Origin of the sequence: Mesorhizobium sp. M1D.F.Ca.ET.231.01.1.1, assembly GCF_003999155.2 — a bacterium.
GTDB lineage: Bacteria > Pseudomonadota > Alphaproteobacteria > Rhizobiales > Rhizobiaceae > Mesorhizobium.
In genome coordinates this window covers 397,200-454,453 of record NZ_RZOZ02000003.1, presented here as the reverse complement: position 1 = coordinate 454,453, position 57,254 = coordinate 397,200, and the positions used below count along the sequence as shown (strand labels likewise).

Sequence of the window (57,254 nt, the reverse complement as noted above, 5' to 3'; positions counted from 1 at the left end):
TGTCGCCCGCCGATTGAATCTGGAGATAGGGAACGGCTTGCTGGCGGCTTTCGATGGGGGATCCGAATTTCATCAGCGGCGCGATGACGGGCTCGCCGGCTTCGGGTGGCCCGACATAGCAGGCCGAGATGCTGAAGGCACGGTCGCCCGAGGGCAGTGTGACGAGCGCGGCGTCGACGCTCACCTCATCGGGGGCATCGTGGGAGAATTTGTCGTAGAACCGCATGGCCGCGCGCGCGTGATCGTAGGCGTGGAGCACCGAGCCGACGAGCAGGGCCGGGCCGAGCGGGTGCAGCCGGTATTCGAACGCCGTCACGATGCCGAAATTGCCGCCGCCGCCGCGCAAGGCCCAGAACAGATCGGGGTGCTCGCCGGCGCTTGTCCGCAACAGCCGTCCGTCGGCTGTCACAATTTCGGCCGCGTTCAGATTGTCGCAGCTCAGGCCGTGCTTGCGCCCGAGCTTGCCGAAGCCTCCACCGAGCGTCAGGCCGGCAATGCCGGTGTCGCTGTTGACACCCATGGTCGTCGCGAGGCCGTGGGTCTGCGTGGCGGCGTCGAACTCGCCGAGGTTCAGACCGGCTTCGGCCCTGGCGACGCGACGCTCGGGATCGACGACGATCTTCTTCATGCGCGACAGATCGATCACGATGCCGTCGTCGCAGACGGACAGGCCCGCGACGTTATGGCCGCCGCTACGAACCGCCACGAGACAGCCTTGTGCCCTGGCATAGGTGACGGCACGGACGACGTCATCGGGATCGGCGCAAAAGACGATTGCGGCGGGGCGTTTGTCGATCGCCCCGTTCCAGACGCTGCGCGCCTGCTCGTAGGCAGCGTCCGTCGCCAACACCAATTCGCCTCGCAAGCCCTGCCGCAGCTGTTCGATCGCCGCGCCCGGAGGATTGGGTCGGCCCGATCGCGCCTCGGTCTGTCGTGGGATCTCCATCATTGTCACCCCCGGTTCCTGCAGGGACCATGGTCTCACAGGAACGCAACCTTCCGCAAAAGCGAAATTCTCGGCTGCTGGATGAGAAGAATTCATCTACGCTGCCGGCATGGGAAATCGCCCGCCGCTCCGCGCCTTGCATGCCTTCGAGGCCGCCGCCCGGCACGGCAGCTTCAAGGCCGCGGCGGCGGAGCTCGGCGTGACGCCGACGGCGATCAGCCACCAGGTGCGGCTGCTGGAAGAGATATGCGGTTTGAAGCTGTTCCAGCGCCGTCCGCGGCCGCTCGTGCTGACGAGCGCGGGAGCGCGGCTGTTTCCCGTCCTGCGCAACGGCTTTGACCTTCTTGCCGGCTCCCTTGCCGCCATCGCCGAGCCGGATTTTCAGGCGCCCTTGCGGGTGACGAGCCCGAACGCCTTCGCGAGCCGATGGCTGGTGCCCCGGCTGCCGAAATGGCGCGAGGCCAACCCGGCCGTGCCGCTGGAGATCATCGGAACGGACGCGCTGCTCGATCTGCGCGCTGGCGCCGCGGATGTCGCGATCCGCTACACGCGTCGCCCGCCTTTGGGGTTTGCCGGGCAGGAGCTGTGCCGCGATTCCTTCTTTCCCATCTGCAGTCCGCGACTGTTGGCAAGCGACGGGCGGGCGATTGAACGTGCCGCCGATCTGTTGCGCTATCCGCTGATCCATTTCGACTGGATGAACCGGGATCCGGACGCTCCCACCTGGCGCCGATGGCTGGCGACGGCCCGTTCGATCGATCCGGAGCTGATCCCGGACAAAGCCTGGGATCTGAGCTTCCGCGAGGAACTGCACGCGATCGACGCGGTTGTCGCCGGGCAGGGCATTGCGATCCTGAGTGACGTCGTGGTCGGCCGCGAGCTGGAAAACGGCTCGCTCGTCAAGGCGCATCCATTGTCCCTGCCCGGCTACAGCTTCTACGTCGTCTGGATGCACCACAATCCGCGATACGCGGTCATGGAGTCGTTCCTGGCGTGGATGAGGACCGTCCTATGAGGCTGTCGAACCGGGCGGCGCATGAGCGCAGAAGCCCCCGCCCATGTTTGTGCCTCTATCGAAATCTAGCCCTCCGAATTGATGAAATGAGATCATCGACGCGACTGGCGGAAGTGATCGGTGACTCTTGTCTAACGGATCGAGCGTCGAGCCGATTGTCGTAAATCCGTCTGAGCAAGTCGCGGGCAGCCTTGGCGCGCTCCCATGTGCGGCCAACCAGCTTGCGTCCCCCCAAGGTTGCTGGCTCATCGGCTACATCATCCCAGACGGTCCAGGTTCCAGACGGCTCAGGATGACAGCGGAATCTGGGCTGGCGGTCTTCCATGGCCCCAAAACGGCCAATACCCCATTGAGTTCGGCTTAAAATACGAACGTGGTTAACCGCGGCGCGTCTGTTTTAAGCGCTTTGCTTGCGTGGCCTCAACCCGGGCCCTGACGGCCCACATGATCCGCCGCGAGCGGGGGCGCGATGCCGGCCGAAAATTCGGGGGTACATCCTACGCAACGGACGTCGATTGCACGCGTTCTATCTGTTGGGAGGAACCGTGGCCGATTTAATGGCCAGCCTCATGTGCTGACAAAAGTCGGAGGCGAATAGGATGTCTAAATTCAAAGAAGCCCTTGAACGCGGCAAGGAAGCTCACCGTCAGCAAGAGAAGCGCAATGACAAGGCGGATGCTCAAATAGCGGACTTCGGTGCTCAAGCCAGGGCCTGGTTAGACGATATCGTCGTCGCATCGCTGGAAGCGGCCAGGGCCGAGGTGGCGGGCGAGGTGGCCATATACATAGACACCACGTCACGCCGCGAAATCAAAGCGTTAACACCCTCCCTCCGGTTCCAGATCTACAGAGAAGGATTGGAAAAGAAGGCCAGAAAGACGTTCACAATCAGGGTTCAACTGAGTGGGGAGGCGTCGGTTTCTTCGCCCGGGATGGTGGCGGAGGATGTGGGAAACATAGGGGATAGGTCTGCCGAGAGGTTTCGCAATTTGGTTGTCAAGCTGATCGAGGACGCTGCTAAGGGCGCTTAGAGCGTTTCAGCGATTCATAGAATCGCCGAACCGCTCTAAAGTATTTGTTTTTACGCAATTCCGAACGGAAAACCGTTACACACTTTTCCTGGAATTGCTCTAGTAGATAGGCAAAGCATATTCGCGTCCTGTCTGGGCAAGAAGCCCCATGCCGGTCCGAAGTGCCATGGGCGTACGCCTGTAATCGTCATTTTCGCCGACGGCATCAAGCAGGATTTCATCGCCTGCCACTGGGGCAGGCAGGTGCGGCTGTCGCCGCGTCCAAGGTGCTGCGGCCCCTCATCGATCAGTGAACTGCCGCATGGCGTACGGATCCTGAGTGACGTCGTGGTCGGCCGCGAGCTGGGAAACGGTTCGCTCGTCAAGGCGCATCCATTGTCCTGCCAGGCCTACAGCTTCTACGTCGTCTGCATGCACCACAATCCGCGATCAGCGGTGATGAAGACGTTCCTGGCGTGGATGAGGACCGTCCTATGAGGCTGTCGGACCTGGCCGCGCCGGGTTCGACCCTTGAATGAGCCGGACACGGGGAGCGATCCTTCTATGCTGCTGTCGCGCCCTCGCAGGAACCGGCGGCTTGCTTGTCCTATTTGAATTCAAACAGCTCAATCAGGTTACCCGATGGATCTTTCAGCAGCCTGGCCCGACCGGCTCCCGCTTCGCTGGTTGCTCCCTTGAATTCGGCCCCGTCGGTGTTCAACCGGCTGATGAGACTGTCCAAATCCTTCGTAACAATCATGAATCGGTTCCATCCCCCGGGCTCCGGATCGCCGCCGGCAGTTCCCCCGCTACCCGCTCCTGGAGCGCTCAGGTAGAGCGTCAGGTCATCACGGACGAGCGCTGCGAACTTGCCGGGATTGTGCATGTTCACCGAGAACTCGAGTTTGTCGCGGTAGAATTCCACCGCACTATCGACGTTCTTCACAATGTATCGAATGGAGGCCATGCGCGCGCGCTCCGTCTTCGCCGGACAGGTCATGTGTCAAACGCACGGACCTGCGTGGCGTTCCAACGAGCGCGGTTCGCCGTTTCCATCAAACGGTGAAACGCTCTATGGGTTCAGCCCCTGGAAGCGCCGGCCCTCCCGTTCGCCCCCTCCAGCAGCGCGATCAGCCCCTTGAGGATCTCGATCGGCGGCGGCGGGCAGCCCGGGATGTGCAGGTCGACGGGCACCACCTCCGACACGCCGCCGACGACCGCATAGCTGCCGGCGAAACAGCCGCCGTCCTTGGCGCAACCGCCGAGCGCGACCACCCATTTCGGGTTGGGCGTCGCGTCCCAGGTCCGCTTCAGCGCCTCGCGCATGTTCTTGGTGACCGGCCCGGTGACCATCAGCACGTCGGCGTGGCGCGGCGAGGCCACGAAGCGGAGGCCGAAGCGCTCGATGTCGTAGAAGGCGTTGCTCAACGCGTGCATCTCGAGCTCGCAGCCGTTGCAGGAGCCGGCGTCGACCGCGCGGATCGAGAGGCTCCGGCCGAGCCTCCTGCGGGCAGCGCCATCGAGCACGCGCGCCAGCTCGTCGGCCGCCGCGTCGCTCGACCGCGGCGGGCGCTCGGTCAGGGGTGGGCGGATCAGGCTTTCGAAGAGGAGCTTGCGCATGACGGCAGGCCTTCAAAGATCATGGCCGGAATAGGAGCAGTTGAAGGATTTGTTGCAGAGCGGGAAGTCGGCGACGATGTTGCCTTCGATCGCCGCTTCCAGGAGCGGCCACTGGAACCAAGACGGGTCGCGCAGGTGGCAGCGCTCGACCAAGCCGTCCGCGCCGATGCGCAGCCAGGCCAGGATGTCGCCGCGAAAACCTTCGACCAGCGCCATGCCTTCTCGCGGTCCATCGGCGAGAGCAATGTCCACGCGGATTGGGCCGGCGGGCAGCCGCCCGAGAATCTGGTCGACGAGCGACAGGCTCTGCTCGACCTCCCGCACGCGGATCCAGACGCGCGCGTTGACATCGCCCTCCTGGAGGACCGGCACATCGAAGGTGAGCTCGTCATAGGGCGCGTAGGCAAGGTCGCGCCGCGCGTCGAAATGTCGGCCGGAGGCGCGGCCGACATAGCCGCCGGCGGCATATTGCCGGGCAAGCTCGACTTGGAGCCGGCCGGTCGCCACCGTCCGGTCCTGCAGCGAGGCCGTGTTGTCGTAGAGCTCGACCAGATGCGGAAAGCGCTGCCTGATTTCCGTGACCAGCGATCGAATGGCGTTCACCCCGGCGTCGTCCAGATCGCTTGCCGCACCGCCGGGCACGATGCGGTCGCGCATCAGGCGATGGCCGAAGGCCGCATCGGCGGCGCGCAGCACGCGCTCGCGCAGCACGCCGCAATGCGCGTGCATGATCGCAAAGGCGGCGTCGTTGCAGATGGCGCCGATATCGCCGAGGTGATTGGCCAGACGCTCCAGCTCGGCCATCAGCGCCCGCAGCCAGACCGCGCGTAATGGCACCGCAACCTCAAGCGCCGCTTCCACCGCGCGGGCAAAGGCAAGCGAATAGGCGACCGTGCTGTCGCCCGACGTCCTGCCCGCGAGTTTCGCTGCACGATCGATGGGCGCGCCTGCCATCAGGCCTTCGATGCCCTTGTGCACATAGCCCAGCCGCTCCTCCAGCCGCACCACCGTCTCGCCGCCTGCCGTGAAGCGGAAATGTCCCGGCTCGATGATGCCGGCATGCACCGGCCCGACTGGGATCTGGTGGAGGCTTTCGCCCTCCGCCGACAGGAACCGGTAGGAGGACGCGGCCGCCGGCCTGCCGGGCCGCGCCGCCAGCGGATGGCTGACGCCCCATTGGCCATGGTCGAGCCAGCGGCGGGTGTCGGGGAGGCCTTGCGGCGCCAGTCCGAAGAGATCGGCCGCGGCGCGTTCCACCCGCAGGGCCGGCGGATGGTGCTGGCCGACCGACGGATAGCGGCCGCCGCGGCATTCCAGGCTTACCACGCCGACGTTTAGCGCCTCGTCGAGAAGCGCCATGTGCACCCTGTCCGGCTCTCCCCAAAGGCCGAGCAGGCTCCAGCGGCCAGCGGCCAGCTGCTCGACGGCGAGACTCCAGGCCTTAGGCGTCACCAGCGCCCGCGGCCAGGGGGCGTGATGCTCGATCCGGCGGCCGGCTTCGACGAGATCCGCGAGTGCGGGGATGCTTTTCCTGCTCATCAAGCCTCACCCCAGGATACCGGCGACATGCTGGAACCACGCGACCAGCGGCGCCGGCAGGTAGACGCCGGCCGCGAACACCAGAGCGAGGTGCGAGTACATCGGCACGTAGGAGGCCCCGACCGGCGCCGTGCCGCCGCGCGGCTCGCCAAAGGCGAGTCCGGTCAGCCGCAGCAGAAGCGCGCCGAAGGCAATCAGCAGCCCGAACACCAGCGGGATCGCCAGCCACGGATGCCGGGCGAAGGTCGAGCTGACGACCAGGAATTCGCTCATGAAGATGCCGAGCGGCGGCAGGCCGGCGATGGCCGCGACGCCGATGACCAGCGCCCAGCCGAGCCCGGGATGGCTTTCGGTCAGCCCCCTGATCTCGGAGATCTTCTGCGTGCCCTTGACCTGCGCGATATGGCCGACCGCGAAGAAGATCGCCGACTTGGTCAGGCTGTGCATGACCATGTGCAGCAGGCCGGCGAAGTTGGCGAGCGGCCCGCCCATGCCGAAGGCGAAGACGATGATGCCCATGTGCTCGATCGAGGAATAGGCGAACAGGCGTTTGATGTCGCGGCGCCGGTAGAGCATGAAGGCCGCGAAGATCAGCGAGGTCAGCCCCATCGTGACCATCAGCGGTCCCGGGCCGATCGCCTCCGGGCTGGCGGCGAGCAGCAGCTTGAAGCGCAGCACGGCGTAGAGCGCGACGTTGAGCAGAAGGCCCGACAGCACCGCCGAGATCGGCGTCGGGCCCTCGGCATGCGCGTCGGGCAGCCAGGCATGCAGCGGCGCGAGCCCCACCTTGGTTCCGTAGCCGAGCAGCAGGAAGATGAAGGCGACGCTGAGCAGGGCCGGGTCGAAATACGCCGCCTTCTCGATCAGCACCGACCAGACCATGGCGTTGGTGCCCTCGCCGACCACCGGCTGGGCCGCCATGTAGACGAGGATGGTGCCGAACAAGGCGAGCGCGATGCCGACGCTTCCCAGGATGAAATATTTCCAGGCCGCCTCCAGCGCCTCATGCGTGCGGTAGATGCCGACCATCAGCACGGTGGTCAGCGTGGCTAGCTCCACCGCCACCCACATCAACCCGATATTGTTCGACACGAAGGCCAGGTTCATGCCGAACATCATGATCTGGTACATCGCGTGATAGAATCTGAGGTTCGGCGCCGTCAGCCGGCCGGTATCCAGCTCATGCGCGATATAGGAGGCGCTGAACACGCTGGTGGTGAAGCCAACGAATGTGTTGAGCACGATGAAGACGATGTTGAGGTCGTCGACGATGAGATATTGCCCCGGCGCCGGCCGCTCGGCGACGAATAGCGACAGCGCGGCGAGCAAGGTGAGCAGGCTGGCGATGACGTTCACGATCGCCGTCATCTTGTAGTTCGGCAGTGCCGCCAGAATGGCCGCGGCGCCCGCGGGAATGAGAAGTATCGCGGCCACGGCATCGAAGGAGATCACCGGCGCTCTCCCCGGTAGTCGTCGAGCGCGCCGACATCGACCGAATCGAACCGCTCCCGGATGCGGAACAGGAAGACGCCGATGACGATGAAGGCGATCAGGATCGAGAAGGCGACGCTGATCTCGACCACCAGCGGCATGCCCTTGGCGCCGGTTGCGGCCAGCACCAGGCCGTTTTCCAGCGACATGAAGCCGACGACCTGGCTGACGGCGTTGCGCCGAGTGACCATCACCAGCAGCCCGAGCAGGATGATCGACAGCGCGAAGGCGAGATCCTCGCGGGCGAGCGGATCGGCCTCGGGCGTCACGCGAAGCATCAGCACCATGGAGAGCGTCACCAGCCCGATGCCCGCGAGCATGGTCGGACCGATGCCGACGGCGGTCTCGATGTCCCGGTGGATGCCGAGCCGCTGGATGATGCGATGCAGCCCGACCGGGATGACGACCGCCTTGAAGACCAGCGCGATCGCGGCGGTGATGTAGAGGTGATGCGCGTCCTGGATATAGGCCTGCCAGGCCACCGACAGCGCGAGCACGACCGCATGCAGCGCAAAGACGTTGATCAGCGCGAACAGCCGGTCCTGATAGAGCATCATGAAGGAGACCAGCACCAGGCTGCCGGCGAGCAGATGGGCGATGTCGAAGGTGAGACCGTTCATCACAGGCTCCGCGACACGAACAGCAGGAGCGTGCCGAGCAGCGCCAGCATCAGCGCAGCACCGAGGAAGTCCGGCACGCGGAAGACGCGCATCTTGGCGATCGCCGTCTCGAACACGGCAAGCAGGATGGCAAGCACCCCGAGCTTGACCAGATAGGCGGCTGCTCCAACAGCCAGCGCTTTCGGCCCCGCCCCGGCATGCGCCAGCCCCCACGGCAGGAAGACGCAGGAGATCAGCGACACATAGAGCAGCAGCTTGAGGAAGGTGGCGAGCTCGATCATCGCCAGATGGCGGCCGGAATATTCCAGGATCATCGCCTCATGCACCATGGTGAGTTCCAGATGCGTGGCGGGATTGTCGACTGGAATGCGCGCGTTCTCGGCGATCGCCACCATCACCAGGGCGATCAGCGACATGCCGAGCGACACGCGCAGCCCGACCTCGGGCGAGCCCATGAAGGCGGCGACCGTCGAAAGCTGCGTGGCGCCGGCCACCAGCGCCAGGCTGAACACGATGAGCAGCATCGCCGGTTCGGCGAGCGAGGCGATCATCACCTCGCGGCTGACGCCGATGCCGCCGAAGCTGGTGCCGACATCCATGCCGGCCAGCGCCTGGAAGAAGCGCGCGCTGCCGAGCAGCGCCACGATGACGATGAGATCGGCGGTCCAGCTGAACTGGAGGCCGGCGGCGAAGGTCGGCACCAGCGCCGCGGCAACCCAGGTGGCGGCAAAGATCAGGTAGGGCGTCACCCGGAACAGCCAGGATGCGTTATCCGCGAGCACGACCTCCTTCCGCATCAGCCGGCTGAGATCACGATAGGGCTGGATCAGCGAAGGTCCCTGCCGTCTGACCAGCCTCGCCTTGACCTTGCGCACGAAGCCAATCAGCAGCGGCGCCAGCGAAAGCACCAAAAACATCTGCGCGCCCTGCCCGGCCAGCTCGAAAATCACGGCCATAGCGCGAGCACCAGAAGCAGGATGACGAGGTAGAGGAAGACCAGCGTCAGGTAGCGGCGGATGGTCAGAAACTGCAGGTGGTTCAGCCGCTCGGTGGCGTAGTCGATCGCGCCGGTGATCGGCTGGTAGAACGTCTCCCAGGCCACATCGTGCATGTCCAGCTTGAGGCGCGCGGGTTCCAGGGCGCCGGGTGCCGGCATTTCCACCGTTTCCCGGGCGCGGAACGCGAAGCCGCCGAACACCCGGCGAATGGGCTGCGCGAAGCTGACGGCCGTGTATTGCGCGGCGGGCACCGCGTCGGCGAAGCCGCATCCCCAAGCCGGGCCGCGGCGCAGCGCGTGCGAGGCGAAGCGGTGGATGAAGAAGGCCGCGAGCGAGGCCGCCATGGTGATGAAGACAAACACCAGCAGGCCGTTATAGGAGCTGCGGCTCTCGGCGATCGGCACGATCGACAACCATGGCTGCGCCGTCTGCACCGGCATGCTCTCGCCGATGAGCGAAAGCGTCACCGGCGAGAGCCAGTCGATGACGAAGCCCGGCAGAATGCCGCCGAGCAGGCAGAGGACGGCAAGCACGGCCATCGCCGCGAGCGACCAGCGGTCGACCTCATGCGCCTGTTCCACCGCTGCCGATCGCGCCCGGCCGAGGAAGGTGATGCCGAATGCCTTGACGAAGCAGGCCGCGGCAAGCGCCGCCGCCAGCGCCAGCATGCCGCCCACGGCCGGCACGATGACCTTCAGGCCCCATTGCGGCAGGTCGGGACTTTGCAAGATGGCCTGGAAGACCAGCCATTCGGAGGCGAAGCCGTTGAACGGCGGCAGCGCCGAGATCGAGACGCAGCCGACGAGGAAGACGAAGCTGGTCACCGGCAGGCGATGGATGAGGCCGCCAAGCCTCTCCATGTCGCGCTCGCCGGTCGCCGTCAGCACCGCGCCGGCGCCGAAAAACAGCAGGCTCTTGAAGAAGGAATGGTTCAGCACATGGAACAGCGCCGCGGTGAAGGCCAGCGCCGCGGCCGACGGCATGGCGTTCGCCTTGAAGGCAAGCGCCAGGCCGAGGCTTGCGAAGACGACGCCGATATTCTCGATGGTCGAGTAGGCCAGCAGCCGCTTGAGGTCCTTCTCCATCAGCGCGTGGAGGATGCCAAGGACCGCCGTCACCCCCCCGATGAAGAGAACTGCGACGCCAGACCACCATGCCGGCGCGCCAAGCAGGTCGAACACCACGCGGATGAAGCCGTAGATGGCGACTTTCGTCATGATGCCGCTCATCAGCGCCGAGACGTGGCTGGGTGCTGCCGGATGGGCAAGAGGCAGCCAGGCGTGCAGCGGCACGATGCCGGCCTTGGAGCCGGCGCCGAGCAGCATGAGGGCGAGCACCGCGCCGGCAGCGAGCGGGCCGGGTTGCGCCGCCCGCATAGAGTCGAACGCATAGGTTCCCGCCGGTCCCGCCAGCAGGCCGAAGGCAAGCAGCAGCGCCAGCGTGCCGAAGCTTGCCATCACCAGATAGATGTAGCCGGCCCGCCTGTTCGCCTCGTCGCGGTGATGCGCCATGACCAGCGCCCAGGAAGCGAGCGACATGAATTCCCAGGACAAAAGGAAGCTGAAGGCGTCGTTGGCGAGCACCACAAGGTTCATGCCGGCGAGGAAGGCCGGATAGAACGGCAGCACGCGATGCCGCCGGGATTCGTGCCGGCCGTAGCCGAGGGCATAGAGGCTGGTGATGGCGCCGCCCAGGTTGACGACGACGAGAAAGAACGCCGACAGGCCGTCGAGACGGAACCGGGCGCCGGTCCATGGCAGCCCGATCGGCAGAGTGATGGCCGACACCTCGCCGGGACTGCCCGCGAGATGGCCCGCGACGGTTACGAGCAAGGCGACCGAAATGACAAGTGCCGAGCCATAGACCAGACGCGTCGCCGAGGCGCGCCGGCTGACCACTGCGGCCAGCACGGCCGTTCCCAGAAGCGCAGCGGGACCGCACAACAGAAGGGCCACGGTCGAAATCACGGCAGGCTCCCGCCGAGCTCGGCATCGTCGGCGCCGGGCGCCCTGGCCGGGCCGAAACCGGCCTTCAGCCGCACGCCGCGTCCGCCACCCTGGCTGACCGCGCCCTCGCCGATCAATTCGATGCCTGCTACCTCGAGCGCGGCGATCAGCTTCATCAGCGAATCGACATTGCCCCGGATGATCGCGCCGCTGGCTTCCATGCGCTGGATGGTCGGCACCGACAGGCCGGACAATTCGGCAAGCCGTCGCTGATCGATGCCGAGCAGCGATCTGGCGGCGCGCAATTGCGGTGCGGTTATCACCGATGACCCCTCGTGGTCAGTTCTCAGATATGAGGTCTCGGTGCTGTAGCCTACATTAAAATGTTTTATCGTCAAGCATTGATGTTTCAAACATCGATATTGATGTTGACGTCGGCGGCCCCAGGGACGCGCCACGGAATGTCAGCCCTAACTCCGCGAGCCCGGCGCCTCCGGCCCCAGATAGACGGCCAGACAGCAGCAACAGACGGCCAATCCGATGATCGGGTATTTCAGGGCGACGACAGCGGCCAACCCGAAGAGGCACAGCGTTACGAACGCACGAATACGCATCACCTTGCGTACGCTCAGCGGAACCCTGTCCGCCGACAACGGTTCGATCAGCTCGCGAATGAAGAAGATGTAGGTTAGATTCACCAGGAAAAAGACGCCGGCAAGACATGGCCGGAGCTGTCTGGCCGAACCTGTTTGGATACTGGTCCTGGCTATTCAGCGACGAAGCGGATATCCGCATCCGCAATACAATAAGCTGCGTAGCGGAAATCTCGGATGCGGACGACCTCGTCGTCGCGCCAGTCGATCAGTATGAAGCCGCGCACCGCGTTGCCCGCCTGCGGGTTGCGGATCAGGATCGCCGGCAGGCGATCGACGAAGCCGAGCGAGAGCGCCCAGTCGCTGACGCGGTCGTAATTGCCGAAATAGGTCGAGGCCTCTTTCTTGCCTTGCAGGCGGGTGCGGTTGACGACGTCGACCCGGATGTCCTCGGCGATCAGCGCCCTGACGGCGTCGAAGTCGCGCGCATTGAAGAGGTCGATGTAGTGGCGCAGCCGGCGCTCGTCTTGCGGATCGAGCTTTGGTACCCTCATGTCGTCCGGCGCTGCCGCCAGCGCCTTCAACTCGGCGCGGCCGCGATGCAGCGCCGCCTTGGTGGCGGCTAACGTGCCGCCCGTCACCTCGCAGGTCTCGAACAGGGTGAGGCCGAGCACATCGACCAGGATCACCGCGCTGCGCTGCGCCAGCGTAAGCTGCATGAAGCTGCGCAGGCTCGTCGCGGTCGCCAGCCTTGCCTCCGCGCTGGCGGAGAGGTCCTCTATTCCAGTCATGTCGGCCTCGGTCATGCGCGAGCGCTCCCGCTGGCGGCGGCGCAGATGATCCTGCGCCGCGTTGTGGGCGATGCGGAACAGCCATTGCTCGGGGCGCTCGACCGTGGTGCCGCCGTCATGCGCGGCAAGCGCCTTCACCACCGCCTCCTGCACGATGTCCTCGCCCTCGATCGTCGAGCCGGCCATGCGGGCCGCATAGCGGTGCAGTTTCGGCCGCAGGCCGACGAGCATGGCCTCAAGCGCCGCGCGGTCGAATTTCGCTGTGCTCATCCTTTTCACTCTCGCATTGCCGGCTCGTTCGGCCATGCAGTGCCGATCAGGCCGGCACCGCCTCGTCGGCACTCGCCAGCATATGATAATTGCCGATGATCTTCGCCGGCGACCTGGCCAGCGGCGTCGAGCGCCTCGAGGCGTGATCGGCTCCGAAGGCCTTGAAGGCAGCAAGCTCGGTAAGCGCCGAACTGTCTTTGTCGTAGCCGACGAGATGGACGAATTCACCATTCTCCAATTCGAGCACGAGATAGCGCACGGATTGCGGCTTGGCTTCGTCCAGCGCCTCGAACACCTTTGCCACCAGCGCCCGGTTCTCGGCGATGCTGGCGTCCTTCACGCCGTAGCGGATGAGGTTGTAGTTCATTTGTCGTCTCCTGTTTGACGTGTCTGCGTCAGCAAGACGTTTCGTGCCGCCGAAAAGATTCTCATCGGCTCGCGAATCTTTTTGCTCGGGGCAAACGTCTTTCGCGCGTAGAGGCCGCGCCCGCGGCCGCGATAAGGAGAGACATCATGCATATCCAGTTCGCCGAACTGCCCGTATCCGACCAGGACCGCGCCAAGGCGTTCTATACCGACAATCTTGCGTGCCAGGTCATTGCCGACCAGTCGATGGGCGATGGCGGCTGGCGCTGGGTCGAGCTGGCCTTCCCGCACGCGGTCACCAACCTGCATTTCATCAGGCGCGCCGATGCAGCGCCGAGCGCCGAGCCGGTACTCGTCCTGGTCGACGATGATGTCGAGGCAACGGTCGCATCGCTCAAGGCCAAAGGCGTCGAGATCGTCACCGAGCCGCAGGAAGCACCGTGGCAGCCGGGCCGCACCGTGGCCGAGTTCCGCGACAGCGAAGGCAACCGCATGGTGCTTGCCAGCCGATAGTTGGGCGGCATACCGTCACATGGTGTCGTCGAATCGCGGGTCAACCACGCCCGCCGCGACGCGCCTTAGAGCAATTCCAGGAAAAAGTGTGAGCGGTTTTCCGTCCGGAATTGCGTAAAAACAGGAGATAGGGCGTTTCGCCGTTTCCGTGAAACGGTGAAACGCATTAAGTCGCCGCGCGAGGCAGTCATCGGCGTTGTTAACCCCCTAGCTGTTGCAGCTTACGACAGGCGCGCCTTGCACCCTCACGGCATCTTTGGCGGCATCTCTCCTTGTTGCCATCTCTGCATCGCCCAATGGACTCCGGTTTAGCCGGTGCCGTTTCCGCCGAACGATTGGCAGAGGGTTCATTGATAGGCAACGAGGGTAGCGGCGTGCGACTGACTTTCTTCGGCAGGATCTTTCTGCGTGGCGGCGCGGGTACTTTGAACTTGGCAATTCGGCCCTTTGCAATTTCGACGAATGCACCATTCGGAAATGCCGCTAGATAAGCACGATACATGGAGACATCGGATGTATCCTTGATCGATTTCCAAAATTCGAGCTCCGTCGCCGTGTTAATGTCTGGCTGATAGGGTTCGGCCGGAGACTGACTAGACGCGGCATCTGGGTTGAATGAGAACCCCGGCTCCACCAGGGATGAGTTGCTCCAGGGGACCTGCCTCCCAGCAGTCGCGTTCATGACGTCCAACCGGACGCGGCGCATAAGGATTTCGATGTCGATCGAAGGAGTTTTTATGCGCTTCACGAGAGAGTCTGCAAACGGGCTATGATCGACAGCCCCATCGAGGGCGACGTTGCCAGGCTGTGTTGCAAAGCCGATAAAGACTCCCCTGCCGGCGTCCAAGGCTCCCAGCCCCTTTCCTATGGCGAGGCCGCGACTTTGAGCCTGTCCACTCAATTGCTTAACGAAAGGATTGTCGCGACAGGCATCGAGAAGGACGATCGCGGTATTTTCCTCGGCCGTCATGGCGGCGATAATGTCTTGCAGGCGCTCAGCCTCCAGAGCCAAGTCGGCCGGACGTTGAAGGGCGGCATCAACAGGCAATAAGTAGTTTTCGCCGTTCGCCTGGAGCCCGTGTCCTGCGTAGTAAAAAAGGGAGACGTCACCCGGCTGCAAGTTTCGCCTGAATTTTCCGATGAGTTGCCTCAACGTTGATGCGTCAGCGTCCAATCCGAGGGTGACCTCAAAACCTGTCTCTCGCAAAACCTGAGCGATCGCATTGGCATCATTCACCCCGTTTGGGAGCGGTGGCGCATAACGGTAGGCGGAGTTGCCTATCACAAGTGCATATCTGTGGCTGCGTTGACCTGTTTGGGCTTCAGAGACAGCCGGTATCGACAAGCCGGCCAGAAAAAGAAGGCACGCGCACAACAAGCAAATCTTGGACATTGCGACGTTCCCGAGTAATGGAGAATATTAGCATCCGTTAAAGCGCGTGGGTACCCTCCGCATGAGGCGGTCTTGCTTGGATATTGAGGCGCACCGCTTGGCCGTGCGGATCAGCTTGTCGCCGAGATAGGTACGCGCGCCACGCAGCGCCGTCACCTGCATGTCCTTCGAGAACGGATCGTCGAGCTGCGTGTCGCGGGCGCGGATCTCGCGTTCGATCTGCGCCGCATCGAGCAACGGCTCGCCGGCCAGCGCGTTCATGCGGGCCACAAGCTTTGGCTGCTCGGCCTCGACGATGAAATCCTCGCCCTTTTCTATGAACGCTCTCACCGGGCCGGGAATGCCCGACGTGGCTTGGCCCAGCACTTGCCGCCAGCTTTTCCCGTGAGGTCCGGGTCCTGCTCGGAGCCCGACAGGCGACGCGCCCAAGCGGAAACCCTCAGCGCTACCGCGCCGGATAAGCCAGCGCCAGGATTCTTGGGGAGATGGCGAAACGCACCGTCAGCCGCAGGCCGGATGACGTCACAGCTTCGCCCGTTTCGAAATCGATGGCGATGTCCTCGAAGCCCAGCACGCGGCCGTCGAGCGGAAACGACGCCTTGTAGACCGCTTCCTTGACGGCAAACAGAATGCGGCCGCCCATGCCCGGGTCGAGATCGCCAAGGCGGTCTTGCGGCGCGGCCACTATGGGCAGTAGGTCGGCAGGCAATGGCAGGGCGGGCTCGACGTCGACGCCGACGCTTCTCATCGCATCCGTCCGCGCGGCGACCGCCACGGCCATCTCGTCGTCATGCGCGATTGAACCGACGGTACCCGGCGGCCAAATCGGATTTCCCAAGCCGCCACGCGTCACCGCGATGTCGACGGATCCCAAACGTCCCAGCAATTCATGCGCGATCCGGCGGCCCGCTCCGCTGGCTGCGCGGGCTTTGTGCCCGCGTGTGGCGATTGAAGCGCGTTCCGCCGGCAGGAGATATCGTTCATCCTCCATCTGGATGCGGCGGCAGCCGGTCAGCACGCCGGGTGGCGCAAGGCTGACCAGCGCCCGATCCACGGCGATGGCAGGCGGTGTGCTGTCCGAACGGGCGTGCACGCTATCGGCCCAATTCAAGCACGGCGATCATCTCGTCGTCCAATCCCTGCTCCACGAAACCGAAGCCGGCATAAAGGCGACGAGCTGCCGCATTGTCCGGCTCGTGGCAGATCGATCGCCCAAGCCGGCCTGTCTCGTCACGGGGCGTGTCCGGTTTCCGTCGCGCGGGGATCGATCGGCGTCACGACGCCATAGAGCTTCGCCGGGTTGCCCCGCCAGACCGTGTTCGGCTCCAGCACCTCGCCCTTCATCACGAAGCAGTCGACATCCGCCACGGATCCCTTGCCCATCACCACCGCGTAGTGGACGAAGGCGGCCGGCGCCAGGGTGCAGCCATCGCCGATGCGGATGTAGTCGGACTTGAATGCGCCCTCCTCCAGCGAGTGCGCCTGGATGACGCAGCCCTCGTTGAGCGTCACGTCGTCGCCGATCTCGACCAGCGACCGCTCAGTTATGACGCTGCCCCCGTCATAGAGGCGCCGCCCGACCTTCACGCCGATCAGGCGCAGGATGATCGGCCGAAACGGGGTGCCGGTGAACAGGCCCATGATCGGCGAATCCGACAATTTCCAATGGCGTTCGTGCCGCCAGAAGACAGGATCGTAGATCGTGGCCATTCGCGGCTTCAGCCGGCGGAAACCGAGGCTGACGCGTTCGAGGAAGATGTAGAACGGAATTGCGATGGCCGACGTCAGCACCACCGCCACGAACAGGGCGGTCTGAGCCCACTCGGTGTAGTAGTTCAGCGCCCGATCCCAGATCGCGAGCGTCAGGAACAGGATCAGCCACTGCGCGGCCACGAACAGCACCGCGGTCACCAGATTGTGGAGGTTCTTCAGCGGCAGGCGGCGATGGCGCTCCTTGTCGGAGATCAATCCGAGAAGCTCCTTGTCGCGATTGACCATCCGCGGGATCTCGAAGGGCGGCGAGCCCAGCAGCCCGACATTTTCCCGGAGGGGGCCGTCCACCGGGATGTGGACTTTCGTGCCGAGCAGGACATTGTCGCCGGTGCGGGAATCCGGTGAATAGATGATGTTGTTGCCGAAGAAGTTGCGCTCGCCGACCCGCGTGTGCTCGAGGCGGAAGGAGTTGGCCGACTTCTGCATGTTGACCATGAACAGGCCGTCGGACACCATCGTGTGCGAGCCGATCTCGCTCAGCTGCGGGTTCTCGTGCCGCTGGTTGGTGCCGAAGTTCGAGCCGGTCTGATCCACCTTGTTCAGCCGCCAGCCGATGGCGCGCAGATAGTAGACGATGGCCGAGCTGTCGCCGAACAGGACGTTCAGCAATCGCACGTTGCTGACCAGTTCCAGCATCGATTGCAGCCAGTAGTGAAAGCCGTAGAGCGAATAGTTTCGGCCGGGCTTCAGCATGAGGTTGAACAGCCGCGGCACGATCGCCGCCAACAGCACGCCGCCGATGATGAAGCCCGCCACCGTGACCGTGGTGCCGATCGCCACGATGCCGATGGTCTCCTGATAATCGTCGCCGACATTTTCCCAGTAGGTGTGGAACAGGAGCGGGAACGGCGTGACGACCGCGAAGAGGATGAAGAGCTGGATCGCCTCGTAGATGAACCGGCGCACCCTCGACAGCGGCACGTTGGGGACCGTACAATAGTTCGCCTCGGTCGGGATCGCCGGCGATCCGTGCCAACGCTCGCCGGCCGGAATGACCTGTCCGCGATGCAGCGAGGAGGCGTGGCCGAGCTGCGCGCCGTCGCCCATGCGCGTGTCGATGTCCAGGGTCGAGCCGACGCCGATGAAAGCGTCGTTGCCGATGTCGACGGCGCCGGTACGGATGTAGCCGGCCTGGGCGCGGAAGCCGAGGATCATCGAATCCTTGCGCAGGATCGAGTTGTCGCCGATCGTGATCAGGTCGGTGCAGACCGGAACCGAGCGGCATTCGATGACCGTGCGATTGCCGAGCCGGGCGCCGAGCAGGCGCAGATAGAGGCTGTAGAGCGGGCTGCCGCGGAACAGGACGACCGGCGCCGAGCGGACCAGTGTCTTGACGATCCAGAAACGATAGTACCGCCAGCCCCAGATCGGGAACGTCTCGGCCTTCCAGCGGCCGACCAGCAGCCATTTGGCGACGATGGCGAAGCCGCTGAGCCCGAAGAACACGCCGGCCGACAGAAGGACGCAGCGCAGATAGAGGAGCTGTGGGTCGTCCAGCGCGTCATAGACCCAGTTGAGGCCGTCATTGATCACCCAAAGCGCGACATAGCTGTAGAGCGCGTAGAACAGCAGCTGCCCGAACCCTGTCCCCCAATAGGCAAGGTTGGAGGCGCGATGCGTCAGCATCGGCTCGCTCGCGGCAACCGCGGCCATCTGCGGCGCGCGCAGGTGATCGGCGAGCTTCGCGACCGTCGGATGCAGGTAGATGTCGCGCATCGAGGTCGTCGACCAGTCCTTGCGGGAACGGATGCGCGCGCAGAACCGGGCCATCAAAAGCGAGTTCGCGCCGAGATCGTCGAAGAAGTGGTCCTCGATGGAAATGTCCTCGAATTTCAGCACGTCCGCCAGCGTGTCGACGAGAAACTTCTCGTCTTCGTTCCGAGGGTCGATCATCGCATGGCCGGCGGCGACGCGCGCGCTGGTCGGCTTCGGCAATTTCCGCAGGTCGACCTTGTTGGAGACCGTCATCGGGATGGCGGGCAACTGTTCCAGATAGGCTGGAACCATGTAGTCGGGCAGCCGTCGCTTCAGCTCCTGCACAAGCAGTGTGCGATCCACTCCCTCCGCACCGCTCTTGGGCGCGTAGTAGCCGACCAGCTCCGTGCGTTCGGGTTCGATCTCCCATGTCGTGACCGCCGCTTGCGCGATGTCCGGCTGACCCAGCAGCACGGCCTCGATCTCGCCCAGCTCGATGCGATAGCCGCGGATCTTCACCTGGGTGTCGATGCGGCCGTGATATTCGATCTCGCCCTTGTCGTTGATGCGGCCAAGGTCTCCCGTTCGATAGAGACGGCCGCTGGGGTTGTTCGGCAGACCGATGAAATCAGGGATGAATTTCTCGTCGGTCAGTTCCGGCCGGTTGAGATAGCCGACCGCCACACCCATCCCGCCGATGCAGATTTCGCCGAGCTCGTCGCCGCTCAGCACCTGCGGCCTTTTCGGGTCGAGAATTGCTATCGAATAGGTTGGCAGCGGCCTGCCGATCGTCACCGGCTCGTCCGGCGTCAGCAACGCCATGGTCGCGGTGACGGTCGCTTCCGTCGGGCCATAGGTGTTCAGGATCTGGCGGCCGGGCCTGGCCCAGCGGACCACGAGCTTGTGCGAGCAGGCCTCGCCGCCGACCAGGATCGCGCGCAGGCTCGGCGCGTCGCTGTCGATCGAGGAGAGCAGCGTCGGACTGCACGCCATGCACGTGATGTCATGATCGCGCAGGAAACCGGCCAGCTCCTCGCCCACGAGCGGCTGCTGGCCGGGCGCCGGCACGACGGTGGCGCCGGCGGCGAACGGCACCCAGATCTCTTCCGAGGAGAAGTCGAAGGCGATGGTCATGCCCTGGTACACCCGGTCGCCGGGTTGATAGCCGTAGGACGCCGCGGCGACACGGATGAAGTTGCAGAAGCTCTGATGGGTGATGACGACGCCCTTCGGCTTGCCCGTGGTGCCCGATGTGTAAAGGATGTAGCAGGTCTGATCCTGGCTGGTATCCGGCAAGGGCGCCGTTTCCGGCTGAAGCGCGATTTCGGAGTCCGCGGAGTCGATCGAGATATGCGGAACCGGCAGGCGCGCCACGCGCGCCGCATAGCCGGAGACGCTGATCACCATCGTGACATGGGCGTCCTCGATGATCATCACCATGCGATCTTCGGGGAACGCGGTGGCGAGCGGGACGAAAGCCGCCCCGGCCTTCATCACCGCCAGCATGGCGATATAGGTTTCGGCGGAGCGGTCCAGCAGCAGGCCGATCCTGTCGCCCGGCCTCACGCCGCGCTCGATCAACAGGTGCGCAAACTGGTTGGCGCGGTTGTTCAACTCGCGATAGGACCAGGGCCGGCCGTCGGAAATGACCGCCGGCACGGCATCGAAACGGCTCGCCAGATCGCCGAAGAAGCGGTCGAGCCGCTCATGCGGCTCGCCCTTTTGGATGAAATCGGCGCCGATGAGGATCTGGCGGCGGGCGGGCGATCCCGCCATTGCGTTGGCCTGGCGGGAGTTTTGCCGGGTGGGCTTGGTTGCTTCGGTGAGAGACATTGGGGACCCCGCGAGCTCGTGTTCGCTCGCACATGCGGTGATTGGCAAAATGACAATAAATTGGTGAGGTAGGACCAGTTGTCCCCTCGTGGCCGACCGGCTTGGCCGGGCGTCTCGGAACGGAGCTGGACCGATTTCCGCGAGCGCTATGCTGCTGCTCTGATGGCCGATCCATGACGATCAGGCGACCTCACGATCATTTGATGAGGTCGTGTCTCATGCGGCGATCGATCGCCGGACTTCGTCCTCAGCCGGCCGCCTTTGCCGCGGCTCGCCCAGCGCTGCGGCCGGAGAAGATGCAGCCGCCAAGGAAAGTGCCTTCCAGCGCCGCATAGCCGTGCACGCCACCGCCGCCGAAGCCCGCCGCTTCGCCTACCGCATAAAGCCCCGGCACCGGCTGGCCCTCGGCGTCGAGCACGCGGCTGTCGAGGTCGGTCTGCAGGCCGCCAAGCGTCTTGCGGGTCAGGATATTGAGGCGCACCGCGATCAGCGGGCCGTTCGCCGGATCGAGCATCTTGTGCGGCCTGGCCGTGCGGATCAGCTTGTCGCCGAGATAGGCGCGCGCGCCGCGCAGCGCAGTGACCTGCGCATCCTTGGAGAACGGGTTGTCGAGCTGCATGTCGCGGGCGCGGATCTCGCGCTCGACCTGGGCGACCTCGAGCAGCGGCTCGTCGCCGGCCAGCGCGTTCATGCGCGCTACCAGCTTCGAAAGGTCGGCCTCGACTATGAAATCCTCGCCCTTTTCCATGAAGGCTTTTACCGGGCCGGGAATGCCCGACGTGGCGCGGCCCAGCACCTGCCGCCAGCTTTTGCCGGTGAGGTCCGGGTTCTGCTCCGAGCCCGACAGCGCGAACTCCTTCTGGATGATCTTCTTGGTCAGGATGAACCAGGAATAATCGAAGCCGGTGCCCATGATGTGGCTGAGCGTGGCAAGTGTGTCGAAGCCGGGATAAAGCGGCACCGGCAGCCGTTTTCCGCGCGCGTCGAGCCAGAGCGATGACGGGCCGGGCAGGATGCGGATCGCGTGCTCGCTCCAGATCGGCGCCCAGTTCTTGATGCCCTCGACATAGTGCCACATGCGGTCGCGATTGATGATCGACCCGCCGGCCTGTTCGGTGATGGCCAGCATGCGGCCGTCGACATGGTCCGGCACACCGGTGATCATCCGCTTCGGCGGCGCGCCCAGCCGCGCCGGCCAGTTCTTGCGCACCAATTCGTGATTGCCGCCTATGCCGCCGGAGGCGACGATCACCGCCTGCGCCCGCAGCTCGAAATCGCTGACGATCTCGCGCGAGCTTTTATGCCCGCGCTCGACGCTGCTTGGCTCGAGAATGTCGCCGCGCACGCCGGTCACGGTCTTGCCGGTCCGCGTGATTTCATTGACCCGGTGGCGGAACCTGAATTGGACAAGCCCGCGCTTTTGCGCCTCGCGCACACGCAGCACGAAAGGCTCGAGCACGCCGGGGCCGGTGCCCCAGGTGACGTGGAAACGCGGCACCGAATTGCCGTGGCCGGTCGCATTGCCGCCGCCGCGCTCGGCCCAGCCGACGACCGGGAAGAACTTTATCCCGCGCTGGATCAGCCAGGAGCGCTTCTCGCCGGCGGCGAAGCCGACATAGGCTTCCGCCCATTTGCGCGGCCAGAAATCCTCCGGACGGTCGAAGGCGGCGGTGCCCATCCAGTCCTCGAGCGCCAGGTCATGCGAATCGCGAATGCGCATGCGCCGCTGCTCGGGGGAATCGACGAGAAAGAGTCCGCCGAACGACCAGAAGGCCTGGCCGCCCAGCGATTGTTCCGGCTCCTGGTCGACGATGATGATCTTCTTGCCGGCGTCGGCAAGTTCTGCCGCGGCCACGAGGCCTGCAAGCCCCGCGCCGACAATGATGACGTCCGCGTCAGCCATGTTTTCCTCCGCCAAAATCCGCCGTTCGGCGACTATCTCAGACGGGCTCCCAGCCGTCTTTCTCGCCGGCGCGGAAGATGGCGTCGATGACTTTCTGGTTGAGCACCGATTCCTCCAGCGTGAAGACGCGTTCCTTGCCGCCCTGGGCGGCGCGCACGAAGGCCTCGCATTCCAGCCGGTACTGCTGCGTGCCGGGGAAGCGGAACACCTGCGCCTCGGTATGGTTCTGGTTGTGCAGCTCGACGCGGTGGTGGTCGTAGAGCCCGGCGTTGAAGGGCGAAAACACCTCGATGAAGCCCTTCTCGCCGTGGAAGACCATCACCTGGCGCGCCGCCATCTGCGTCGAGAGATAGAAGGACAGCTCGAAGTCGCCGAAATCGGCGCGGATCGAGGAAAAGATGTCGGTGCCGAAGGTCTTGTCGCGCTCGATCGTCGCCTGCACGCGGAGCGGCTCCTTGCCGGTCGAGAATCGCGTCGACACCGTCGGATAGACGCCGATGTCGGGCAGCGCGCCGCCGCCGAGGTCGAGCTTGTTGCGCATGTTGTTAGGGTCGACATTGTAATAGGAGAACGCGCCCTGCACATGGCGGAGCCGGCCGATGGCGCCGCCGGCGATAAGGTCGCGCACCTTGATCCATTGCGGATGATAGACGACCATGAAGGCCTCGCAGACCTGCACCCTCTTTTCGTCGCGCAGCTTGATCAGCGGCGCGATGTCCCTGGCGTCGAGGGCCAGCGGCTTCTCGACCAGCACATGTTTTCCCGCTTCGATCGCCTTTGCCGTCCACTCGACATGCTGCGAGGTGGGCAGCGGGATGTAGACGCCGTCGACCTCCTTGGAGGCAAGCAGCTCCTCATAGGAGCCGAAGGCGTGGCGGGCGCCGAAGCGGTCGGCCAGCGCGCTCGCCTTCGACAGGTCGCGGCTGGCGATCGCCGACAGCACGCCGTTTTCCGAGTCCACAATTGCCGGCAAAAGCTGCTCGCGGCCGATCTTGGCCGTCGACAGAACACCCCATCGGAACATTGTGCTTCTCCATGTCGATTTACAGGCGACGAGGTTTGCCCGAAATCGGCGGAAAAGCCAATGCGGTGCCCGGGTCACAAAGCGCCTTCGTCATCCTCGGGCTTGACCCGAGGATCCATTCCGTGGCCTGTGACGTAAAGTGCAACGGTGCAGAATTCTGTAGCCGTTGCAATGCCTTAGCGTCACGGAATGGATCCTAGGGTCTGCGCGCGTCGCTTCGCTCCTTGCTTCGCCCTAGGATGACGAACCCGAGGAAGCGGGGCTTAGAACTAGCCCCTTCTACCCATCAGCGTCATGTCGAAGTCGACGACGTTGGAATAGAGCGGCGTACCGACATCCATGCCGTAGCGCGATCGCAGCACCTTGCCCGTGACATGGAATTTGATCGTGCCGGACTTCAGCCCGTCGAGCTCGGCGGTGAATTTCTCCGAGAACGTCTTGCCGCGCGCGGTCAGCCTGCCGGTCACCAGCGCGGTCGTGTCGCCGGTGCGGGTCACGTTTGTCGAGCGGAACTGGATCTCCGGATTGTTGGCGCTGTCGAACACCGCGTCTGAGCGCAGGAAGGCGTCGATGCGGCCCTGTCCGGTGCCGACGCTTTCCGGATAGATGGTGAGGTCGACCTTCGAGCGGCCGACATCGGCATTGTCGATGCGGATCGTGCCCTTGAAGCGGCCGAAGGCGCCGTCGAAGCCGCCGCCGCCCGCCTTGCCGATGGTGAAGCGGATGCTGGAGCCCGCCGGGCTGATCGTGTAGCTGCCGGCGGCGTCGCTGAGGGCCACTGCCGCGACGGCGGGCACGGCAAGGCAAGCGGCAAAAGCCGCAAATCCGAGGATGCGCGCATGCATGGAAATCTGTCCTATCCTGAGCCAGCGCATTGCTGTCTTCCCGCCACCAACGAACGGGCTGCCCGCTCTATTCCCGTCCTGACGAAGGCGTGATTATGCGCGCCAGCACGGTGTCGCGCAGCAGGAAATGGTGGCGAAGTGCGGCGGCGACATGCAGCGCCACCAGCGCGATGCCGGCATAGGCGAGGTACCAGTGCGCCGCCGACCAGAAGCTTTCCGCCGCGTCGGATTCGCTGAGCGGCAGGTCGGGCATGACGAACAGGTTGAACGGCATGGTCGGGATTTCCAGCGTCGAGACCGAAACCAGCGCCCAGCCGGAGACTGGCAAGGCGACCTGGAACGCATAGAGCGCGAAATGCGCCAGCGGCGCTGCCCTGCGTTCCAATGTGCCGACCGAAGGCGGGAGCGCCGGCGCTTGATTGCCGAGCCGCCAGGCGATGCGCAGGATGATCAGCCCAAGCAGCAGGAAGCCGAAGGATTTGTGCAGCTGGATCAGCTCGAAGGACGCCCGCTGGCTTTCGATCCGCATCATGACGAAGCCGAGCACGAACTGGCCTATGAAGATGATGCCGATCAGCCAGTGGAGGATGATCATCGCCCAGCCATAGCGGGTTGTGGTGTTGGTGATGGATGCCTGCATGGTGCGCAAACGCTCCTGCTTCCGGCTTTCTTCCGGGCTCCGCTATCCGCCCACCTTGAAGAAATCGACGAAGGCCCGCAGCGCCGGCCGCATCTGGCGCCGGCTCGGATAATAGACGAAGAAGCCGTCGAAGGACGGGCACCAGTCCTCCAGCACGCGGATCAGCCGGCCGTCGGCGAGCGGGGCCCGCACGTAGGGCTCGAAGACGAAGGCGAGGCCTGCGCCGTCGACCGCCGCCTGGGCGATCAGATGGTCCTCGTCGAGGATCAGCGGCCCTTGCGCGGCGATCTCTATTTCCTCGCCGTCCTTCTCGAACTCCCAGCGGTAGAGGATGCCGCTGGAGAAGCGGAAGCGGATGCAGCGGTGGTCGGCCAGCTCGCGCGGATGGCGCGGCTTCCGCATCGTCGCGAAATAGGATGGCGCGCCGACGACGGCGCCGCGAAGGTCGGGCCCGATGCGCACCGCGATCATGTCGCGCTGCAGGCTTTCGCCGAGCCGCACCCCGGCGTCGAAGCCGCCCTCGACCACGTCGGTGAAGCGGTCCTCGATAACGATCTCCAGCACGATATCGGGATAGGCGGCTGCGAAGGCGGCGAGCCGCGGCGTCAGCGCCAGATGCGCGGCGGTGCGCGGCACGCTGAGCCTGAGATTGCCGGCCGGCCGGTCGCGCGCCTCGACCGCCGTCTCCAGCGCCAGGTCGATCTCGGAAAGCGCCGGCCGCAGCCGTTCCAAGAGCTGCGCACCTTCCTCCGTCGGCGCGACGCTGCGCGTGCTGCGGGCCAAGAGCCGCACGCCGAGCCGGGCTTCCAGGCTCGACACCGCATGGCTGACCGCCGACGGCGCGATGCCGAGCTCGCGCGCGGCGCCGCGAAAGCTGGCGCACTGGGCGACGGTCGCGAGCACCGCGAGCTGGGAAAGGTTCGTTCGGTTCATTGATCTATCTTGTAGAACAAGCCGTACCAAAGTAGCCAGATTATCGAACGAGATGCAAGGCGCTATCTCCCTCCCATCGCAACAAGGAGATGCGCCATGCAAAACCGCAAACTTGGAACTGAACTCGAAGTCTTCCCCGTCGGCCTCGGCTGCATGGGCATGAGCTTCGGCTATGGCGGCCAGCCGGAAGCCGAGGCGATCGCCACGCTGCGCCGTGCCGTCGAGATCGGCGTCACCTTCTTCGACACCGCCGAAGTCTATGGCCCTTATGAAAACGAGATCCTGCTCGGCAAGGCGCTGAAGCCGGTGCGTGACCAGGTGACGATCGCCACCAAATTCGGCTTCAAGATCCTGGAGCAAGGCACCGGCACCGACCGCATGGCCGGCGTCGACAGCCGTCCCGAGCACGTCAAGGCGGTGGCGGAAGCCTCGCTGAAGCGCTTGAACACCGACGTCATCGATCTCTACTACCAGCACCGGGTCGACCCGAACGTGCCGATCGAGGATACGGTCGGCGCCATGGCCGAGCTGGTACGCGCGGGCAAGGTACGCGCGCTCGGCCTCTCGGAGGCAAGTGCAGCGACCATCCGCCGGGCGCATGCCGTGCATCCGATCGCCGCCGTGCAGAGCGAATATTCGCTGTGGAGCCGCGATCCCGAGGACGAGGTTTTTGCCGTCTGCCGCGAGCTCGGCATCGGCTTTGTGCCCTACAGCCCGCTCGGCCGCGGCCTGCTCACCGGCACGATCGCCAAGCCGGACGCTCTCGGCGCCGGCGACTGGCGCCTCGGCCTGCCGCGCTTCCAGGCCGAAGCCATGGCAGCCAACAACGCCGTCATCGCGGTGCTGGAAAAGCTGGCGGCGGAAAAGGGCGTGACGTCGGCGCAACTGGCGCTCGCCTGGGTGCTGCACCAGGGCGATTTCATCGTGCCGATCCCCGGCGCGCGCAAGATCCGCCATCTGGAGCAGAACACGGCGGCGGCCGGGATCGGGCTGAGCGCCGCCGAGGCTGCGGCGATCGGCGACGCGCTGTCGCCCGACAAGGTGGTCGGCAAGCGCTATACGGAGGAACTGCTGGCGCTGGTGAATGGGTAGACGTTTCAGCATCCGCTTGCTTGGAGATGCTGGCGGGACAGCGCCCCCCTCTGCCCTGCCGGGCATCTCCCCCACAAGTTGGGGGGAGATTGGATGTCACCTTGGCTTTCGCCAATCGCCGACGTTGGAGAAAGGGGCGGAGCGCTGAAGCTGCTGATCTCCCCCCTCGTGGGGGAGATGTCCGGCTGGACAGAGGGGGGCGCTGTCCCGCCGACAAAGGGCTCTTTATCCACTCGAGCGTTGGTAATTAGCGCCTACCAAGGCACCACTGTAGTCTCCGGCCAGAACTCCTTCGCCCGCGCTCCCTTCGCCTCATGCGTTCGCCGATTGTCCATCACCCGGTTCGGCGTAATCCGAAATGAAAAGAGGTCATCAAGCCCGAACGGCGCCACCAACTCCAACCCTCCGTCGCGGCCGAACCTCACCCCGACCGCATGTGTCTTCGAGGCAAAATAGCTGACGGATTCACCGGCGCTCGTATAGCGCGGACAGTCTTGCCCGAACTTCTCCGGATACCACAGATGCACGCGCGCCTGGTTGCGCACCTCGACCGGCAGCGTCAGCCCATCGAAATGCCGCGCTGCCCTGCGTATCACCGCGTCCTCGGCCTCGTAGGAGAGGTCGGCGTCGTCGAAATAGAACAGGTCGACATCCTTGATGCCGTAGCCTGGCGGCTTGCCGGTCAGATGGTTCCAGACGCTGTTGTAGAGCGCGCCGGAAACCACCAGCCAGTCCGGCAAGGCAAGCGCACGCACCCGAGCCAGCGTCTCTGCCAGCAAAGGGTCTGCCGCGACGATGCCAAGGAAGGCCGCGCGCTGCTCGTCGAAGGCAAGCCCGGAATAGCGGAGATGGTGCATCGCCCTTTGGAGGGCGATTCGCCATCGCTGCGCAATGGCTATGTCCTACGCCCGCAGCACGCCGCCCGTCTGCTTGTTGACGTTCTCGACGATGCGTTTTGCGAGCGCCTCGAAATCCTCGTCGGTCAGCGTCTTTTCGACCGGCTGGATCGACACTTCGATGGCGATCGACTTCTTGGCAGCGCCGAGCGTCGCGCCCTCGAAGACGTCGAACACCGAAACGCCGGTGACCAGCTTCTTGTCGGCGGCCAACGCCGCCCTGACCAGCGCGCCGGCCTCGACCGACCTGTCGACGACGAAGGCGAAGTCGCGCTTCACCGCCTGGAAGGGCGACAGCTCCAGCTTCGGCTTGGTGCGCGTCGGCTTGGCCTTCGGCTCCGGCACGGCGTCGACAAAGACCTCGAAGCCGCAGAGCGGCCCGCCAGCGTCGAGCGTTTCCAGCGTCTTCGGATGGAACTCGCCGAAGGTGCCGAGCACGGTCTTCGGCCCGAGCTTGATGGTGCCTGAGCGCCCGGGATGGTACCAGGCCGGGCCGCCGGGCTCGATCTGCAGCCGGTCGACCGGCGCGCCGCAGGCCTCGAGCGCCGCGATCGCGTCGGCCTTGGCGTCGAACACGCCGACCGCACCGGCATTGCCGGACCAGCTGCGGCCGGAGCCGTCGAGCTTGGCCGTGCCGCGCCGCACGCCGGCGGCAACGCGGCGCTGCTGGTCGGGCAGGTCGCCTTCGTAGGTGCCGGATACCTCGAACAGCGCCACATCGCCGATGCCGCGGTCGGCATTGCGCTGCGCGGCAGCGATCAGCCCCGGCAGCAGCGAAGGCCGCATGTAGGACATGTCGGCGGCGATCGGGTTGGCGAGCTTCAGCCCGTTCTGGCCGCCGCCGAACAGCTCGGCGTGCTTCGCCGGAATGAACGACCAGGTGACCGCCTCCATCATGCCGCGCACGGCAAGCGCGCGCTTGGCGGCGCGGGTGCGCACCTGCAGCGTGGTCAGGATCCTGCCGTTGACCGCATCATGCGAGGTAAGCGGCTGGGCCAGGATGTTGTCGACGCCGTGGATGCGCATCACTTCCTCGACGAGGTCGGCCTTGCCCTCGACATCCGGCCGCCAGGACGGCACCTTCACCTCGACGGCGTCCCCGGAGCTGCGCGGCTCGAAGCCGAGCCGCGTCAGGATGCCGAGCGCTTCCTCTCTCGGCACCTCGATGCCGGTCAGCCGCTTCACTTCCGAAAGCGGGAAGAAGATGATCTTCGGCTTGTGGCCGGCATAGCCAGCCACTTCGATTTCCGTCGGCGTGCCGCCGCAGAAATCGAGCACCAGCTTGGTCGCGAGCTCGACGCCGGGCACCATGAATTCGGGATCGACGCCGCGCTCGAAGCGGTAGCGGGCATCGCTGATGATGCCGAGCGTGCGGCCTGTGCGCGCCGTCGTGATCGGGTCCCAGAGCGCCGATTCGATCAGCACGTCGGTGGTGTTATCGTCGCAGCCCGAATGCTCGCCGCCCATGATGCCGGCGATCGATTCGACACCATTGTCGTCGGCGATCACGCACATCTCCGGCGTCAGCGTGTATTCGCGCCCGTCGAGCGCCAGCACCTTCTCGCCGTCCTTGGCGCGGCGCACGACGAGATTGCCGGCGACCTTGTTGGCGTCGAAGACGTGCAGCGGCCGGCCGCGGTCGAAGGTGACGTAGTTGGTGATGTCGACCAGCGCGCTGATCGGGCGCAAGCCGATGGCGAGCAGCCGTTGCTGCAGCCATTTCGGCGACGGGCCGTTCTTCACGCCCCTCACCAGCGTCAGCGCGAAGCCGGGGCAGAGCTCCGGCGCCTCGATCTTGACCTTGACCGGGCACATGCCTTCGCCGGCATGCGGCATGATCGCGCCGCCGGTGAGGCGGCCGAGCCCGCTCGCCGCGAGATCGCGGGCGATGCCGTAGACGCTGGTCGCATCCGGCCGGTTCGGCGTCAAATTGATCTCGATGACCGGATCGTCGAGATGCGCGTAAGCCGCGAAGCTGGTGCCGACCGGCGCCTCCTCGGGCAGGTCGATGATGCCGTTGTGCTCGTCGGAGATTTCCAGCTCGCGCTCCGAGCACATCATGCCGTGGCTTTCGACGCCGCGGATCTTGCCGACGGAAAGCGTCACGTCGATGCCGGGAACATAGGTGCCGGGCGCGGCGAAGGCGCCGATCAGGCCGGCGCGGGCGTTCGGCGCGCCGCACACGACCTGCACCGGCGGCTTGCCGTCGCCGGTATCGACGGTCAGCACGCGCAGCCGGTCGGCGTCGGGATGCTGCACCGCCGTCAGCACCCTCGCGATGACGAAGGGCTTCAGGCTCGCCTTGTCGTCGACATGCTCGACTTCGAGACCGATCGCGGTCAGCCGCTCGACGATCTCGGCGAGCAAGGCGTCGGTCTCGAGATGATCCTTGAGCCAGGAGAGGGTGAATTTCATGGTTGTGTTCCGTCTGGTCTTTGCCCGTTGGGCCATTGTCCGTCTGGCCGGGGCACGCTGGTCCTGAGATGGCGCGGCAGGTCGTCCGGCATGTGCAGGAAGGGCAGTTGCTCGCGCACATGGGCATGCAGCGTCGGCTTGAAATAGGCCGGCATGTCCATCGAACCGAGCGTGAAATAGATGTGGCCCGCCAGCCGCTCGTCGACATAGGCGATCGGCGAGCCGCAGATGCCGCAGAATGAGCGCGTCACCGGGCCGTTCTCGAACCTCTTCAGCGCCTTGCCGTCCAACGCGACCTGGTCGGCCATGAAGCCGACAAAGGCCGACACCGGCGCGCCGCTGGCGCGTCGGCAATCGCTGCAATGGCAATAGCTGATGTGGTGCGGCTCGGCTGACGCTTCGAACCGCACCGCGCCGCAGCGGCAGCCGCCGGTGTGCGGGGCAGTCATGTCGACAGCCCCCCGAACAGCGTCGGCAGGTCGAGCGGGCGGAAGCCGTAATGCGTGAGCCAGCGCACATCGGCGTCGAAGAAGGCGCGCAGGTCCGGCATGCCGTATTTCAGCATGGCGATGCGGTCGATGCCCATGCCCCAGGCGAAGCCCTGGTACTCGTCGGGATCGAGCCCGCCGTGACGCAGCACATTGGGATGGACCATGCCGCAGCCCAGGATCTCCATCCAGTCGGAGCCTTCGCCGAAGCGCACTTCGCCCGGACGCGAACGGTCGCACTGGATGTCGACCTCAAGGCTGGGCTCGGTGAACGGGAAGAAGGACGGCCGGAAACGCATCTTGACGCTCGGCACCTCGAAGAAGGCCTTGCAGAACTCCTCCAGCACCCACTTCATGTTGGCGATGTTGGCGGTTTTGTCGATCACCAGTCCCTCGACCTGGTGGAACATCGGCGAATGCGTGGCGTCCGAATCCTGCCGGTAGGTCTTGCCGGGGATGACGATGCGGATCGGCGGCTTCTGCCGCTCCATGGTGCGGATCTGCACGGGCGAGGTGTGCGTGCGCAACAGCTTGCGCTCGCCCGTCTCGTCCGGCTGGAAGAAGAAGGTGTCGTGCATCTCGCGCGCCGGATGTCCCTCGGGGAAGTTGAGTGCGGTGAAATTGTAGTAGTCGGTCTCGATGTCCGGGCCTTCGGCGATCGAGAAGCCGAGGTCGCCGAAGATCGCCGCGATCTCGTCGATCACCTGGCTGATCGGATGGATACGGCCGCGCTCGGCCGGCGACTGCCGCACCGGCAGCGTCACGTCGAGGGTCTCGGCCGCGAGCCTGGCGGCGATCGCCACGTCCTTCAATTCCGCCTTGCGCGCCGTCAGCGCTTCGGTGACGCGATTCTTCAGCCCATTGATCGCCGGGCCCTTCACCTGCCGCTCCTCGGCGCTCATGGCGCCGAGCGTCTTCAGCATTTCGGAGACCGAGCCCTTCTTGCCCAGCGCCGAGACGCGCACCGCCTCGATCGCCTGCTCGTCGGCTGCCGAAGCGATATCGGCCATCAGGGAATTTTCGAGAGTTTCCATGTCGCTCATGTTCCGGACCCGATTGGAAGCAAAGAAAAACCCGCGCCAGCCCTGCCAGCGCGGGTTTCCCAAATCAAGTGGCGAATATGCTTGGGAAGACGCTGGTTAGGCTACAGCGCTCTCAAACGCATTCGGCGTGGTGTTCTTCAAGTATTCGAGCGCGACCTTGGCCTTGGCGACCAGTGCTGCGAAAGCCTGCGGCTCGTGGATGGCCATGTCCGACAGGATCTTGCGATCGATCTCGATGCCGGCCTTGTTGAGGCCGTCGATGAAGCGGCCATAGGTCAGGCCGTGCTCATGCACCGCCGCGTTGATGCGCTGGATCCACAGCGCGCGGAACGAGCGCTTGCGGTTCTTGCGGTCGCGATAGGCGTACTGCAGCGACTTCTCCACCGCCTGCTTGGCGATGCGGATGGTGTTCTTGCGGCGGCCGTAGAAACCCTTGGCGGCTTTCAGGACCTTCTTGTGCTTGGCGTGGGCGGTGACGCCTCTCTTTACGCGTGCCATGTCATGATCTCCTTAAAAGCAATTCCAGGAAAAGTGCCTAGCGGTTTTCCGTTCGGAATTGCGTAAAACAAAAAGCTGTTCCGGACCGAAATGCTTAAAGGCCGTTCGGCAGAAAATTCTTGATGACCTTCTTGCCGTCCGGTTCAGCCAGAACCATCGTGCCGCGGGCATCGCGAATGAACTTGTTGGAACGCTTGATCATGCCGTGGCGCTTGCCGGCGGCAGCCGACAGCACCTTGCCGGTGGCAGTAATCTTGAACCGCTTCTTGGCGGCCGATTTGGTCTTCATCTTGGGCATTTTGCTACTCCGTAATGTGGCGCACCATTGCGCTTCTTGTTCGCTTCGGGCCGACCAAAGCCCGAAAAGCAAATGAAACCGCCACGGCATGCCCTGCCGGGCGGTTTTCTTGGAACGGCGGTCCTATAGATCAAACAGGGCGCGCGCGCAACACCTCAACCGATGCGACGCTCTGTCCTGCCGGATACAAACTGCGGCCGGCAGGAACGAGTCGAGCTTCAGGTCAGGCCGCGTCGACCGGCCTCACCTGAAGATCACCTGTTCCTACGGCAGGCGGAACCACACCGGCAGCATCCCCGACTGCTGCGCGCCGTCGATCAGCTCGAAAGCCGGCAGCGCCACCAGGAACACCAGCCCGTCGAGCAGCGTGTTCAACAAAAGGCGCGGCTTGAAGCCGCCGGTGTCGCCCTCCTGGTAGAGCGAGAGCTTCGGAAAGAAGCGCGGCACGCGCGCCAGATAGGCCTCGTAAGGGGCGCCGAGCGCCTGCCTGAGGAATTTCTCCTCGCGCAGGATGACGATATGGAATGCGCCCGCGCACAGAAGCGCGAACAGGACGATGCCGCTGAACGAACCGATCTGCGCGCCGACACCGGCGGCGGCCACGGTCGAGAACACATAGAGCGGATTGCGGGTGATCGAATAGGGCCCGTCGGTGACCACCTCGGAGGACTTGCGCCCACCGATATAGAGCGTGGACCACAAGCGCCCGACGACGCCGAGGAAGATCAGCAGCACGCCGAACATCTCGATCGACTCGTGCATCGGCGTGTCCGGAGGGAAAGTCGACTGGCCGAACAGCAATGCCGCGAACAGCATGACCACCAGCACCGCCAGCACCAGGCGGCGCATCTGCTGGTAGCCACCCATTCCGGCAGGTGGGTTGTCGTTGGCGAATTTCACGTCATCGACCATGATTTGCAGTCCGATCGTCGAGGGGTTGGCGGCGATCGGATAAGGCGCCCGGCCGATCGTCGGGACGCCGTGCTCCGCAATTCAGGCGGATTTTAGAGCACGATGCCGTAGGAGCCGGTCAACTCTATTTCCCGAAACCGTGATGGATACGACCTGTTCGGGAACCGCTCCTATCGGAACAGGCAAGGAAAGGCGAAGGCGCCCGCCGGTCAGCGGGGCGCCAGCACCATCATCATCTGGCGGCCTTCGAGCTTCGGCTCGGCCTCTACCTTGGCGATCGGCGCCACTTCCTCGCGCACCTTGTTCAGGAGTTGCATGCCGAGCTCCATATGCGCCATCTCGCGGCCGCGGAAGCGGAGCGTCAGCTTGACCTTGTCGCCTTCCTCGAAGAAGCGCCGCACGGCCTTCATCTTGGTTTCGTAGTCATGGCTGTCGATGTTCGGGCGCATCTTGATCTCCTTGATCTCGATGACCTTCTGGTTCTTGCGCGCTTCGGCCGCCTTCTTCTGGTTGGCGTATTTCAGCTTGCCGAGATCGAGGATCTTGACGACGGGCGGCACGGCATTGGGCGATATCTCGACGAGATCGAGCCCGGCCTCTTCGGCGAGCAGCAATGCGTCGTTGATGGAAACGTCGCCACGGTTCTGGCCTTCGGCGTCGATAAGCTGGACTCGGGGGACCCGGATGTCTCGGTTGGAGCGCGGACCGTCCTTAGTGGGGGCCGCTGCTTTGAAAGGTCTGCGAATGGTCGTGGTCTCCTCGGCCGTTTCGTTCAGGGTTCTTTGAGTTCAATTGCTTGGACGCGCCTATGTGGTGAGCGCGCGGCCGGAGTCAATAGCACAGCCTCGCCAGGAAATCACCTGCAAGTGTGCCATCGCCTGCACCAAGCGAAGAAACGGCCCGAGCACTTTCCGGCGAACCGCCGGTTGTGCCAAAAGACCGGCCTGGAAGGACAAGGTCATGAACGCCAGCACACCAGTTTTCATCGACGTCGACGGATCGGAGATCGCGGTCAGGCACGTACCGGGTTCAGCGCCGGGCATCGTCTGGCTGGGCGGCTACAAATCCGACATGCTGGGCACCAAGGCCGAGGCGCTGTCGGCCTGGACGGGCAGCGAAGGCCGCGCCTGTCTGCGCCACGATTATTCCGGGCATGGTGAGTCGGGCGGCGATTTCGCCGCCGGCACGATCTCGAAATGGCTGGCCGAAAGCCTCGCCGTCTTCCGGCGCTTCGGCAAGGGCAAGCAGATCCTGGTCGGCTCCTCGATGGGGGCATGGATCGCGCTGCGCATGGTGGAGGAATTGCGCAAGGCGGGCGACACCAGCGTCGCCGGCCTTGTGCTGCTTGCGCCGGCGCCGGACTTTACTGTCGAATTGATCGAACCGGTGCTGACCAAGGCACAGAAGCGCGACCTTTCGAAAAAGGGATTTTTTGAGGAGCCGTCCGACTATTCGGCCGAGCCCTACATCTACACGCGCGCGCTGATCGAGGACGGCCGCGCCAACCGGGTGATGACCGGACCGATCGACACCCACTGCCCCGTGCATATCCTGCAGGGCCTGGCCGATTCCGACGTGCCGTCCGGCCATGCGCTGAAGCTCGCGGCCCTTCTGCCGGCGGACGACGTCACGCTGTCGCTGATCCCCGACGGCGACCATCGCCTGTCCCGCCCCGAGGATCTCGACATGCTCAAGCGCGCCGTCGGCGACATGGTCCAGCGGGTCGCCTGACGATGCGTATTTCCATCCCGATATCGGCCTTCGTCGCGGCGATCGTCGGCTTTGGCGGCACGCTGGCCATCGTCATTGCCGCCGCCAAGGCGATCGGCGCCACCCAGATCGAGACCGCGAGCGGGGTCACGGCGATCTGCCTGGCCATGGCCGTCGAATGCCTGTGGCTGTCCTGGCGCACCAGGATGCCGGTCATCACCGCCTGGTCGACGCCCGGCCTGGCGCTGATCGCCGCCTCCAGCGGCTTCACCATGCCGCAAGCCGTCGGCGCCTTCATCGTTACCGGCATCCTGTTGATCGCCACCGGCCTGTTCAAGCCGCTGACCCGGCTGATCGCCATGATTCCCGCCTCGGTGGCTTCCGGCATGCTGGCCGGCATCCTGGTCGGCTTCGGCATCAATGCGGTGAAGGCCATTCCGACCGATCCCTGGCTGATCCTGCCGCTGATCGCCGCTTTCTTCGTCATCCGGCTGTTCAACCCGGCGGTGTCGGTGCTGGTGGTGCTGATCGGCGGCGGCCTTGCCGCCTTCCTCACCGGCCGCGTCGGCGGCCTGCCGGCGCCGGAACTGTCGACGCTGACGCTGATTGCGCCGCAGTTCACCGTCTCGGCGATCGTCGGCCTGGCCCTGCCGCTCTATCTCGTCACCATGGCCTCGCAGAACCTGTCCGGCCTCGCCGTGCTGAAGGCGGCAGGCTACCATCCGGAACCCGGCCCGCTGATCGGCGTCACCGGCTTCTTTTCGCTGCTTTCGGCGCCGTTCGGCGCTTCGACCACCAATCTGGCGGCGATCTCGGCCGCCATCTGCACCGGCCCGGATGTCCATCCGGATCCCGGCGAGCGCTGGAAGACCGGCCCGTTCTATGCGCTCGCCTACCTGGTCTTCGCCATCTTCGGCGCCTCGCTGGTGGCGATCTTCGCCGTCCTGCCGCAGAGCCTGATCGTGCTGGTCGCCGGCCTGGCGCTGATGGCGCCGCTTTCCAACGCGCTGTCGATCGCGCTCCACGACACGGGCGAGCGCATGCCGGCGACCGTCACCTTCGCGGTAACGGCCTCGGGGCTCACGCTCTTCGGTGTCGGCGCGGCGTTCTGGGGGCTGGTAGCCGGAATAGCAGTGCTTTTCCTCGAAAAACTCAAAAAGCGATAATCATTTCAGCGGTTTCGCCGGTTTTGGGCGGCCTTGCCTTGAATCGCCGATTTCGCCTTCCCATTTCGATTCCACGCAGCCGATCAGGCTGTCTCCAACGGAAGGATTGGGAGAAATGAACACAACCGCATTGATCCGTCCGGCCTGGACGCCGGCGACCATCGCGCTGATGGTGATCGGCTTCATGGTGTTCTGGCCGCTCGGCTTCGCCATGCTCGCCTACATCATCTGGGGCGACCGGCTCGATGGCTTCAAGCGCGACGTCAACCGCGCCACCGACGGCATCTTCGCCGGCTGCCGCCGCAGCTCCGACAAGGCCGCCCGCTGGGGCCACGGCTCTTCCCGCACCGGCAACGTCGCTTTCGACGACTGGCGCGAGAAGGAGCTCGAGCGCCTCGCCGAGGAGCGCCGCAAGCTCGACGAGATGCTGAACGAGTTCGACGAATATGCCCGCGAGCTGCGCCGCGCCAAGGATCAGGAAGAGTTCGACCGGTTCATGGCTGAACGCAACAAGCGGACTGCGCCGACCGCCACGAACGATACGGCCGGAAAGACTGCCCCAAATCACGACAAGGGTACCAACCTGCTTGACGACTGAGGCCAGGCGACAGGCCCCGGTATCATATGCGGCGTCGCGCAAAGCGGCGCCGTTTCTTTTTTGTTCTCCATAGTCCCTTCAGCGCACTGGCCGTTTTCCTCGAATCGCGTATCGTCCAGCCATGTCCATCGGCTTCTTTCGCAACCTGACCAAGCCCAAGCCCGCTCCCGTCGTGGAGCGCGAGCACTGCGTCGCCGGCCGCACGCTGCCGCTCAAGATCGTCGAGAGCGCCAGGGCCCGGCGGCTGACGCTGCGCATCGATTCCGGCGGCCAGGGCCTGCGCATCACCGTGCCGCCCGGCTTGCGCCGCGGCGAGGTGGAGAAGTTCCTCGACCGTCATCAGGACTGGTTGGAGCAGCGCCTGGCCAAGGTGCCGACGCGCCCGCAGGTCAGGCCCGGCATCAAGGTCCCGATTCGCGGCGTGCCGCATCGCATCGTCCATGAGCCGGCGAAACGCGGCACCGTCACCATCGCGCGCGATGATCGCGGCCCGCTGCTGATCGTCCATGGCGAGCGCGTGCACCTGCCGCGCCGAATCGCCGACTATCTGAAACGCGAGGCCAAGCGCGAGATCGAGAAGCTGGTGGTCAAGCACACCGAAGCGATCGGCAAGCACGCCAAGGCGATCCGGTACAAGGATACCTCCAGCCGCTGGGGGTCATGCACCTCGGAGGGCAATCTCTCCTTCTCGTGGCGCATCATGATGGCGCCGCCGCCGGTGATAAACTACCTGGTGGCGCATGAGGTCGCGCATCTGAAGGAGATGAACCACGGCCCGAAATTCTGGAAGCTGTGCGAAAAGCTCTGTCCCGACACCGAGCGTTGCAAGGACTGGCTGAAGCGCAATGGCGGCGCCCTGCAGGCGATCGTGTTCGAGTAGACGGTGAAGCTGCGGCGGGCGATAGGATGCTCAATCATCGTTCGCCGCGTTGAGCTCCTCCGGCCGCAACCCTTCCTCGCTCGGATGCGGCCAGGGCAGGAAGTTGCTGTCGAAGGCATCGCTGCCGAAATAGTCGAGCGCCCGGTGCGCCTCGGCGCCGTTGAAGTCGGACTTCGCCATCAGATGGACGATCACCTCGCGCGCCTGCGCGATCTTCTGCCTGAGTTCGGCGACGGTCTGGTCGGCCATGGTCGTCTGCTCCCGCCTGCATTGCCTTAGATTCAAGTTAGCGCTTTCTGATCGCCCGGCAACAGCATGCTTTTTCTCGACTCTTCGGCCGTTTCGTGCCAATCCCGCGCCATGACGCTCGACATCAAGATCTGCGGGTTGAAGACCGATGCCGCGATGGCCGCCGCCCTTGCCGGCGGCGCCAGCCATGTCGGCTTCATCTTCTTCGCCAAAAGCCCGCGCTTCATCGACCCTGCGGACGCCGGCCGGCTGCGCCAGGCGGCAACCGGAAAGGCCAAGGCGGTCGCCGTCACCGTCGATGCCGACGATGCCTTCCTGGACGAGATCGTCGCCAAAATGCGCCCCGACATGCTGCAGCTGCATGGATCCGAAACCCCCGCGCGGGTGGCGGAGCTGAAGGCGCGCTACGGCCTGCCGGTCATGAAGGTGCTGTCGGTCGGCGAAGCGGCCGATCTCGAACGGATCAAACCCTATATCGGCATCGCCGACCGCCTGATGTTCGACGCCAAGCCGCCCAAGGGGTCGCAATTGCCGGGCGGCAACGGCGTCGCCTTCGACTGGCGCATCCTTGCCGGCCTTGACGCCGGCCTCGATTACATGCTTTCCGGAGGGGTCAACGCCGCCAATGTCGGCGATGCCCTGAGACTGGCCAATCCGCCCGCGATAGACATTTCGTCGGGCGTGGAAAGCGCTCCGGGCGTCAAGGATCCGGCGCTGATCGAGCAGTTTTTCCGGGCCGTCAGGGCCGCGCGCGACGATCGCGCCGCCTGAACAACTCAAAGGCCAATATTTAGGAGATCGGCGATGAACAAGCCGGCCATGCCCAATTCCTTCCGCACCGGGCCCGACGAGCAGGGCATGTTCGGCATTTTCGGCGGCCGCTTCGTCGCCGAGACGCTGATGCCGCTGATCCTCGATCTCGAAGAGCGGTGGAACAAGGCCAAGAACGATCCGGAGTTCAAGGCCGAGCTGCAGAACCTGTCCACCCATTATGCCGGGCGGCCCTCAAAACTCTATTTCGCCGAAGGCCTCACCAAGCATCTTCGTGAGGTTTCCTCGGCGAAGGGCCTCGGGGGCGGCGCCAAGGTCTATTTCAAGCGCGAGGACCTGAACCACACCGGCTCCCACAAGATCAACAACTGCCTCGGCCAGATCCTGCTCGCCAAGCGCATGGGCAAGAAGCGCATCATCGCCGAGACCGGCGCCGGCCAGCACGGCGTCGCCTCGGCGACCGTGGCTGCCCGGTTCGGCTATCCTTGCGTCGTCTACATGGGCGCCACCGACGTCGCCCGCCAGAGCCCCAACGTCTTCCGCATGAAGCTGCTTGGCGCCGAGGTGCGGCCGGTCACCGCCGGCCACGGCACGCTGAAGGATGCCATGAACGAGGCGCTGCGTGACTGGGTCACAAACGTCGAGGATACCTATTACCTGATCGGCACCGCCGCCGGCCCGCACCCCTATCCCGAGCTGGTGCGCGAGTTCCAGTCGGTGATCGGCACGGAAGCACGCGCCCAGATACTGGAGCAGGAAGGCCGCCTGCCGGATGTGATCATCGCCGCCGTCGGCGGTGGCTCCAACGCCATCGGCCTCTTCCATCCCTTCCTCGACGACAGCCAGGTCCGCATCATCGGCATCGAGGCCGGCGGCCGCGGCCTCGACGGCGTCGAGCACTGCGCCTCGATGAATGCCGGCAAGCCAGGCGTGCTGCACGGCAACCGCACCTATCTGTTGCAGAATTCGGACGGCCAGATCCTCGACGGTCATTCGATCTCGGCCGGCCTCGATTATCCTGGCGTCGGGCCCGAGCATTCCTGGCTGCGCGACACGGGCCGCGTCCAGTATGAGCCGATCCTCGACGACGAGGCGCTGGAGGCCTTCCAGCTGACCACCCGCGTCGAAGGCATCATCCCGGCGCTGGAATCGGCGCACGCCATCGCCCATGCGATGAAGATCGTGCCGTCAATGGACAAGGACCAGATCGTCATCGTCAACCTGTCCGGCCGCGGCGACAAGGACGTGCACACGGTGGCCAAGATGCTGGGCATGGAGATCTGACAATGACCACCCGCATCGACCGCCGCATGGCGAAATTGAAGTCCGAAGGCCGCCCGGCCCTCGTCACCTACATCATGGGCGGCGATCCTGATTACGATACCTCGCTGTCCATCATGAAGGCACTGCCCACCTCGGGCGCCGACGTCATCGAGCTCGGCATGCCGTTCTCCGATCCGATGGCCGACGGCCCGGCCATCCAGGCGGCGGGTCTCAGGGCGCTGAAAGGCGGCCAGACGCTGGTCAAGACGTTGAAGATGGCGTCCGAATTCCGCGCCGGCGACGACGAGACGCCGATCGTTTTGATGGGCTACTACAATCCGATCTACATCTACGGCGTCGATCGCTTCCTCGTCGATGCCAAGGCGAGCGGCATCGACGGCCTGATCGTCGTCGACCTGCCGCCCGAGATGGACGAGGAGCTTTGCATCCCGGCGCTGAAGGCCGGCATCAACTTCATCCGCCTGGCGACGCCGACCACCGACGACAAGCGCCTGCCCAAGGTTTTGGAGAACACCTCCGGCTTCGTCTATTACGTCTCGATGACCGGCATCACCGGCTCCGCCCTTGCCGACACCGCCAAGGTTGCGGCGGCGGTCAAGCGCATCAAGGGTCACACCGCGCTGCCGGTCTGCGTCGGCTTCGGCGTCAAGACCGCCGAGCAGGCGCGGGTGATCGGCGCCTCGGCCGACGGCGTCGTCGTCGGCACCGCCATCGTCAACGCGGTCGCCAATGTGCTCGGACCGAAGGGCGAGAAGACCGCCGATCCGGCCGAAGCCGTCGCCACGCTGGTCAGCGGCCTTGCCCAGGGCGTCCGTACGGCCCGCCTTGCTGCCGCCGAATAGCTTTCCTACCTCTTCGTCAGGACAGGAGCCGAAGCGATGAACTGGATCACGAACTACGTTCGCCCGAAGATCAATTCGATGCTCGGCCGGCGCACCGACATGCCGGAAAACCTCTGGATCAAGGATCCCGAGACCGGCGAGATGATCTTCCACAAGGATCTCGAATCCAACCAGTTCGTCATCCCGTCCTCCGGCCATCACATGAAGATCTCCGCCAAGGAGCGGCTGAAATACTTCTTCGACGACGGCAAATACGAGACGCTGGAAAACCCCAAGGTCGTCCAGGACCCGCTGAAGTTCCGTGACGAGAAGCGCTACACTGACCGCCTGAAGGAGGCGAAGGCCAAGACCGGCCTCGAAGATGCGATCCTCAACGCCGCCGGCACCATCGATGGCCTGCCGGTCATCGTCACCGTGCAGGATTTCGCCTTCATGGGCGGCTCGCTCGGCATGGCGGCGGGCGATGCCATCGTGCATGCTTTCGAGGTTGCCCTGCAGCGCAGGCGCCCGCTGATCCTGTTTGCTGCCTCCGGCGGCGCCCGCATGCAGGAAGGCATCCTGTCGCTGATGCAGTTGCCACGCACCACGGTGGGCGTCGACCGGCTGAAGGAAGCCGGCCTGCCCTATATCGTCGTGCTCACCAATCCGACCACCGGCGGCGTCACCGCGTCCTACGCCATGCTGGGCGACGTCCACATTGCCGAGCCCGGCGCGTTGATCGGCTTTGCCGGGCCGCGCGTCATCGAGCAGACCATCCGCGAGAAGCTGCCCGACGGCTTCCAGCGCGCCGAGTATCTGATGGAGCACGGTATGGTCGACATGGTGGTCTCGCGTCTGGAGATGCGCCAGACCATCGCGCGGCTGCTGAGGATGCTGCTCAAGGTGCCGGCGGCCGAGAAGCCGGTGGAGCCGGAGATCCTGCCGCCGGCGCTGCCCCAGCCGGAAGCGCGGCCGCAGGCCTGACGCGACATCGTTCGCCGCGAACCGCGATTGCGCGCCAGCCGCGGTGCGCAGTAGCTACTAGATCGCGCATGACCCCGAAAACCGATTTCCGGTTTTCGGGGTCATGCGCTAGGATTCCGCCATGACAACGCTCGCCGCCGACCGCGAAATCGAACATCTGATGACGCTCCACCCGAAAGGCTTCGACCTTTCGCTGGACCGCATCACCCGCCTGCTCGAGCGTCTCGGCGATCCGCAGGACCGGCTGCCGCCGGTCATCCATATCGCCGGCACCAACGGCAAGGGCTCCTGCGCCGCCTTCGCGCGCGCGCTGCTGGAGGCGGCTGGCCACCTTGTCCACGTGCACACCTCGCCGCATCTGGTGAACTGGCACGAGCGCTACCGGCTGGCGGCCGAGAGCGGCGGCAAGCTGGTCGACGATCAGGTCTTTGCCGAGGCGATCGCGCGCGTGGCGAAGGCCAATGGAGGCCAGAAGATCACCGTCTTCGAGATACTGACCGCCGTCACGTTCATTTTGTTTTCCGAGCATTCGGCCGAAGCCGCGATCATCGAGGTCGGCCTCGGCGGCCGGTTCGATGCCACCAATGTCATCGGGCGGCCCGCCGTCTCGGTGATCATGCCGATATCGATGGATCATGAAGCCTATCTCGGCGATCGCGTCGAGCTGATCGCCGCCGAAAAGGCCGGCATCATGAAGCGCGGCTGCCCGGTGGTGATCGGCGCGCAGGAAAGCGAGACGGCGCTCGAGGTGCTGATCGAGACCGCCGAGCGGCTCGACTGCCCGACCGTCGTCTACGGCCAGGATTTCCTGGCCTTCGAGGAAAATGGCCGCATGGTCTATCAGGACGAGGACGGCCTGATGGACCTGCCGCTGCCGCGCCTGCCGGGGCGGCACCAGTTCGCCAATGCCGCCGCGGCGATCGCCGCGGTCAAGGCGGCCGGCTTCGAGATCGGTCACCGCGCCGCCGAAAAGGCGATGGCCAAAGTCGCCTGGCCGGCCCGGATGCAGAAATTGTCGCAGGGCAGCCTGGTGGACCTGGCGCCCAAGGGCGCCGAGATCTGGCTCGACGGCGGCCACAATCCAGGCGCCGGCGTCGTCATCGCCGAGGCGTTGGCCGAGCAGGAGGAAAAGAACCCGCGGCCGCTGATCCTCATCTCCGGCATGATCAACACCAAGGACCAGACCGGCTATTTCAGCGCCTTCAAGGGGCTCGTCCGGCATGTCTACACGGTGCCGGTGAGCACGAGCGATGCCGGCGTGCCGAACGACGAGCTGGCGCTGCGCGCCACCGAGGCCGGCCTGTCCGCCGAGCCGGTCGGCTCGGTCGCCAACGCGCTGATGCTGTTGCGCGACAGCTGGGACGGCCCGGCGCCGCGCATCTTGATCGGCGGCTCGCTCTATTTCGCCGGCGCGGTGCTGGACGAGAACGGCACGCCGCCGACTTAAGCAATTCCAGGAAAAGTGCGTAGCGGTTTTCCGTCCGGAATTGCGCAAACAAAAACAGCAATTCCAGGAAAAGTGCGTAGCGGTTTTCCGTCCGGAATTGCGCAACGTGACAAAACTACTCAGGAAAAGAGCCTGGGACATTTCGGCGGGGGCCGAAAGGAACCGGTCGTGATCAGAGTGAAACAACTCGCCCATGTCTGCATCTTCGCGCATGACCTGGAGGCGACGCGCAGCTTCTATCGCGACGTGCTCGGCATGGACACGCGGTTCAACTTCCTGCGCCACGGCAAGGTCTTCGGCTTCTATCTCGATTGCGGCGGCCGCAGCCATGTCGAGGTGTTCGAGAAAATCGAGGCCAGCTACAGCGGGATGAACCAGATCAACCACTTCTGCCTGGAGGTGGAGGATATCGAGGCGGCAATCGCCCATATCCGGTCGAAAGGCGTCGATGTGACGCCGAAGAAGCTCGCCTGCGACGACACTTTTCAAGCCTGGATCACCGACCCGAACGGCGTGCGGATCGAGATGTTCGAATATACCGCCAAAAGCGCGCAATTCGCCGGCGGCGACCGCGTCGCCGACTGGTGACGGCGTTTACTTCAGCTCGATTTCGATGAACGCGTATTCGCCGTCATTGGCGTTGATGACGTCGTGCTCGACGCCTTCCCCGCGGAAATAGGGCGCGCCTTTCTTCATCTCGGCGAAGGTGGCGCCGTCCTTGGTCACCAGCTTCACCTTGCCGTCCATCAGCGGCACGACGACATAATCGTGGCCGTGGCGGTGCCAGCCGGTGTTGGCGCCGGGCGCGAAGCGGTATTCGGTGACGATGACCCGCTCATTGTCGATGAACACGGTGGCCTTGGCTGTTCCGGTCATGAACTCCTCCTTTTCTTGTAAGAGAGGAGATGGCAGGTCTCGGCGTCAGGGCCAGAGCGCCATCAGCGATGGCGCCAGGAAAAAGCCGGCCAAGAAAAAGCCCGGCACGATGGCCGGGCTCATCAGTCGAAATCTTTGGCTTGGCTCAGGCGAGGCTGCCGTTGATCCAGTGCGACAGCGCGGTCTTCGGCGCCGCGCCCACCTTCATGTCGGCCACTTCGCCGCCCTTGAAGATCATCAGCGTCGGGATCGAGCGCACGCCATACTGCGCGGCCAACTCGGGGTTCTCGTCGATGTTGAGCTTGGCGACCTTGACCTTGGAGCCCAGCTCGTTGGCGATCTCTTCCAGCGACGGGCCGATCATCTTGCACGGGCCGCACCATTCCGCCCAGAAATCCACCACGACCGGCTCCTTGGCGTTGAGCACATCGGCCTGGAAATTGCCCTTGTCAACCTTGACGGTGGCCATGCTGAAATCCTTTCGAAAACTCGGGTTGCACCAAATGTGGTGGTCGTGGCGGCGATCTTCAAGCAGTTCTTGTGTCACGCTCCCGTGAGTCGGGCAAGGGCATCGTCCATGGCCTTTGCCGGCAGCTCGATCAGGCGTGGCGCCTCGGTGAAGAGCAGTGCAGCCGACACCTCCCGGCCGGGATAGAGCGGCTTGAGCAGCGCGCGGTAGAGCGCAAGCTGCAGCACGTAAGCCGGCGGCACCTCGGCCAGGCTCGCGGGCGCCGGCCGGTTGGTCTTGTAGTCGACGATCGAGACTTTTTCCGGCGTGACGGCCAGCCGGTCGATCTTGCCGGAGATCGAGCGCAGCGTGCCTTTCACGTCCAGGCTGCCCATGACCGCGACCTCGGCCCGCGAGGACGGCGAGAACAGCGCGCCGAAGCGGCTGTCGGACAGGATCGAAAGCACCGCTTCCAACGCCTTGTCGCGCTCCTCGGCCGGCCAATCGGCGCCGGCGCGCGCCAGATAGCGTTCCGCGGCGTTAGGCCTTTCATCCTCGCCGATGCCCGGCAGCATCTGCAGCAATTTGTGCAGGGCCAGCCCGCGCATCACCGCAAAGCCGGGCTCGGCCACGGCGTCGAGCACCGGCGAGCGTGTGTCGGGCAAGCTTTGCGACGTCTCCTCGATCAGCGCCGAGGCGCCGGAGGGCGACAGCGGTCGCGGCAGCTCCTCATAGGGCGGCACAGGCCGGAACAGGCCGTCCGGCAGCGGCGCCGCGTGATCGAATGGCGTTGTCTCGTCGGCCCGCGCGAAAGCCACCGGCGGCAGCCTGGTCATGTGGAAGCGATGCACGGCCACCTCGGCCGTCGCCGGGTGCCGGCGCTCCGCGCTTTCGGGCGCACCCAGCAGCGCCCGGCTGACGATCGAATGCCAGGTTCCGGTGCTCGGCGCCCGCTTGCCGTGATAGCCGCAGACGATCAGCCGGTCCTCGGCGCGCGTCATGCCGACATAGAGCAGCCGCCGGTATTCGTCGTCGGCAAGCTCGCGCGCCCGCGCCGAGGCCGCCCGCGAAACCCCATTGGCGACGTCGCTGGCCGAGCGCCAGAGATAGCCCTTGCCCTTCCACTCAGCGCCCGAGCCTTCGAAGGCCATCAGCCGCGGCAGATGCTGGTCGCTGAACGGCGCCGAGCCGCCATCGACCAGGAAAACGACAGGCGCTTCCAGGCCTTTCGCGGCATGCACGGTCATAACGCGCACTTCGTCGCGGGTCTGATCCATCTCGCGCTTGATCTCGGGGCCCGCGTTTTCGAGCGTCGAGAGGAAGGCTTCCAGCCCCGGCAGGCCGGTGCGCTCCTCGGCCAGGCAGAAGCTCAGGAATTCGTCGAGAATGTCGCCGGCTTCCGGCCCGAGCCGGGCCGTCATCCTGCGCCGCAGGCCATCGCGCGAAAGCGCCGCGGCATAGAACTCGAACACCGGCTTGAAGGCGACCTCGTTCGCCCAGGCGTCGAGCCGGCTGACGATAACGGCAAGGGCCTCGTCTCCAGCAGCACGCTGCCTCAGCGAGGCGATCAGCGACTGGCCTTTCGGTCTCTCGCCGGCGAGCGCAAGCAAGGTCTCTTCCGAAACCTCGAAGATCGGGCTGCGCAGCACCGCGGCCAGGGACAGGTCGTCCTCCGGCTGGATCAGGAAATGGCCGAGCGCGATCAGGTCCTGCACGGCGATATGGCCGGGCAGGCTCAGCCTGTCGGCGCCGGCGACCGGGATCTGCCGGTTCTTGAGGCTGCGCGACAACGCGTGCACGAAGCGGTCGCGCTTGCGCACCAGGACAAGGATGTCGCCGGCGGTCAGCCTCCGGCCCTTGCCCTCGATGATTTCGCCATTGCGCAGCCAGGCCTGGATGGTCGTGGCGACATGCTCCGCCACGCGCACCGCCGGCGCGCTGGCATGGTTGACCGGCAAGGTCCAGTCGTCCGGTTCCTCGACCATTTCGGCGCCGATCGAAGGCCACAGCTCGACATAGCCCGGCGCGTCGTTGCGGATCGCCTTGTGGCTGAGCGGATCGGGATCGTGGCTGATGCCGCGCCGCACAGCAGGCTCGGCAAAGACGCGGTCGACGGCGGCCAGTACGTCGTCGCTGGAGCGGAACGACCAGGTGAGCTTTAGGTCGGCGAAGGCGGCTTCGGCGGCGCGCACGCGGCCGGCAAACAAAAGCCGGCTTTCGGCGAAGGAATCCGGCGCAGCACCCTGGAAGGAGTAGATCGACTGCTTTTCGTCGCCGACGGCGAATACCGTGCGCTTGACCGCTTCGCGCTGCCCGAGCCCGGCAAAGAACTCTTCCGTCAGCTTCTTCACCACCTCCCACTGGTCGGGGCTGGTGTCCTGCGCCTCGTCGAGCAGGATGTGGTCGATGCCCTGGTCGAGCTTGAACTGCACCCAGGGGCCCGCATCCGGCCGCGACAGCAGGCTGACGGTGCGGGTGATCAGGTCGTTGAAGTCGAGGAAGCCGCGGCTTCGCTTCAGCTGCTCGTAGCGGGCGATCAGCCAGCCGGCGACGGTGAGCGCGGCGGCCGTGCCTTCGAGCATGCGGAACAGCGCCAGTCGGTCCGACACGTCGAGGATGGCCTTGGCCGCCGTCAGGTAGCGCTCGGGCAGGTCGGGCAGCCGGTCGACCAGGGCCTTCTTGAAGATCTTCGGCGGATCGTAGGGGTCGCCGTCGGAGCGCAGAAACGCCTTGGCAAGCAGGCCCAGCCGCCGGATCGGGTCGGCCTCGGCAAAGGCGCCCTGCGCGTAAGGCAGCACGTTGTTCAGCACCTGCCTTGCGCCGGCGGCTTCAGCGGCGCGCGCGAACTCGGCGAACTGGCCGGGCGCAAAGCCCGGCAGCGGCCAGACGGAAGCGGCGATGTCCTCGGCCGTCTGCCCAGGCCTGAAGCCGAATTCGGCAAACAGCGGCCGGAAATCCCGGCCCTTGCCGATCTTGGCGATGAAGCCGCGCAAGTCGTCGCGCTTGCCGACGATCTCGGAAAGCAGCATGTCGAGCCCGAATTCGCCGCCGCGCTCCAGCACCGTGGCAAAGGCTTCCGCCAGGCCTTCGACGCCGGCGCCCGCGCCCGAAATCATGTCGCGGCGGGCATCGGCGAACAGCGAGGCCTCCATCTGCGGATCGAGCATCTCGAAATGCGCCGGGATGTTGGCCTCGAGCGGAAACTGGTGCAGCACCGATTCGCAGAAGGCGTGGATGGTCTGGATTTTCAGCCCGCCCGGCGTCTCAAGCGCCTCGGCGAACAATCGGCGCGCGCGCCGCATGGTGTTGCGGTCGGCGCCGCGCCCGTCGAGCGCCGCGATCCGCGACGCAAGTTCGGGATCGGGCAGGGCGGTCCATTCCGACAGCGTCGAGAACACCCGGTTCGACATGTTGGCCGCGGCGGCGCGCGTATAGGTGAGGCACAGGATCTTCGATGGATCGGTGCCGTTGAGCAGAAGCCGGATGACGCGCTGCGCCAGCACATGCGTCTTGCCCGAGCCGGCATTGGCCGAAACCCAGGCGGAATTTTGCGGGTCGGAGGCCCGCGCCTGGCTGGCGGCGGTATCGGAGGGGATCGGATATTTCATCCTTCCGCCTCGTCCTCGCTTGCGCCGCCGGCCGACCATTCGAGGACACGGGCGAGATGGTCGTAATCGCCATCGGCCTCGCCCTCGCGGAAAGGCAGCGCGCGAGACAGATAGCCCGTCTGCGGGTCGGCATAGTGTAAGAGCAATCGCTCCAGCCGCGCCCAGGCCTCCTCGGCAAGCTCGTTGGCGGTTTTCGGCTTGCGGTTGTATTCGAGGATCGATTCCTCGAACACCTCGCCATTCGGCTTCAGCCGCACGAAGGCAAGCTGCGAAGGTTCGCAGATGCCGAGCTCCCTGAAGGCGCCGCGCCGCAACAGCGCGCCCTCGAGCGCGAGTTGCGGCGACAAGAGCGTGTGTGCCTGCGCCTTGGAAGGCGAGGAGCCGGTCTTATAATCGAGGATATCGGCCATGCCGCCGGCGAGCAGGTCGACGCGGTCGGCATAGCCCGAGAGCGTGACGCCGGTGCGGCCGACGACGGTCCTTTCGGCGCGCTCCTCGGCATGGCGTCCGGCGACGGCGTCGGCGCGGGTATGCTCCCATTCGATGATGTTTTCGGCGAGCTTTTCGAAGCGCGGCCACCACACCGCCTCGATGTCTGGCGGAAGCGCTGCTGCGGCAAATGCGATACGCCCGGCTTCGATGAGGCTCGCCAGTGCGCCCGGCGCCCTTGGATCCTCCACCCGCCGTGAGAACAGATGCAGGATTTCGTGGAACAGCGTGCCGCGTTCGGCAGCGCCCGGGTCGCGGATCACCGGGTCGAGCGGCATCAGGCCGAGAATGCGCCGGGCATAGATCGCATAGGGGTCGCGGCGCAGCGTCTCGATCTCGGTGACCGAGAAATGCTGCGGCCGCAGGTGCAGCGGCGGCTTCGGCTGCGGGCGGGCCGCGAAATCCTTCCTTTCGCCGGCGTCGAGCGCCCGTGCCCAGGCAAGCAGCGTGTCGCCGCGCCGGCTAAGCACCGTCGCCTGGTCCCTGCCGATGAAGGTGAGGATGCGCTGCAGCCAGCGCGACGGCACCGCCGGCGCGTCGCCGGATCGCGCCGAGCGCGTCAGCAGCACCGTTTCACTGCCCATCGCCATCTGGAAGTCGTGCGCGGCAAGGCCGATGCGCCGCTCGGGCGGTTCGAGGTCGATGCCGGTCTTCATCAGCCGCGACATGAAGCGGTCGCTCTGGGGTTTGCGCGGCCACACGCCTTCGTTGAGCCCGCCGATGACGAGCGTGTCGACGTTCTGCAATCGGGCTTCCAGCGCGCCCCAGATGGCGATGTTGCGGTCGGCGCCTTGCGCCGGCTTGACCGTTTCCGGCGCGATCAGCGCTTCCATCACGTCCGGCCATTCGCTCGCGGCGAAGGTGAAGGGCGAGGATGCCGCGACCAGCCCGCGCAGCAGCTCGGCGAGCTTCTCGCCCGCGTCGCCGGCATAGAGGTCGGTCAGGTTGCCGTCGGCCGCGCGGCCAAGGCCTTCCAGCGCCACGACGCTCGCCCGCGTCAGCGTCGCGATGTCGGCATGCTGCTCGCCGCGCACAGTCGTGAGCGGCGAGAGCGCGTCGGTAAGACGGCTAAGCACGTCCCGCGCCTGCTCGATGCCGCGCACGGTAAGGCGCGGGAACCAGAATGGCGGACGGCTCTCGCCGCTGAGACCGGCGAGCCGCGTCTCGAAAAGCTCGCCCAGCGACGCGATGTCCGGCCGGCCGGTGCCGCCGCGCAAGGCAACCAGCTCGATCAGCTCGGCCGCCTTGCGAACGATCCGGCGTTCGAGGCCGAGGCCAAGCAGCGGATGCTTGAGCAGCGACAGCAAACCTACCGGATCGCCGGGCCGGAACGCGGCGTTGAGCGCCAGCCGGAGCAGGCTGGCCGCCGGCGTATTGCTGAGCGGCGCGCCGCCGGAATCATCGGCAACGACCCCAAAGCGCAGCAGTTCCGCCGAGACGCGTCGCGCCAGCGCCCGATCGCCGGTGACGAGCGCCGCGCGCCTGCCCGGCGCTTCGACCGCGCGCTTCAGCGCGATCGCGATCGCCACCGCTTCGTCGCGTTCGTTGGCCGCTTCCACCAGCGTTACGCCGGCCAGCGCCTGCTCGACGTCGTTTGCCGCGAAACGTGGCCGCGTCTCGGTCCAGCGCTCGGTGGTCTCAGCCGGCCGCAGCGCCTCGCCGACAAGAGCCGCGCGCAGCGCAAGATGCGGGGCGGCGGCGCCGATCGCCTCGACATCGCGGCGCTGGACGCGCATGCCGCCAATCAGCTTTGCGAGACCGTATTGCGGGTGGCCAAGCGTTGCCGGCCGCGCGCCGGGCGCCGTAATGGCCGCAAAGGACGCGTCGTCCAGCTCGCTGTCGAGCCCGGGCAGCACGACGGCGCCATTGGGCAGGCCGGCGATCACGGCGAGCAGCTCGGCGGTCGCGGGAATCGAGCCGGTCGAACCGGCGGCTATCACCGGTCCGCCCGGCGGGTTGCGCTTCAGCCGCGCCGCCACCAGCCGGATCAGCGCGCTGCGATGCGCGGCCGGATTGGAGCGGTTGCGTTCTTCAAGCAGCCGCGGCCAGTTGTCGGTGACGATGCCGAGGAAATCGAGCGTCACCTGCCACCAGCCGGCGAGGTTGCCGGTCACAAGCGTGGCGAGCTTGGCCCAGTCCGTGCCCTCGGTTTCGATCTCGTCCATCAGCCGCGCGAGGTCGCGCGCCAGCCAGATGGCATCGGCGGCCGAGGTCGGCACGACGAATTCCTCGTTGAAGCGTGCTCTGACATGCGCCGGCAGGCTTTCCTTCCAGGCACGCACCAGAGGCGCCAGCAGCAACAGCCGCTCCTGCGCCGCGATCGGCGGCGCGTGATCGATTGCCGGTGCCGTCTCGTCATCGAAGGCCGCCTCGTCCTCGTCGAACTCGCCGAGCGGCCGCACCGTCGGCAGGATGGCCGAGCGCTGACCAAGCATATCGACGAAGGCGCCGCGCAGCGCGCGCGCCGCGCGCCGCGTCGGCACATAGATCGTGGCGTCGGTGAGCGCCAGCGGATCGCCGTTGAAGCGGAAGCCGGGGATGAGGCGGCCGTCGAGCAAGGCCTCCGCCAGCGTCGGCAGGAACGGCGCTCCGGGCGGGATGGAGAAGACGCGGCGCGAGCCGCTCATACCGCTTTCGCTAGAGCGCCGGCGACCGCCGCCTCGGCGGCCGGAATGGCGTCGGGCGTGCCGACGGTGATCCAGCGGCCTCTCATCGCCATCCCGAACAGGCGCCCGGCGGCGATCGCCTTGTCGAAATAGATGTTGAGCGAATGCGAACCCGTGGGCGCGTCCTTGAAGATGCGCGGATGGACGATTGCCGCGCCGGCATAGATCAGGCCGGCTGGATCGCCCTTCGAACGCCGCAACGCGCCGTCCGAAGCCACCAGGAAATCGGTGCCGACGCAATGCCCGGTCGCTGAGTCGAGATCGGTGAGCATCAGCAGAATATCCATTCTGGCGGCGTCCCACGCAAGGGCAAGCCGCTCGAGGCTTGGCTCACCACTGTCGATCCAGAAGGTGTCGGCATTGATGATGTAGAAGGGCCCACTGCCCAAAAGCGGCAGCGCCTTGACGATGCCGCCCGCCGATTCCAGCAGGGCCTCGCGCTCATCGGAGATGACGATCCGCGGCGCCGGGCGAGCGGCGACATGGGCGATGATCTGCTCCGGCAGATAATGCACGTTGACGACCGCCTTGCTGACCCCGGCGGCTTCCAGGCTGTCCAGCCCCCAGTCGAGCAAGGTCTTGCCGGCGATCTTCACCAGCGGCTTCGGTATCGTGTCGGTGATCGGCCGCATGCGCTTGCCGAGGCCGGCCGCAAGCACCATCGCGGTCTTCGGCGTCATGGCGAGCGTTCCTCGAGAAGGCCGTGGGCCATGTAAAATTCCTTCAGGCCGGCAAGCGCCGGATGCGCCAGCGCCCGCCTCAGATAGTCGCGGATGCGCGGCAGGTGCTTCAGATAGTAGGGTTTCCCGTCGCGCTTTTCGAGCCGCACGAAGATGCCGAGGATCTTCGAATTGCGCTGCGCCGCCATGATCGCGTAGGCCTCGGCGAAGGCCGCTTCGTCGAAGGCGCCCGCGGCGCGCCGCGCCGCCACATAGGCCGCGACCGTCCGCCGCTCGATCGCGGGCGAAACGGTGACGCGCGCATCCATTGCAAGCGAGGCGACGTCGTAAGCCGCCGGGCCGATCAGCGCGTCCTGGACGTCGACGATGCCGAGCCGGTCGGGGCCGGAGCGCTCGCCGCGCCAGATGATATTGGGCGAATGGAAGTCGCGCAGCATCAGCGTGTATTCGCCGCCCGAGAGCCGGTCGAGCAGGGCGTTCCACTGCTTGTGGTAGCCGGCGCGCAGTGCATCGCTTGCCGGCTTGCCCGAAATCCACGGCACATACCAGTCGACCAGAAGGTCCGCCTCGATCAGCATGGCGTCGCGGTCGAAGGGCGGCACATCGTGGAACACGCCGGGCGCGGCCTCCATGCGGCTCGGCCACGCCCTGCCGTGCATCATGGCGAGTAGCTCAGCCGCTGCCTCGTAGCGTTCGGCGATGGGCTCGCCGTCGCCGCCCAAAAATCCTTCCGAGCCGAGATGCTCGAGCAGCAAAAAGCCCTGGTCGAGATCCTGCGCATGGATCACCGGCACGCTGACGCCGGCGGCAAGCAGCGCCCGGTCGATAGCGACGAAGGCGGTGACGGATTGGGCCGTGTGGGCGATCACCGCATAGGGCTTGCCGTCGCGCACCGGCGGGCCGAGCACGAGGCGCGGCGAGTTCATCAGCACGCGCGGCGCCTGGCCGGGCAGCGAGACGATCTCGTAGGAGCGGGCCGATGCATCGCCGACGAAATGACGGCGGCTCGCCTCGCCCCAGCCGGCGGAGGCCAGGAAATCGCGCATAGCCAGCGAGCGCGCCACGCGCTCGAATGCCGCTCCTTGCCCGGACAGGTTCGCGATCCGGCCTTCGCCATGTTCGGTGAGTTCGACCCAAATCGCATTCTGCGGCAGCCGGTCCCCGGCCCGTTCCGGCCATTCGATCAGCGCCGCGCCTTGCGCCAGCGCGTCGTCGAGGCCGAGCTCGTCGAGCTCGTCCGGCGAGGACAGGCGGTAGAGATCGAAATGATGGACCGGGACCCGCGTCTCGTAGCTCTGCACCAGCGTAAAGGTCGGGCTCGGCACTTCGAGGCTGGCGTCATCGGCAAGCGCCCGGATCAGGGCACGGGCCAAGGTCGACTTGCCGGCGCCGAGATCGCCTTTGAGCGCAATCGCGTCGCCGGCGCGCAGCGCCATGGCGAGGTCTTCGCCAAGCCTTGCCGTCGCCGCCTCGTCGGCGAGAAAACGTTCCAGAACAGTCTCTGCCAAAGCGCGTTACTCGGCCGCTTCGCGGATGCCGCCGGAGGGCGTGTCGGGGAAGGTGCAGATGACCGTCGTGCCCTTGTCCATGCCGGTTTCGATGCGCACCGTTCCGCCATGCAATTCGACGAAGCTCTTGACGATCGACAGCCCCAGTCCGGCGCCGCGCCGGCGGCCGCCATTGGCGCGCGGCTCGAAGCGGCGGAAGACCGATTCCAGCACGTCCGGCGGCATGCCGGGCCCGTCGTCATGGACTGAGAATTCGACCCCTTCCGCAAGCTGGCGGCAGGCGAGCGTGATCGTGCTCGCCTCCGGCGCGTAGTTCGCGGCATTGCTCAAGAGATTGTAGAGGATCTGGCGGACACGGATCTCGTCGCCGTGGAAGCTCTTTGGCGCCGCCGCCGCGTCGACCCGGAGCTTGATCCGGTGCTCCTCCAGGCGGTCGGCGACCAGCTCGGCCGCAGCCGCGATGGTCCTGTCGATGCTCATCTCTGAAATGTCGAGCTGCATGATGCCGGCGTCAACCGTCGCCAGGTCCAGTATGTCGTTGACGATGGTGAGCAGCACCGAGGACGACGAGCCGACATGCTCGACATATTCGCGCTGCTTCGGCGTCAGCGGCCCGGTGGCGGGCAGCGACAACAGCTCGGTGAAGCCGATGATGTTGGTCAGCGGCGAGCGCAGTTCATAGGAGACGTGCTGAACGAACTCGTTCTTCAACTGGTCGGACTTCTCCAGTGCCTCGTTCCTGTCCTTCAGCGCCCGCTCGACATTGACGGTGTCGGTGACGTCTACGAAGGTCATCATCACCTGCCCGTTGGGCAGGTGGATCACGGCATAGCTCAGCACCGTGCCGTTGACGAGCTCAGTCTGGCCGTGGCGGTCGCGGCGCTCGTCGTCGAAGCCGGTGATGGCGGCGGCGAAGCCGCCCCACGGACTGTCTGCCGCGCGCCGGTCGCAAAGGTCGCGGATCGCCGAGACATGCACGTTCGGCTTGATCGCGTCCGGCGTCAGCCCCCACAGCGCGATGAAGGCGGGGTTGGACAGGCGAAGCCGCCCGTCCGGACCGAACACCGCCACGCCTTCCGCCAGATTGTCCAACGTCTCGCCCTGCACGCGCACCGCCGTCTGGTAGCGGCTTTCGAGGTCCATCTTCTCGGTCAGGTTCTCGAACACCCAGGTGACGCCGCCCTTGGGCTGCGGGTTGGCCACCACGCGGATCGTCTTGCCGTCCGGCAGGTGCCACCAGTGCTCCTGCGATTCGACGGCGCGATAGGCGCCGAGCAGGTTTTCCTTCCAGCGCCGCCATTCCGGCTGCTCGGCGATCTTGCCTTCGCTGCGCAGCCGGTCGAGCAGCAGCGCATTGGAGGGGGCGCTGTGCAGGAAGCCGCCGTCCAGGCCCCACAGTTTCTGGAACGCCTGGTTGAAGAAGCGCAGGTTCTCGTCCGTATCGAAGATCGCCACGGCCGTGTTGAGCTGGTCCAGCGTGTCGGCATGGCTGCGCACGGTGCGCTCATATTCGGCGCGGATCGTCTCGATGGCGCTGATGTCGCAGGCGAGCCCCGCCGAGCCGTCGGCGCTGGCGAAGTCGGTGACCGAAAACATGTGGCGATCGCCTTCGATCACCGTCGACAAAGTCTGCTCGAAGACGGGGCGCGACTTGTGCTGCTCGGCGATCTGCTCGCGCGCCTGTCCGCCGAGGAACTCCTTGGCCTCGCGCACGGCCGCCTCCGCGCTTTCCGCTTCCACCGCCTCGGCATAGGCCCGGTTGACCCATTTCAGCCGCCCGTCGGCCGCGCGCAGCCATGTCGGCATCTTCAGCGCGTCAAGCAGGCCGAGCATGGTGTCGTAGTCGGCGCCGAGCCGCTGGTTCTCGATCTTCAGCCGGGCCTGGCTGCGCAGGGTTTCCGACAGCGAGATGAAGCGGACCAGCACGTGCATGGCGCTCTTGCGGCCATGCACCTCGAGTGGCATGCCCGCCTGAGTCTCGATGACCAGGTCGAAGGCCTTCGCCTGGTCGCGCAGCGCCGCTATGGCGTTCTCGAGTGCCGCGGCGGAGCGCGGCATCAGCCAGCGGCCGAAGGCGAGAAAGGCGGACCGATCGTCCGGCGCGCCGCTTTCGAGCGGCAGGCTGCCGATCAGCTCCGGCTTCTTGTTCTCGGCACTCCACACGACGACACGCTGGTCGCGCAAATTGAGCAGCGCCTCGGAGCGCTGCAGGGCCGCGTTCACGTCGGCGATGCGCGCCCTGAGCTGGACGTTTTGCGACGCCGTCCGCGCCCGCTCGCGGATCAGGAAGATGGCGGAGACGAGCGCCGCCCCCATGACGCCGGCAAACATGGCAAGCTGCATCACCTCGACCGTGCCGACCGCCGGTGCCGCCTGCGCGATGCCGGTGTCGGCACGCGCCGCGAAGCTAAGCAATGGGCCGGCAAGCGTGGCGGCGGCAAGAAGCGAGCCGAGGCGGGCGCCGGCGCGCCATGGCAGAGCGCCGCCCGTCGCGGCGGAGCCGGTCGTGATCGAATCCTCGTGGCCGCCGGAAACGGCCTTTCCCGCGCGTGGCGGGTTATCCCCCGGCATGTCTTGGTCCTCTTTCGCCGCTTGAATGCAAGACCGCCCTGAATGCGTTCCGGCCCTTACGTCCCCGGACCGCGAATCACAACAATAACGCCTGCTGGAATCGGCGTGAAGAATCACCGGCGCAAAAAATGAAGCCGGGCGGAATGTCAACACCCGGCTTCAATATATTGTAGGAAACTTCGCTTTGGTTAATAGCGGTAGTGTTCCGGCTTGTACGGACCCTGCGGCGTCACGCCGATATAGGCGGCCTGCTCGCCCGACAGCGCGGTCAGTTTGGCGCCAAGCTTGTCGAGATGCAGCCGCGCCACCTTCTCGTCGAGGTGCTTGGGCAGCACATAGACCTGGTTCTGGTACTGGCCGTGCTTGGTGAAAAGCTCGATCTGCGCCAGCACCTGGTTGGTGAACGAGGCCGACATGACGAAGCTCGGGTGCCCGGTGGCGTTGCCGAGATTGAGCAGCCGGCCTTCGGACAGAAGGATCATCCGCTTGCCGTCCGGGAAGGTGATCATGTCCACCTGCGGCTTGACGTTGGTCCATTTCAGGTTGCGCAGCGACGCCACCTGGATCTCGTTGTCGAAGTGGCCGATATTGCCGACGATCACCATGTCCTTCATCGCCCGCATATGGTCGAGCGTGACGACGTCCTTGTTGCCGGTGGTGGTGATGACGATGTCGGCGGTGGGGGCCGCGTCTTCCAGCGTCACCACCTCGAAGCCGTCCATCGCCGCCTGCAGCGCGCAGATCGGGTCGACCTCGGTCACCTTGACGCGGGCGCCGGCGCCGCGCAGCGAAGCCGACGAGCCCTTACCGACGTCGCCGTAGCCGCAGACCACCGCGACCTTGCCGGCCATCATGGTGTCGGTGCCGCGGCGGATGCCGTCGACCAGCGATTCCTTGCAGCCGTATTTGTTGTCGAACTTCGACTTGGTGACGGAATCGTTGACGTTGATCGCCGGGAAGGGCAGTAGGCCCTTCTTCTGCAGCTGGTAGAGCCGGTTGACGCCGGTGGTGGTCTCCTCGGTGACGCCGCGGATCGCTTCCTTCTGCTTGGCGAAGAAGCCGGGCGAGGCCTTCATGCGCTTCTTGATCTGGGCGAACA

The 57,254-nt window shown here is 65.4% G+C and carries 51 protein-coding genes and 1 pseudogene (2 of these 52 cut by a window edge); 14 read left to right on the top strand and 38 right to left on the bottom strand.

Annotated elements, in window-relative coordinates:
* Positions 1-850, bottom strand: the 5' portion of a protein-coding gene (locus EN874_RS11680; RefSeq protein ID WP_245513532.1) for an FAD-binding oxidoreductase. Its footprint begins 449 nt before the window's first position; the window shows 850 of its 1,299 coding nt (coding positions 1-850); its start codon is at positions 848-850; its stop codon lies off the left edge, out of view.
* 232 nt (positions 851-1,082) lie between these two features.
* Here EN874_RS11680 and EN874_RS11675 point away from each other — a divergent pair, with 232 nt between their 5' ends.
* Together EN874_RS11675 and EN874_RS11670 are read left to right on the top strand one after the other, a co-directional pair.
* Positions 1,083-1,961 (top strand): LysR substrate-binding domain-containing protein, encoded by an 879-nt coding sequence (locus EN874_RS11675; protein WP_245513533.1) that lies wholly within the window; start codon positions 1,083-1,085, stop codon positions 1,959-1,961.
* Between the two features lie 599 nt (positions 1,962-2,560).
* Positions 2,561-2,992: a hypothetical protein gene (locus EN874_RS11670; RefSeq protein ID WP_127424887.1), complete on the top strand. Its 432-nt coding sequence runs from the start codon at positions 2,561-2,563 to the stop codon at positions 2,990-2,992.
* Between the two features lie 586 nt (positions 2,993-3,578).
* Here EN874_RS11670 and EN874_RS11660 read toward each other — a convergent pair.
* The 11 genes from EN874_RS11660 to EN874_RS11610 all read right to left on the bottom strand — a co-directional run bounded on the left by EN874_RS11660 (position 3,579) and on the right by EN874_RS11610 (position 13,206).
* On the bottom strand, positions 3,579-3,938 hold the full coding sequence (locus EN874_RS11660) for a VOC family protein (protein WP_127424886.1): 360 nt from the start codon (positions 3,936-3,938) through the stop codon (positions 3,579-3,581).
* Between the two features lie 113 nt (positions 3,939-4,051).
* The gene (locus EN874_RS11655; protein WP_126086571.1) at positions 4,052-4,591 is read right to left on the bottom strand and encodes an NADH-quinone oxidoreductase subunit B family protein; all 540 of its coding nucleotides are present in this window, start codon (positions 4,589-4,591) and stop codon (positions 4,052-4,054) included.
* Between the two features lie 12 nt (positions 4,592-4,603).
* A complete protein-coding gene (locus EN874_RS11650; protein ID WP_127425039.1) occupies positions 4,604-6,115 on the bottom strand; it encodes an NADH-quinone oxidoreductase subunit C in 1,512 nt (503 codons plus the stop codon).
* Between the two features lie 21 nt (positions 6,116-6,136).
* A complete protein-coding gene (locus tag EN874_RS11645) occupies positions 6,137-7,582 on the bottom strand; it encodes a hydrogenase 4 subunit F (protein WP_127424885.1) in 1,446 nt (481 codons plus the stop codon).
* A complete protein-coding gene (locus EN874_RS11640) occupies positions 7,579-8,241 on the bottom strand; it encodes a hydrogenase-4 component E (protein ID WP_127424884.1) in 663 nt (220 codons plus the stop codon). Before EN874_RS11640 ends, EN874_RS11645 begins: the two co-directional genes overlap by 4 nt.
* The gene (locus EN874_RS11635; protein ID WP_127424883.1) at positions 8,241-9,197 is read right to left on the bottom strand and encodes an NADH-quinone oxidoreductase subunit H; all 957 of its coding nucleotides are present in this window, start codon (positions 9,195-9,197) and stop codon (positions 8,241-8,243) included. Before EN874_RS11635 ends, EN874_RS11640 begins: the two co-directional genes overlap by 1 nt.
* Entirely contained in the window at positions 9,188-11,203 is a 2,016-nt protein-coding gene (hyfB, locus tag EN874_RS11630; RefSeq protein ID WP_168247451.1) for a hydrogenase 4 subunit B, read from the bottom strand. Before hyfB ends, EN874_RS11635 begins: the two co-directional genes overlap by 10 nt.
* Positions 11,203-11,508, bottom strand: coding sequence for a helix-turn-helix transcriptional regulator (locus EN874_RS11625; protein WP_168247432.1), 306 nt, complete (start codon positions 11,506-11,508; stop codon positions 11,203-11,205). The genes hyfB and EN874_RS11625 overlap by 1 nt, the downstream gene beginning before the upstream one ends.
* 147 nt (positions 11,509-11,655) lie before the next feature.
* Complete coding sequence (locus EN874_RS11620; RefSeq protein ID WP_189394112.1) at positions 11,656-11,883, bottom strand: hypothetical protein; 228 nt, start codon at positions 11,881-11,883, stop codon at positions 11,656-11,658.
* Between the two features lie 68 nt (positions 11,884-11,951).
* Entirely contained in the window at positions 11,952-12,839 is an 888-nt protein-coding gene (locus tag EN874_RS11615; protein WP_127424881.1) for a sigma-70 family RNA polymerase sigma factor, read from the bottom strand.
* A gap of 46 nt (positions 12,840-12,885) precedes the next feature.
* A complete protein-coding gene (locus EN874_RS11610; protein WP_189394113.1) occupies positions 12,886-13,206 on the bottom strand; it encodes a hypothetical protein in 321 nt (106 codons plus the stop codon).
* A gap of 146 nt (positions 13,207-13,352) precedes the next feature.
* On the opposite strand from EN874_RS11610, the gene EN874_RS11605 reads away from it, so the two are divergent.
* Positions 13,353-13,718 carry a VOC family protein gene (locus EN874_RS11605; protein WP_127424880.1) on the top strand — a complete coding sequence of 122 codons (366 nt, stop codon included), beginning with the start codon at positions 13,353-13,355 and terminating at the stop codon, positions 13,716-13,718.
* 199 nt (positions 13,719-13,917) lie between these two features.
* Here the strand turns inward: EN874_RS11605 and EN874_RS11600 are convergent, their stop codons facing one another.
* The 9 genes and pseudogenes from EN874_RS11600 to EN874_RS11555 all read right to left on the bottom strand — a co-directional run bounded on the left by EN874_RS11600 (position 13,918) and on the right by EN874_RS11555 (position 25,757).
* On the bottom strand, positions 13,918-15,111 hold the full coding sequence (locus EN874_RS11600; RefSeq protein ID WP_127424879.1) for a caspase domain-containing protein: 1,194 nt from the start codon (positions 15,109-15,111) through the stop codon (positions 13,918-13,920).
* A 96-nt stretch (positions 15,112-15,207) separates the two neighbouring features.
* Positions 15,208-15,527 (bottom strand): annotated as a pseudogene (locus tag EN874_RS11595) (FAD-binding dehydrogenase); the annotation flags it as partial.
* Positions 15,528-15,556: 29 nt separating this feature from the next.
* Positions 15,557-16,222: a 4'-phosphopantetheinyl transferase superfamily protein gene (locus tag EN874_RS11590; RefSeq protein ID WP_245516040.1), complete on the bottom strand. Its 666-nt coding sequence runs from the start codon at positions 16,220-16,222 to the stop codon at positions 15,557-15,559.
* 119 nt (positions 16,223-16,341) lie between these two features.
* Positions 16,342-20,355, bottom strand: coding sequence for a Pls/PosA family non-ribosomal peptide synthetase (locus EN874_RS11580; RefSeq protein WP_245513534.1), 4,014 nt, complete (start codon positions 20,353-20,355; stop codon positions 16,342-16,344).
* A gap of 304 nt (positions 20,356-20,659) precedes the next feature.
* Complete coding sequence (locus tag EN874_RS11575; protein ID WP_127424876.1) at positions 20,660-22,315, bottom strand: FAD-binding dehydrogenase; 1,656 nt, start codon at positions 22,313-22,315, stop codon at positions 20,660-20,662.
* Between the two features lie 37 nt (positions 22,316-22,352).
* Positions 22,353-23,339: a Gfo/Idh/MocA family oxidoreductase gene (locus tag EN874_RS11570; protein ID WP_127424875.1), complete on the bottom strand. Its 987-nt coding sequence runs from the start codon at positions 23,337-23,339 to the stop codon at positions 22,353-22,355.
* 269 nt (positions 23,340-23,608) lie between these two features.
* Positions 23,609-24,184: a YceI family protein gene (locus tag EN874_RS11565; protein WP_127424874.1), complete on the bottom strand. Its 576-nt coding sequence runs from the start codon at positions 24,182-24,184 to the stop codon at positions 23,609-23,611.
* A gap of 67 nt (positions 24,185-24,251) precedes the next feature.
* Positions 24,252-24,824, bottom strand: a complete 573-nt coding sequence (locus tag EN874_RS11560; RefSeq protein ID WP_127424873.1) for a cytochrome b — start codon at positions 24,822-24,824, stop codon at positions 24,252-24,254.
* Positions 24,825-24,866: 42 nt separating this feature from the next.
* Positions 24,867-25,757, bottom strand: a complete 891-nt coding sequence (locus EN874_RS11555; RefSeq protein WP_127425036.1) for a LysR family transcriptional regulator — start codon at positions 25,755-25,757, stop codon at positions 24,867-24,869.
* A gap of 96 nt (positions 25,758-25,853) precedes the next feature.
* On the opposite strand from EN874_RS11555, the gene EN874_RS11550 reads away from it, so the two are divergent.
* Positions 25,854-26,849, top strand: coding sequence for an aldo/keto reductase (locus EN874_RS11550; RefSeq protein ID WP_127424872.1), 996 nt, complete (start codon positions 25,854-25,856; stop codon positions 26,847-26,849).
* A 254-nt stretch (positions 26,850-27,103) separates the two neighbouring features.
* Here the strand turns inward: EN874_RS11550 and EN874_RS11540 are convergent, their stop codons facing one another.
* From EN874_RS11540 to infC, 8 genes are all read right to left on the bottom strand, one after another.
* A complete protein-coding gene (locus tag EN874_RS11540; RefSeq protein WP_127424871.1) occupies positions 27,104-27,706 on the bottom strand; it encodes a nucleotidyltransferase family protein in 603 nt (200 codons plus the stop codon).
* A gap of 45 nt (positions 27,707-27,751) precedes the next feature.
* Positions 27,752-30,160 carry a phenylalanine--tRNA ligase subunit beta gene (pheT, locus tag EN874_RS11535; protein ID WP_127424870.1) on the bottom strand — a complete coding sequence of 803 codons (2,409 nt, stop codon included), beginning with the start codon at positions 30,158-30,160 and terminating at the stop codon, positions 27,752-27,754.
* A complete protein-coding gene (locus EN874_RS11530; RefSeq protein WP_127424869.1) occupies positions 30,157-30,609 on the bottom strand; it encodes a GFA family protein in 453 nt (150 codons plus the stop codon). Before EN874_RS11530 ends, pheT begins: the two co-directional genes overlap by 4 nt.
* On the bottom strand, positions 30,606-31,691 hold the full coding sequence (pheS, locus tag EN874_RS11525) for a phenylalanine--tRNA ligase subunit alpha (RefSeq protein WP_127424868.1): 1,086 nt from the start codon (positions 31,689-31,691) through the stop codon (positions 30,606-30,608). The genes EN874_RS11530 and pheS overlap by 4 nt, the downstream gene beginning before the upstream one ends.
* A gap of 96 nt (positions 31,692-31,787) precedes the next feature.
* Complete coding sequence (gene rplT, locus EN874_RS11520; protein ID WP_071100686.1) at positions 31,788-32,189, bottom strand: 50S ribosomal protein L20; 402 nt, start codon at positions 32,187-32,189, stop codon at positions 31,788-31,790.
* 94 nt (positions 32,190-32,283) lie between these two features.
* Complete coding sequence (gene rpmI / locus EN874_RS11515) at positions 32,284-32,487, bottom strand: 50S ribosomal protein L35 (protein WP_027166935.1); 204 nt, start codon at positions 32,485-32,487, stop codon at positions 32,284-32,286.
* Between the two features lie 264 nt (positions 32,488-32,751).
* Positions 32,752-33,399: an isoprenylcysteine carboxylmethyltransferase family protein gene (locus EN874_RS11510; protein ID WP_127424867.1), complete on the bottom strand. Its 648-nt coding sequence runs from the start codon at positions 33,397-33,399 to the stop codon at positions 32,752-32,754.
* Positions 33,400-33,608: 209 nt separating this feature from the next.
* Positions 33,609-34,145 (bottom strand): translation initiation factor IF-3, encoded by a 537-nt coding sequence (gene infC / locus EN874_RS11505; RefSeq protein WP_081482097.1) that lies wholly within the window; start codon positions 34,143-34,145, stop codon positions 33,609-33,611.
* 214 nt (positions 34,146-34,359) lie between these two features.
* Here infC and EN874_RS11500 point away from each other — a divergent pair, with 214 nt between their 5' ends.
* The 4 genes from EN874_RS11500 (at position 34,360) to EN874_RS11485 (ending at position 37,753) form a co-directional block, all read left to right on the top strand.
* Complete coding sequence (locus EN874_RS11500; RefSeq protein ID WP_127424866.1) at positions 34,360-35,130, top strand: alpha/beta hydrolase; 771 nt, start codon at positions 34,360-34,362, stop codon at positions 35,128-35,130.
* A 2-nt stretch (positions 35,131-35,132) separates the two neighbouring features.
* Positions 35,133-36,275 carry a benzoate/H(+) symporter BenE family transporter gene (locus tag EN874_RS11495; protein WP_127424865.1) on the top strand — a complete coding sequence of 381 codons (1,143 nt, stop codon included), beginning with the start codon at positions 35,133-35,135 and terminating at the stop codon, positions 36,273-36,275.
* A 115-nt stretch (positions 36,276-36,390) separates the two neighbouring features.
* Entirely contained in the window at positions 36,391-36,873 is a 483-nt protein-coding gene (locus EN874_RS11490; protein WP_126086546.1) for a DUF2852 domain-containing protein, read from the top strand.
* 121 nt (positions 36,874-36,994) lie between these two features.
* Positions 36,995-37,753, top strand: a complete 759-nt coding sequence (locus EN874_RS11485) for a M48 family metallopeptidase (protein WP_127424864.1) — start codon at positions 36,995-36,997, stop codon at positions 37,751-37,753.
* A 30-nt stretch (positions 37,754-37,783) separates the two neighbouring features.
* Here the strand turns inward: EN874_RS11485 and EN874_RS11480 are convergent, their stop codons facing one another.
* Positions 37,784-38,002, bottom strand: a complete 219-nt coding sequence (locus EN874_RS11480; RefSeq protein ID WP_126086544.1) for a hypothetical protein — start codon at positions 38,000-38,002, stop codon at positions 37,784-37,786.
* 111 nt (positions 38,003-38,113) lie between these two features.
* Here EN874_RS11480 and EN874_RS11475 point away from each other — a divergent pair, with 111 nt between their 5' ends.
* The 6 genes from EN874_RS11475 to EN874_RS11445 all read left to right on the top strand — a co-directional run bounded on the left by EN874_RS11475 (position 38,114) and on the right by EN874_RS11445 (position 43,897).
* Complete coding sequence (locus EN874_RS11475) at positions 38,114-38,773, top strand: phosphoribosylanthranilate isomerase (RefSeq protein WP_127425035.1); 660 nt, start codon at positions 38,114-38,116, stop codon at positions 38,771-38,773.
* Between the two features lie 33 nt (positions 38,774-38,806).
* Positions 38,807-40,057 (top strand): tryptophan synthase subunit beta, encoded by a 1,251-nt coding sequence (gene trpB / locus EN874_RS11470; protein WP_127424863.1) that lies wholly within the window; start codon positions 38,807-38,809, stop codon positions 40,055-40,057.
* Positions 40,058-40,059: 2 nt separating this feature from the next.
* Positions 40,060-40,899, top strand: a complete 840-nt coding sequence (gene trpA, locus EN874_RS11465; protein ID WP_126086542.1) for a tryptophan synthase subunit alpha — start codon at positions 40,060-40,062, stop codon at positions 40,897-40,899.
* A 36-nt stretch (positions 40,900-40,935) separates the two neighbouring features.
* Entirely contained in the window at positions 40,936-41,862 is a 927-nt protein-coding gene (accD, locus tag EN874_RS11460; RefSeq protein ID WP_127424862.1) for an acetyl-CoA carboxylase, carboxyltransferase subunit beta, read from the top strand.
* 121 nt (positions 41,863-41,983) lie between these two features.
* The gene (locus EN874_RS11455) at positions 41,984-43,309 is read left to right on the top strand and encodes a folylpolyglutamate synthase/dihydrofolate synthase family protein (protein WP_127424861.1); all 1,326 of its coding nucleotides are present in this window, start codon (positions 41,984-41,986) and stop codon (positions 43,307-43,309) included.
* Positions 43,310-43,477: 168 nt separating this feature from the next.
* Complete coding sequence (locus tag EN874_RS11445; RefSeq protein ID WP_127424860.1) at positions 43,478-43,897, top strand: VOC family protein; 420 nt, start codon at positions 43,478-43,480, stop codon at positions 43,895-43,897.
* Positions 43,898-43,903: 6 nt separating this feature from the next.
* Here EN874_RS11445 and EN874_RS11440 read toward each other — a convergent pair whose 3' ends face one another.
* The 8 genes from EN874_RS11440 to ahcY all read right to left on the bottom strand — a co-directional run.
* A complete protein-coding gene (locus EN874_RS11440) occupies positions 43,904-44,185 on the bottom strand; it encodes a cupin domain-containing protein (RefSeq protein ID WP_127424859.1) in 282 nt (93 codons plus the stop codon).
* Positions 44,186-44,330: 145 nt separating this feature from the next.
* Positions 44,331-44,654, bottom strand: a complete 324-nt coding sequence (gene trxA / locus EN874_RS11435) for a thioredoxin (protein ID WP_126086537.1) — start codon at positions 44,652-44,654, stop codon at positions 44,331-44,333.
* A gap of 74 nt (positions 44,655-44,728) precedes the next feature.
* A complete protein-coding gene (gene addA, locus EN874_RS11430; RefSeq protein WP_127424858.1) occupies positions 44,729-48,241 on the bottom strand; it encodes a double-strand break repair helicase AddA in 3,513 nt (1,170 codons plus the stop codon).
* Entirely contained in the window at positions 48,238-51,357 is a 3,120-nt protein-coding gene (addB, locus tag EN874_RS11425) for a double-strand break repair protein AddB (RefSeq protein WP_127424857.1), read from the bottom strand. The genes addA and addB overlap by 4 nt, the downstream gene beginning before the upstream one ends.
* Positions 51,354-52,076, bottom strand: a complete 723-nt coding sequence (locus tag EN874_RS11420; RefSeq protein WP_127424856.1) for a nucleotidyltransferase family protein — start codon at positions 52,074-52,076, stop codon at positions 51,354-51,356. Before EN874_RS11420 ends, addB begins: the two co-directional genes overlap by 4 nt.
* Positions 52,073-53,584 carry a tRNA (adenosine(37)-N6)-threonylcarbamoyltransferase complex ATPase subunit type 1 TsaE gene (gene tsaE / locus EN874_RS11415; protein ID WP_127424855.1) on the bottom strand — a complete coding sequence of 504 codons (1,512 nt, stop codon included), beginning with the start codon at positions 53,582-53,584 and terminating at the stop codon, positions 52,073-52,075. Before tsaE ends, EN874_RS11420 begins: the two co-directional genes overlap by 4 nt.
* Positions 53,585-53,590: 6 nt before the next feature.
* Entirely contained in the window at positions 53,591-56,155 is a 2,565-nt protein-coding gene (locus EN874_RS11410; protein WP_127424854.1) for a PAS domain-containing sensor histidine kinase, read from the bottom strand.
* A gap of 188 nt (positions 56,156-56,343) precedes the next feature.
* Positions 56,344-57,254: the 3' portion of an adenosylhomocysteinase gene (gene ahcY, locus EN874_RS11405; protein WP_127424853.1), read on the bottom strand. It continues 490 nt past the right edge of the window; the window shows 911 of its 1,401 coding nt (coding positions 491-1,401); its start codon lies beyond the right edge, outside the window — the gene reads right to left on this strand; it ends in the stop codon at positions 56,344-56,346.

Excerpts from the sequence above, each read along its gene's own strand:
- EN874_RS11530 (WP_127424869.1), bottom strand. The coding sequence starts at position 30,609 with ATGACTGCCCCGCACACCGGCGGCTGCCGCTGCGGCGCGGTGCGGTTC.
- EN874_RS11655 (WP_126086571.1), bottom strand. The coding sequence starts at position 4,591 with ATGCGCAAGCTCCTCTTCGAAAGCCTGATCCGCCCACCCCTGACCGAG.
- rpmI (WP_027166935.1), bottom strand. The coding sequence starts at position 32,487 with ATGCCCAAGATGAAGACCAAATCGGCCGCCAAGAAGCGGTTCAAGATT.
- EN874_RS11570 (WP_127424875.1), bottom strand. The coding sequence starts at position 23,339 with ATGTTCCGATGGGGTGTTCTGTCGACGGCCAAGATCGGCCGCGAGCAG.
- trpA (WP_126086542.1), top strand. The coding sequence starts at position 40,060 with ATGACCACCCGCATCGACCGCCGCATGGCGAAATTGAAGTCCGAAGGC.
- EN874_RS11475 (WP_127425035.1), top strand. The coding sequence starts at position 38,114 with ATGACGCTCGACATCAAGATCTGCGGGTTGAAGACCGATGCCGCGATG.
- EN874_RS11615 (WP_127424881.1), bottom strand. The coding sequence starts at position 12,839 with ATGAGCACAGCGAAATTCGACCGCGCGGCGCTTGAGGCCATGCTCGTC.
- EN874_RS11440 (WP_127424859.1), bottom strand. The coding sequence starts at position 44,185 with ATGACCGGAACAGCCAAGGCCACCGTGTTCATCGACAATGAGCGGGTC.
- rplT (WP_071100686.1), bottom strand. The coding sequence starts at position 32,189 with ATGGCACGCGTAAAGAGAGGCGTCACCGCCCACGCCAAGCACAAGAAG.
- addB (WP_127424857.1), bottom strand. The coding sequence starts at position 51,357 with ATGAGCGGCTCGCGCCGCGTCTTCTCCATCCCGCCCGGAGCGCCGTTC.
- EN874_RS11635 (WP_127424883.1), bottom strand. The coding sequence starts at position 9,197 with ATGGCCGTGATTTTCGAGCTGGCCGGGCAGGGCGCGCAGATGTTTTTG.
- EN874_RS11580 (WP_245513534.1), bottom strand. The coding sequence starts at position 20,355 with ATGGCGGGATCGCCCGCCCGCCGCCAGATCCTCATCGGCGCCGATTTC.
- EN874_RS11480 (WP_126086544.1), bottom strand. The coding sequence starts at position 38,002 with ATGGCCGACCAGACCGTCGCCGAACTCAGGCAGAAGATCGCGCAGGCG.
- EN874_RS11490 (WP_126086546.1), top strand. The coding sequence starts at position 36,391 with ATGAACACAACCGCATTGATCCGTCCGGCCTGGACGCCGGCGACCATC.
- EN874_RS11485 (WP_127424864.1), top strand. The coding sequence starts at position 36,995 with ATGTCCATCGGCTTCTTTCGCAACCTGACCAAGCCCAAGCCCGCTCCC.
- EN874_RS11575 (WP_127424876.1), bottom strand. The coding sequence starts at position 22,315 with ATGGCTGACGCGGACGTCATCATTGTCGGCGCGGGGCTTGCAGGCCTC.
- accD (WP_127424862.1), top strand. The coding sequence starts at position 40,936 with ATGAACTGGATCACGAACTACGTTCGCCCGAAGATCAATTCGATGCTC.
- EN874_RS11510 (WP_127424867.1), bottom strand. The coding sequence starts at position 33,399 with ATGGTCGATGACGTGAAATTCGCCAACGACAACCCACCTGCCGGAATG.
- EN874_RS11600 (WP_127424879.1), bottom strand. The coding sequence starts at position 15,111 with ATGTCCAAGATTTGCTTGTTGTGCGCGTGCCTTCTTTTTCTGGCCGGC.
- pheS (WP_127424868.1), bottom strand. The coding sequence starts at position 31,691 with ATGAGCGACATGGAAACTCTCGAAAATTCCCTGATGGCCGATATCGCT.
- EN874_RS11500 (WP_127424866.1), top strand. The coding sequence starts at position 34,360 with ATGAACGCCAGCACACCAGTTTTCATCGACGTCGACGGATCGGAGATC.
- EN874_RS11540 (WP_127424871.1), bottom strand. The coding sequence starts at position 27,706 with ATGCACCATCTCCGCTATTCCGGGCTTGCCTTCGACGAGCAGCGCGCG.
- EN874_RS11495 (WP_127424865.1), top strand. The coding sequence starts at position 35,133 with ATGCGTATTTCCATCCCGATATCGGCCTTCGTCGCGGCGATCGTCGGC.
- EN874_RS11550 (WP_127424872.1), top strand. The coding sequence starts at position 25,854 with ATGCAAAACCGCAAACTTGGAACTGAACTCGAAGTCTTCCCCGTCGGC.
- EN874_RS11410 (WP_127424854.1), bottom strand. The coding sequence starts at position 56,155 with ATGCCGGGGGATAACCCGCCACGCGCGGGAAAGGCCGTTTCCGGCGGC.
- EN874_RS11555 (WP_127425036.1), bottom strand. The coding sequence starts at position 25,757 with ATGAACCGAACGAACCTTTCCCAGCTCGCGGTGCTCGCGACCGTCGCC.
- EN874_RS11610 (WP_189394113.1), bottom strand. The coding sequence starts at position 13,206 with ATGAACTACAACCTCATCCGCTACGGCGTGAAGGACGCCAGCATCGCC.
- EN874_RS11565 (WP_127424874.1), bottom strand. The coding sequence starts at position 24,184 with ATGCATGCGCGCATCCTCGGATTTGCGGCTTTTGCCGCTTGCCTTGCC.
- trpB (WP_127424863.1), top strand. The coding sequence starts at position 38,807 with ATGAACAAGCCGGCCATGCCCAATTCCTTCCGCACCGGGCCCGACGAG.
- EN874_RS11660 (WP_127424886.1), bottom strand. The coding sequence starts at position 3,938 with ATGGCCTCCATTCGATACATTGTGAAGAACGTCGATAGTGCGGTGGAA.
- trxA (WP_126086537.1), bottom strand. The coding sequence starts at position 44,654 with ATGGCCACCGTCAAGGTTGACAAGGGCAATTTCCAGGCCGATGTGCTC.
- pheT (WP_127424870.1), bottom strand. The coding sequence starts at position 30,160 with ATGAAATTCACCCTCTCCTGGCTCAAGGATCATCTCGAGACCGACGCC.
- EN874_RS11640 (WP_127424884.1), bottom strand. The coding sequence starts at position 8,241 with ATGAACGGTCTCACCTTCGACATCGCCCATCTGCTCGCCGGCAGCCTG.
- EN874_RS11605 (WP_127424880.1), top strand. The coding sequence starts at position 13,353 with ATGCATATCCAGTTCGCCGAACTGCCCGTATCCGACCAGGACCGCGCC.
- addA (WP_127424858.1), bottom strand. The coding sequence starts at position 48,241 with ATGAAATATCCGATCCCCTCCGATACCGCCGCCAGCCAGGCGCGGGCC.
- EN874_RS11420 (WP_127424856.1), bottom strand. The coding sequence starts at position 52,076 with ATGACGCCGAAGACCGCGATGGTGCTTGCGGCCGGCCTCGGCAAGCGC.
- EN874_RS11670 (WP_127424887.1), top strand. The coding sequence starts at position 2,561 with ATGTCTAAATTCAAAGAAGCCCTTGAACGCGGCAAGGAAGCTCACCGT.
- EN874_RS11455 (WP_127424861.1), top strand. The coding sequence starts at position 41,984 with ATGACAACGCTCGCCGCCGACCGCGAAATCGAACATCTGATGACGCTC.
- EN874_RS11560 (WP_127424873.1), bottom strand. The coding sequence starts at position 24,824 with ATGCAGGCATCCATCACCAACACCACAACCCGCTATGGCTGGGCGATG.